46 protein-coding genes and 2 pseudogenes are annotated in these 46077 nt (G+C 63.9%); 21 read left to right on the forward strand and 27 right to left on the reverse strand.

Annotation, left to right across the window (positions count from 1 at the left end; translation table 11 throughout):
• Nucleotides 1-746 (reverse strand): DUF2125 domain-containing protein (locus NKI88_RS27925; RefSeq protein ID WP_352658671.1); only part of this gene is annotated, 746 nt, incomplete at its 3' end.
• Nucleotides 747-870: 124 nt separating this feature from the next.
• On the opposite strand from NKI88_RS27925, the gene NKI88_RS27930 reads away from it, so the two are divergent.
• The 3 genes from NKI88_RS27930 (at nucleotide 871) to NKI88_RS27940 (ending at nucleotide 3226) form a co-directional block, all read left to right on the forward strand.
• Nucleotides 871-1404 (forward strand): gamma-glutamylcyclotransferase, encoded by a 534-nt coding sequence (locus NKI88_RS27930; RefSeq protein WP_023673305.1) that lies wholly within the window; start codon nucleotides 871-873, stop codon nucleotides 1402-1404.
• Nucleotides 1405-1568: 164 nt separating this feature from the next.
• Nucleotides 1569-2516, forward strand: a complete 948-nt coding sequence (locus NKI88_RS27935) for an aldo/keto reductase (protein ID WP_023673306.1) — start codon at nucleotides 1569-1571, stop codon at nucleotides 2514-2516.
• Nucleotides 2517-2599: 83 nt separating this feature from the next.
• Nucleotides 2600-3226 carry a LysE family translocator gene (locus tag NKI88_RS27940; protein ID WP_352658673.1) on the forward strand — a complete coding sequence of 209 codons (627 nt, stop codon included), beginning with the start codon at nucleotides 2600-2602 and terminating at the stop codon, nucleotides 3224-3226.
• A gap of 69 nt (nucleotides 3227-3295) precedes the next feature.
• Here NKI88_RS27940 and NKI88_RS27945 read toward each other — a convergent pair whose 3' ends face one another.
• On the reverse strand, nucleotides 3296-4105 hold the full coding sequence (locus NKI88_RS27945) for a lysophospholipid acyltransferase family protein (protein ID WP_023742891.1): 810 nt from the start codon (nucleotides 4103-4105) through the stop codon (nucleotides 3296-3298).
• Between the two features lie 116 nt (nucleotides 4106-4221).
• On the reverse strand, nucleotides 4222-5127 hold the full coding sequence (locus NKI88_RS27950; RefSeq protein ID WP_023685345.1) for a LysR family transcriptional regulator: 906 nt from the start codon (nucleotides 5125-5127) through the stop codon (nucleotides 4222-4224).
• A 112-nt stretch (nucleotides 5128-5239) separates the two neighbouring features.
• On the opposite strand from NKI88_RS27950, the gene NKI88_RS27955 reads away from it, so the two are divergent.
• A complete protein-coding gene (locus NKI88_RS27955) occupies nucleotides 5240-5872 on the forward strand; it encodes a pyridoxamine 5'-phosphate oxidase family protein (RefSeq protein WP_023673310.1) in 633 nt (210 codons plus the stop codon).
• A gap of 98 nt (nucleotides 5873-5970) precedes the next feature.
• Here the strand turns inward: NKI88_RS27955 and NKI88_RS27960 are convergent, their stop codons facing one another.
• From NKI88_RS27960 to ftsE, 3 genes are all read right to left on the reverse strand, one after another.
• Nucleotides 5971-6690, reverse strand: coding sequence for a YdcF family protein (locus tag NKI88_RS27960; RefSeq protein WP_502902043.1), 720 nt, complete (start codon nucleotides 6688-6690; stop codon nucleotides 5971-5973).
• Nucleotides 6691-6823: 133 nt separating this feature from the next.
• Entirely contained in the window at nucleotides 6824-7813 is a 990-nt protein-coding gene (locus tag NKI88_RS27965) for a cell division protein FtsX (RefSeq protein WP_352658676.1), read from the reverse strand.
• On the reverse strand, nucleotides 7806-8465 hold the full coding sequence (gene ftsE / locus NKI88_RS27970) for a cell division ATP-binding protein FtsE (protein ID WP_023685344.1): 660 nt from the start codon (nucleotides 8463-8465) through the stop codon (nucleotides 7806-7808). Before ftsE ends, NKI88_RS27965 begins: the two co-directional genes overlap by 8 nt.
• A 174-nt stretch (nucleotides 8466-8639) precedes the next feature.
• Between ftsE and NKI88_RS27975 the strand changes: the two genes are divergently transcribed.
• The 3 genes from NKI88_RS27975 (at nucleotide 8640) to NKI88_RS27985 (ending at nucleotide 10277) form a co-directional block, all read left to right on the forward strand.
• Nucleotides 8640-9275 (forward strand): hypothetical protein, encoded by a 636-nt coding sequence (locus tag NKI88_RS27975; RefSeq protein WP_352658678.1) that lies wholly within the window; start codon nucleotides 8640-8642, stop codon nucleotides 9273-9275.
• A 23-nt stretch (nucleotides 9276-9298) separates the two neighbouring features.
• Nucleotides 9299-9841 (forward strand): hypoxanthine phosphoribosyltransferase, encoded by a 543-nt coding sequence (hpt, locus tag NKI88_RS27980; RefSeq protein WP_023673315.1) that lies wholly within the window; start codon nucleotides 9299-9301, stop codon nucleotides 9839-9841.
• A gap of 64 nt (nucleotides 9842-9905) precedes the next feature.
• Nucleotides 9906-10277 carry a response regulator gene (locus tag NKI88_RS27985; protein WP_023694030.1) on the forward strand — a complete coding sequence of 124 codons (372 nt, stop codon included), beginning with the start codon at nucleotides 9906-9908 and terminating at the stop codon, nucleotides 10275-10277.
• A 6-nt stretch (nucleotides 10278-10283) separates the two neighbouring features.
• On the opposite strand, the gene NKI88_RS27990 is transcribed toward NKI88_RS27985, so the two are convergent.
• A complete protein-coding gene (locus tag NKI88_RS27990; RefSeq protein ID WP_023804532.1) occupies nucleotides 10284-11234 on the reverse strand; it encodes a DMT family transporter in 951 nt (316 codons plus the stop codon).
• A 226-nt stretch (nucleotides 11235-11460) separates the two neighbouring features.
• Here NKI88_RS27990 and NKI88_RS27995 point away from each other — a divergent pair, with 226 nt between their 5' ends.
• Entirely contained in the window at nucleotides 11461-12324 is an 864-nt protein-coding gene (locus tag NKI88_RS27995) for a LysR family transcriptional regulator (RefSeq protein WP_023698713.1), read from the forward strand.
• Here the strand turns inward: NKI88_RS27995 and NKI88_RS28000 are convergent.
• The 3 genes from NKI88_RS28000 to NKI88_RS28010 all read right to left on the reverse strand — a co-directional run bounded on the left by NKI88_RS28000 (nucleotide 12321) and on the right by NKI88_RS28010 (nucleotide 16396).
• On the reverse strand, nucleotides 12321-12692 hold the full coding sequence (locus NKI88_RS28000) for a glyoxalase superfamily protein (RefSeq protein ID WP_352658680.1): 372 nt from the start codon (nucleotides 12690-12692) through the stop codon (nucleotides 12321-12323). The genes NKI88_RS27995 and NKI88_RS28000 overlap by 4 nt on opposite strands.
• 41 nt (nucleotides 12693-12733) lie before the next feature.
• Nucleotides 12734-15322: a TIGR02302 family protein gene (locus NKI88_RS28005; protein WP_352658682.1), complete on the reverse strand. Its 2589-nt coding sequence runs from the start codon at nucleotides 15320-15322 to the stop codon at nucleotides 12734-12736.
• 135 nt (nucleotides 15323-15457) lie between these two features.
• Nucleotides 15458-16396, reverse strand: a complete 939-nt coding sequence (locus NKI88_RS28010; protein WP_352658684.1) for a threonine/serine dehydratase — start codon at nucleotides 16394-16396, stop codon at nucleotides 15458-15460.
• 50 nt (nucleotides 16397-16446) lie between these two features.
• On the opposite strand from NKI88_RS28010, the gene NKI88_RS28015 reads away from it, so the two are divergent.
• The gene (locus NKI88_RS28015; RefSeq protein WP_023694025.1) at nucleotides 16447-16749 is read left to right on the forward strand and encodes an ArsR/SmtB family transcription factor; all 303 of its coding nucleotides are present in this window, start codon (nucleotides 16447-16449) and stop codon (nucleotides 16747-16749) included.
• Between the two features lie 20 nt (nucleotides 16750-16769).
• On the opposite strand, the gene lysA is transcribed toward NKI88_RS28015, so the two are convergent.
• From lysA to argH, 3 genes are all read right to left on the reverse strand, one after another.
• Nucleotides 16770-18038 carry a diaminopimelate decarboxylase gene (gene lysA, locus NKI88_RS28020; protein ID WP_023686702.1) on the reverse strand — a complete coding sequence of 423 codons (1269 nt, stop codon included), beginning with the start codon at nucleotides 18036-18038 and terminating at the stop codon, nucleotides 16770-16772.
• Between the two features lie 80 nt (nucleotides 18039-18118).
• On the reverse strand, nucleotides 18119-18325 hold the full coding sequence (locus NKI88_RS28025; RefSeq protein ID WP_023673325.1) for a hypothetical protein: 207 nt from the start codon (nucleotides 18323-18325) through the stop codon (nucleotides 18119-18121).
• A 68-nt stretch (nucleotides 18326-18393) separates the two neighbouring features.
• A complete protein-coding gene (gene argH / locus NKI88_RS28030; RefSeq protein ID WP_352658687.1) occupies nucleotides 18394-19794 on the reverse strand; it encodes an argininosuccinate lyase in 1401 nt (466 codons plus the stop codon).
• Nucleotides 19795-19829: 35 nt separating this feature from the next.
• On the opposite strand from argH, the gene tlpA reads away from it, so the two are divergent.
• Nucleotides 19830-20522, forward strand: a complete 693-nt coding sequence (gene tlpA, locus NKI88_RS28035; RefSeq protein ID WP_023694022.1) for a thiol:disulfide interchange protein TlpA — start codon at nucleotides 19830-19832, stop codon at nucleotides 20520-20522.
• Here tlpA and NKI88_RS28040 read toward each other — a convergent pair.
• Nucleotides 20519-22966: a bifunctional diguanylate cyclase/phosphodiesterase gene (locus NKI88_RS28040; protein WP_352658689.1), complete on the reverse strand. Its 2448-nt coding sequence runs from the start codon at nucleotides 22964-22966 to the stop codon at nucleotides 20519-20521. The genes tlpA and NKI88_RS28040 overlap by 4 nt on opposite strands.
• Nucleotides 22967-23445: 479 nt before the next feature.
• Between NKI88_RS28040 and ugpB the strand changes: the two genes are divergently transcribed.
• From ugpB to NKI88_RS28060, 4 genes and pseudogenes are all read left to right on the forward strand, one after another.
• Nucleotides 23446-24756, forward strand: a complete 1311-nt coding sequence (gene ugpB / locus NKI88_RS28045) for a sn-glycerol-3-phosphate ABC transporter substrate-binding protein UgpB (RefSeq protein ID WP_023726977.1) — start codon at nucleotides 23446-23448, stop codon at nucleotides 24754-24756.
• 70 nt (nucleotides 24757-24826) lie between these two features.
• Nucleotides 24827-25710, forward strand: a pseudogene (gene ugpA, locus NKI88_RS28050) (sn-glycerol-3-phosphate ABC transporter permease UgpA).
• Between the two features lie 9 nt (nucleotides 25711-25719).
• Nucleotides 25720-26568, forward strand: coding sequence for a sn-glycerol-3-phosphate ABC transporter permease UgpE (gene ugpE, locus NKI88_RS28055; protein WP_023698704.1), 849 nt, complete (start codon nucleotides 25720-25722; stop codon nucleotides 26566-26568).
• Between the two features lie 7 nt (nucleotides 26569-26575).
• A complete protein-coding gene (locus NKI88_RS28060; RefSeq protein WP_352658691.1) occupies nucleotides 26576-27637 on the forward strand; it encodes a sn-glycerol-3-phosphate import ATP-binding protein UgpC in 1062 nt (353 codons plus the stop codon).
• 35 nt (nucleotides 27638-27672) lie between these two features.
• On the opposite strand, the gene NKI88_RS28065 is transcribed toward NKI88_RS28060, so the two are convergent.
• From NKI88_RS28065 to NKI88_RS28075, 3 genes are all read right to left on the reverse strand, one after another.
• The gene (locus NKI88_RS28065; protein ID WP_023686694.1) at nucleotides 27673-28755 is read right to left on the reverse strand and encodes an ABC transporter ATP-binding protein; all 1083 of its coding nucleotides are present in this window, start codon (nucleotides 28753-28755) and stop codon (nucleotides 27673-27675) included.
• The gene (locus tag NKI88_RS28070) at nucleotides 28752-30323 is read right to left on the reverse strand and encodes an ABC transporter permease (protein WP_352658693.1); all 1572 of its coding nucleotides are present in this window, start codon (nucleotides 30321-30323) and stop codon (nucleotides 28752-28754) included. Before NKI88_RS28070 ends, NKI88_RS28065 begins: the two co-directional genes overlap by 4 nt.
• 154 nt (nucleotides 30324-30477) lie before the next feature.
• The gene (locus tag NKI88_RS28075) at nucleotides 30478-31485 is read right to left on the reverse strand and encodes an iron ABC transporter substrate-binding protein (protein ID WP_352658695.1); all 1008 of its coding nucleotides are present in this window, start codon (nucleotides 31483-31485) and stop codon (nucleotides 30478-30480) included.
• Nucleotides 31486-31689: 204 nt separating this feature from the next.
• On the opposite strand from NKI88_RS28075, the gene NKI88_RS28080 reads away from it, so the two are divergent.
• The 3 genes from NKI88_RS28080 to NKI88_RS28090 all read left to right on the forward strand — a co-directional run bounded on the left by NKI88_RS28080 (nucleotide 31690) and on the right by NKI88_RS28090 (nucleotide 35017).
• The gene (locus tag NKI88_RS28080; RefSeq protein ID WP_023671665.1) at nucleotides 31690-32241 is read left to right on the forward strand and encodes a sigma-70 family RNA polymerase sigma factor; all 552 of its coding nucleotides are present in this window, start codon (nucleotides 31690-31692) and stop codon (nucleotides 32239-32241) included.
• A 1-nt stretch (nucleotide 32242) separates the two neighbouring features.
• On the forward strand, nucleotides 32243-32881 hold the full coding sequence (locus NKI88_RS28085; protein WP_023671666.1) for an NrsF family protein: 639 nt from the start codon (nucleotides 32243-32245) through the stop codon (nucleotides 32879-32881).
• 201 nt (nucleotides 32882-33082) lie between these two features.
• The gene (locus tag NKI88_RS28090) at nucleotides 33083-35017 is read left to right on the forward strand and encodes a PAS domain S-box protein (RefSeq protein WP_352658697.1); all 1935 of its coding nucleotides are present in this window, start codon (nucleotides 33083-33085) and stop codon (nucleotides 35015-35017) included.
• Between the two features lie 27 nt (nucleotides 35018-35044).
• On the opposite strand, the gene NKI88_RS28095 is transcribed toward NKI88_RS28090, so the two are convergent.
• From NKI88_RS28095 to NKI88_RS28125, 7 genes and pseudogenes are all read right to left on the reverse strand, one after another.
• Nucleotides 35045-35923 (reverse strand): 3-hydroxybutyryl-CoA dehydrogenase, encoded by an 879-nt coding sequence (locus tag NKI88_RS28095; protein ID WP_023671668.1) that lies wholly within the window; start codon nucleotides 35921-35923, stop codon nucleotides 35045-35047.
• Between the two features lie 120 nt (nucleotides 35924-36043).
• Complete coding sequence (locus NKI88_RS28100) at nucleotides 36044-36973, reverse strand: electron transfer flavoprotein subunit alpha/FixB family protein (RefSeq protein ID WP_023685323.1); 930 nt, start codon at nucleotides 36971-36973, stop codon at nucleotides 36044-36046.
• A 20-nt stretch (nucleotides 36974-36993) separates the two neighbouring features.
• Nucleotides 36994-37743, reverse strand: coding sequence for an electron transfer flavoprotein subunit beta/FixA family protein (locus tag NKI88_RS28105; RefSeq protein WP_023694013.1), 750 nt, complete (start codon nucleotides 37741-37743; stop codon nucleotides 36994-36996).
• A 214-nt stretch (nucleotides 37744-37957) separates the two neighbouring features.
• Nucleotides 37958-38758, reverse strand: a complete 801-nt coding sequence (locus NKI88_RS28110; protein WP_027050721.1) for a rhomboid family intramembrane serine protease — start codon at nucleotides 38756-38758, stop codon at nucleotides 37958-37960.
• Nucleotides 38759-38787: 29 nt separating this feature from the next.
• A complete protein-coding gene (locus NKI88_RS28115; RefSeq protein WP_027050720.1) occupies nucleotides 38788-39369 on the reverse strand; it encodes a cob(I)yrinic acid a,c-diamide adenosyltransferase in 582 nt (193 codons plus the stop codon).
• A 19-nt stretch (nucleotides 39370-39388) separates the two neighbouring features.
• Complete coding sequence (locus NKI88_RS28120; RefSeq protein ID WP_023671673.1) at nucleotides 39389-39580, reverse strand: twin transmembrane helix small protein; 192 nt, start codon at nucleotides 39578-39580, stop codon at nucleotides 39389-39391.
• Nucleotides 39581-39604: 24 nt separating this feature from the next.
• Nucleotides 39605-40472 (reverse strand): annotated as a pseudogene (locus tag NKI88_RS28125) (SDR family oxidoreductase).
• 60 nt (nucleotides 40473-40532) lie between these two features.
• Between NKI88_RS28125 and NKI88_RS28130 the strand changes: the two are divergent.
• Entirely contained in the window at nucleotides 40533-41384 is an 852-nt protein-coding gene (locus tag NKI88_RS28130) for a YihY/virulence factor BrkB family protein (RefSeq protein ID WP_023671675.1), read from the forward strand.
• Here NKI88_RS28130 and NKI88_RS28135 read toward each other — a convergent pair.
• Nucleotides 41381-42256, reverse strand: a complete 876-nt coding sequence (locus tag NKI88_RS28135; protein WP_031195766.1) for a DMT family transporter — start codon at nucleotides 42254-42256, stop codon at nucleotides 41381-41383. The two genes, NKI88_RS28130 and NKI88_RS28135, sit on opposite strands and share 4 nt — an antisense overlap.
• Before the next feature lie 219 nt (nucleotides 42257-42475).
• Here NKI88_RS28135 and NKI88_RS28140 point away from each other — a divergent pair, with 219 nt between their 5' ends.
• Nucleotides 42476-42763: a hypothetical protein gene (locus NKI88_RS28140; RefSeq protein WP_023671677.1), complete on the forward strand. Its 288-nt coding sequence runs from the start codon at nucleotides 42476-42478 to the stop codon at nucleotides 42761-42763.
• Here NKI88_RS28140 and gluQRS read toward each other — a convergent pair whose 3' ends face one another.
• Entirely contained in the window at nucleotides 42764-43639 is an 876-nt protein-coding gene (gluQRS, locus tag NKI88_RS28145) for a tRNA glutamyl-Q(34) synthetase GluQRS (RefSeq protein ID WP_023686689.1), read from the reverse strand.
• A gap of 74 nt (nucleotides 43640-43713) precedes the next feature.
• Between gluQRS and NKI88_RS28150 the strand changes: the two genes are divergently transcribed.
• Complete coding sequence (locus tag NKI88_RS28150) at nucleotides 43714-44355, forward strand: DNA-3-methyladenine glycosylase family protein (RefSeq protein WP_023685318.1); 642 nt, start codon at nucleotides 43714-43716, stop codon at nucleotides 44353-44355.
• Between the two features lie 128 nt (nucleotides 44356-44483).
• Nucleotides 44484-45041, forward strand: a complete 558-nt coding sequence (locus NKI88_RS28155) for an HNH endonuclease (protein ID WP_008874122.1) — start codon at nucleotides 44484-44486, stop codon at nucleotides 45039-45041.
• Between the two features lie 283 nt (nucleotides 45042-45324).
• Here the strand turns inward: NKI88_RS28155 and NKI88_RS28160 are convergent, their stop codons facing one another.
• Nucleotides 45325-45843 carry a disulfide bond formation protein B gene (locus NKI88_RS28160; protein ID WP_352658701.1) on the reverse strand — a complete coding sequence of 173 codons (519 nt, stop codon included), beginning with the start codon at nucleotides 45841-45843 and terminating at the stop codon, nucleotides 45325-45327.
• Between the last annotated feature and the right edge of the window lie 234 nt (nucleotides 45844-46077).

Genomic DNA, 46077 nt, shown 5'->3' on the forward strand with positions numbered 1-46077 from the left:
GGCGGGGTGCGTCCCGCCTGAGCGAGGTGGGGGTTGGCCCCGCCGGGCGCGCGCTGGGGCGGGGCGGGGGTGTTCCGCCGCGCGGCCCCGTTCAGCCGGGGCGCCTCGCCGCTGCCGTCGAGCGGCGGCAGCACGCGCCCGCCGATCGCGTCGGCGTCGATCTCAAGATCGGTGAAGCTGCCGACGTAGCCGATGTCCTGGCCGTCGGGTCGCAACTCGCCCGCCGCGGTTCCGGCGCTGAACAGTGAAACCGGATCAGTGTCGTCGGCCGGATCCGTCTGGCCGGACAAGCTCTCCGCCTGCAGCGAAATGCTCCGGGGCAGGGGCCAGGAGAGCTTGGCATTGGCCTGCAGATTGTCCCAGTCGATCCATAGCGGCGCCATCCCCGGCACCGAGGTGCGCAGCGGCCCACGCAACTCGGCGGCAGGCGACAAAGGCCGGATGAGCTCTGCAACGAAGTTGAAGCTGCCTGCCGAGGCGGCAACGTTCCTGGCGTCGTCCTCGTAAGCCAGATTGTCACAGGAGATGGCAAAACTCAGGGGGTAGCCGCTGACGGTGAGGTTGGCGCAGCCGGCCTCGATGCCTTTGTCCTTGAGCGAGGCCACCGCCTTGTCGGCTTCGCTGCTGACGCGACCGGCGACATAGAACCAGACCGCGCTGTAGACGCCGAACAGCATAACGACCAAGGCAGCGAGCCACATCAGCCGGCGGCGAAACTTCGACGGACGCTCGTCACTTGACGTCATGCTGCGGCTTTCATTAACGCGGGCGTGTTGCGGGTGGACTGTGGCTTACGCAACAAGCAAAAAGAACAGAAGAGCACCGATTCCGATGCGGCGGCGTCACTCTCGTGCAATCAGGCTTGGCGATATGGGCGATTTTTGGGTTTTTGGCTACGGCTCGCTGATCTGGCGACCGGGATTCGCCCATGTCGAGACACGGCGCGCGCGGCTTTACGGCTACCGCCGGTCGCTGTGCGTCTATTCCTTCGTGCATCGCGGCACGCGCCAGCGGCCGGGCCTGGTGCTAGGCCTCGACCGTGGCGGCTCCTGCATCGGGCTGGCCTTTCGCGTGCCCGGCGAGCTGCGCGATGAGGTGCTGACCTATCTGCGCGAGCGCGAATTGGTGACCAGCGTCTACCTCGAGCGTGTGCTCGATATCAGCCTCGACGGGAATGGGGCGGCCGCGGGAGAGAGAGTGAAAGCGGTCGCCTATATCGTCGACCGCCAGCATGAGCAGTATGCCGGCGGGCTCGACCCCGCGCATGCGGCAGGTGTTATCCGTGGCGCCGTCGGCCAGTCCGGAAACAACGAGGACTATGTGCTCAACACGCTGCAGCATCTCGCGGCGCTGGGTATCAGCGACCACTGGCTGGAAGAGGTGGCGAAGCGGATCGCCTCGTGAGCCAGTAGACCACGGCGAGCCTGCAGGCGAAGCTCTTGCGCCTTTGTGAAGCGCTGGCCCGCTGGAAAAATTGGCTGAGGCCTTTGACCTCGGCGCGGCGAGACCTAGCTTAGCTGCGGCCCGGAGCATTCGGGTCGCCCGCCGCCAGCCCACGGAGCCCCGTCTTGCAAAAACGCCGTCTCGGTCAAACCGACCTTTCCATCGCGCCGCTGGTCCTGGGCGGCAATGTCTTCGGCTGGACCGCGGACGAGAAGACCTCCTTCGACCTGCTCGACCGGTTCGGCGACGCCGGCCTCAACGCTATCGATACGGCCGATGCCTATTCGCGCTGGGTGCCCGGCCACGCGGGCGGCGAGTCCGAGACCATCATCGGCAAATGGATGAAAAGCCGCGGCAACCGTGACAAGATCATCGTCATCACCAAAGTCGGCTCGGATATGGGACAAGGCAAGAAGGATCTGTCCGCTGCCCATATCGAAAGGGCAGTCGAGGCGTCGCTCAAGCGATTGCAGACCGACGTGATCGACCTTTATCTCTCGCATTGGCCGGACCCGACAACCCCTTATGAGGAGACGCTCGGCGCCTACCAGAAGCTGCTCGCTGCCGGCAAGGTCCGCCATATCGGCGCCTCGAATCTTGACGCCGGCCAGCTGCGCGCCGCGCTCGATGTTGCCAGCCTGCGCGGGCTGCCGCGCTACAGCGTGCTGCAGCCGGAATACAATCTCTACGACCGCTCATCCTTCGACGGGCCGCTGCATGATCTGTGCGTGGCCGAGGATATCGGCGTCATCACCTATTTCAGCCTCGCCAAGGGGTTTTTGAGCGGCAAATACCGTAGCGAGGCCGATCTCGGCAAAAGTGAACGCGGCGGCGGCGTGAAGGCTTATCTCAATGCGCGCGGCATGCGCATTCTGGCCGCACTCGACACTGTGGCGGCGCGCCATTCGGCCAAGCAGGCGGAAGTAGCACTCGCCTGGGTGATGGCGCAGCCCGGCATCACCGCGCCGATCGCCAGCGCCACGACGCTGGACCAGGTCGACAGCCTGGTGCGCGCCGCATCGCTGAAGCTCAGCGCGGAGGATCTCGTGGCGCTGGACAAGGCCAGCGCCTAGCCGCGCAGGTTCGGCACGATCGTTCAAGACGACGGCTGTCCGCCTTGCCACACTGTTCTCCATTATTGTGGAGAAGAGGCAGCATGGCCGCAGACATTCTTTCGCAGGCGCAGCCCTGGCAGCAATTGCTGGCGCTGGTGCTGGCGGCAACCGTCGTCATGGGCAGTCCTGGCCCGGCGACGATCAGCGTCACGGCGATAGGGGCCGCCTTCGGCCTGCGCAATTCGCTTCACTACACATCGGGGATGATTTTGGGCACGGTCGCGGTGCTGCTGGTAGTGGCCACCGGCATCAAGGCTATCCTCACCTCGATGCCGGGCGTAGCGCCAGTGCTGGCGGTCGCTTCCGCCGCCTATATTCTCTACCTCGCCTACAAAATAGCGACAGCGCCGCCGCTGGCCGCGCGTGACAGCAGCGCGGTTCTGCCGACCTTCCTCGGCGGCTTCCTGCTCGCCGTTGCCAACCCGAAAGCCTATGTGGCGATTGCTGCGGTCCTTGCTGGCTCCGCGACCGCAGCCGGCGCCGATGCTCTCGGCATCCCGGCCAGGCTGGCGGTTCTCACCCTGATGATCGTCGCCATCCATGTGCTGTGGCTGCTGGCCGGCGCGGCCTTCGCCCGCACCCTGCGCCAGCCGCTGGCGTCGCGGATCATCAATCTGGCCTTCGCGGCGACGCTGGTGCTGACCACGGCGCTGGCGGCGTGGCCTTGAGCCGGCCCGCAGAAGAGATCAAGCTTTGGTCTTTTTTGTTTTGGCGCAATTCAGGACGGAAAAAACCGCTCACACTTTTCCTGGAATTGCTTTGGCGGCCGCGGCGAGTTCGGCCAGCCGCTTGACCGCCGTCGGCGGCATTTGCGGCGGGTTAGGAGCCTGCGATGCCTCGATCAGCAGCTGGTCGCAGGCGACTTCCGTATCGCCGATCAGCCTGTCCATGAATTCGTCCTTGCCGAGCCCGGGCGGAATCGGCGGCAGGAAGCGGGCCTTGATGGTGCCGGGAAAGCGCAAGAATTTGCGGCGAGGCCAATAGAGGCCGGCGACATGGGCGACCGGTACCACCGGGACGCCAAGCTGCGTATAGAGCTCGACAATGCCGTATTTGTAAGCCGGCTCGTCGCCTGGCGCTCGGCGCGTGCCTTCGGGGTAGATAATCAGCTGGCGCGGATTGCGCCCCATCTCCTGCTTTGTCGATGCAACGACCTGCTTCAACGCCTTGGAGCGGCTGCCGCGGTGAACCGGGATCATCCGCATCTTCAGGATGTACCAGCCGAAGAAGGGGATCCAGGTCAGCTCGCGCTTCAGAATATAAAGCGGATCGTGGAGGAAGGGAAAGAAAGCGATCGCGTCCCAAAACGACTGGTGTTTCGGCGCCAGGATGAAAGAGCCCTCCGGCAGGTTCTCGACGCCGGTGATGTCGCTCCTCGTGCCGGCGATCTTGTCGTAGAGCCACAGGCTGGTGCGCGACCAGAATTTCGGCACGAACCAGGCGCGATGGCGTGGCGAAAGGAAGTAGTAAGGGGTCCAGAGGACCATCTGGACGATCAGATTGACATAGAAGACGAAGTTGAACGCCAGCGAGCGGATATAGAGCATGCGGGGAAGGGCCCGTTGAGGAGGTGTGCGTTGGTTACACCAAGCGCGGGCAAAAAGGAAACGCCGCAATGGCCTGACATAGGCCGGCTCGCCACTGACTCAAAGCCAGTCTCAACTCACCACGTCGCCTGCAATAGCCGCTGCTTCAGCCGCGGAGCGGCGAAATCGAGGAACGCCCTGAGTTTCACCGCCAGCAGGCCTTGGCCGGCATGGACGAGGCTCACCGGCCACGGCTGCGGCTCGAAGGGTCGCAAGACCGGGACGAGCACGCCGGAACGTACTGCGTCCGCGATCTGGTAGGAGAGCACCCGCGTCATCCCGGCGCCTGCAATCGCGGCATCGATTGCAGCTTCCGCCGTGTTGACGCGCAGCCGTGAGTGGATCGGCACGATCAGTTCGCCCTTGTCGCCGGCAAAGCTCCAGCTGGCGAGCGCTGCAGGCCCTTCGAAACTGATGCATTCATGCGCGGCCAGATCGTCCGGCGTCCGCGGCATGCCATGCGCGGCGATATAGGCGGGGCTGGCGCACACGACGCGACGGATCGCGCCGACGCGGATGGCAATGAGGCTCGAAGGCGCAAGCTCGCCGATGCGGATGGCAAGGTCGAGATGTTCCTCCGCCAGTTGGGTTATCCGGTCAGCCAGCGTCAGGCGAATGTTGACTTGAGGATAAGCCGCCAGGAATTCGGTGACGACAGGCAGCACGTGCAGGCGACCAAAGACGACCGGCGCGGTGATGAACAGGTCGCCGGTCGGCGTGCTGTATTCGCCGGCAGCGGTGCGTTCGGCTTCGCCGACCTCGCCGAGGATGCGGCGGCAGGCGGCGAGATAGGCCTGGCCGGCATCGGTCAGCGTGAGCTGCCGGGTCGACCGGTTCAGCAGGCGCGCCTGAAGGTGCTTTTCGAGGTCGGAAACCTTGCGGCTGACCGTTGCCAGTGGAATGCCGAAATGGCGGCCGGCAGCGGAAAGGCTGCCCGCTTCCACCGCGGCGACGAACAGCGACATGGCTTCGAGACGATCCATAGTTTCTTCCGGAAATTGGAAAGATAGCTTGCAACTATGCCATCTACATCCAAAACATGGAAGGACCTACCTCTTCGTACAATGGCCGTGTTTCGGCCTCGCGGAGGCTTCCATGAATGCTCATACTTTCACCAGCGATGTCGCCTTCACGCCGACGGTCAAGGCGATCCAGACCCGCAAAGGTTCGCGCAAGGGCTATGCCAGCGCCGAGGAGCGCGGCGGATGGCGCGCCCATATGACGCCCGACCTCGCCGACTTCATCGCGGCGCAGACCAGCGTCTTCCTGTCGACGGCAAATGGCGAGGGTCAGCCCTATATCCAGCATCGCGGCGGGCCAGCCGGCTTCCTCAAGGTGCTGGACGAGAAGACCATCGGCTTTGCCGATTTCTCCGGGAACAGGCAGTTCATCACGCAGGGGAATCTCGCCGACAACAACCAGGCATTCCTGTTCCTGATCGACTATGCGCATCGCCAGCGCGTCAAGATCTGGGGCACGGCGCGCGTCGTCGAGGACGATGCCGAGCTTCTGGCAAGGCTGATGCCGCAGGACTACAAGGCGCGCCCCGAGCAGGTCATCTTGTTCACCGTCTCGGCCTGGGATGCCAATTGCCCGCAACACATTCCGCAGCGATTCGAGGCCGCCGATGTCGCGGCCGCACTCGCCGAACGCGACAAGCGGATTGAAAGCCTCGAACAGGAGATTGCGCGGCTGCGTGGCGCGGAAGACGGCACGGCCAAGGGGTAATCGAGCGCCGTCAGAGTCGTCTGTCTGGACGCAATTCCCAAGGGAAAGCGTACGTGCTTTTCCCGGGAAAACCGCTACACACTTTTCCTGGAATTCCTTTAGTCCTTGGCGGTCGAAACCTCGGCCAGTGCGACGCTGTCGGCGGTCTGGCGGACCGGGACGACGCCGCGCGCAAGCGCCAGCAGGTATTTGCTGTATTCGGTCAGAAGCACGCGTAGCGCTTCCGGCTTGGTCAGCCAGTCGCCATTGTCCAGATTGGTGTTGACCACCGGATAGGGTTCAAGCCTGGCGCCATGCAGCAGGCGGCCCATCTCGAGCAGGCTGCGCGGCATGTGGTAATTGTTGGTGACGAGGATGACGCTGCCATAGGCGTGGCTCTCCACCCATTTAGCGCTTTCCTCGGCATTGCCGATCGTGTCGAGCGCGGCGCGGTCGATGTCGACACAGCAGGAAAACAGCGCCTTGTCGCCGCCGGTAGCAGCCTGCAATTGGCGGCGGCTGGCAGAGGGATGCACGCCTGAGATCAGCAGCCGCTCGCCCTTGCCGGAGGCAAGCAGATCGAGTGCTGCGTCGAGGCGGGCCTGACCGCCGGTCAAGACGATGATCGCATCGGCCTTGGCCGGGTTGGCCGGGGTCGTCATGTGGCTGACCTTGCTGGCGAACCAGCCGAAGCCACCGGCAAACAGGGCCACCAGCAGCAGTAGACAGAGGGAGGCGAGACGCAGGGCGGTGCGCAAACGGCCCAGCCCGGTGCGCACACGCGAACGCACCACTGGCATCTGTCCAGCCGTTCCGGTCGACTCCCGCGCGTTCATCATCCTATGGTTAATCCTGAAATGCCTTTTTGGTAAGGAAAAAAGCGCACATTGCGTTACGTCGGTTTTCGATCCGTGATCGCCCCTTCCATTCCTGTCCTTGCGCCCGAACTGTTTTCGCTTCTGCCCTCACGGTTCACCCCGCATCCGGCTGGCGGACATCGATGTCGCTGAGATAGGCGACGACGGTTGCGTGCGAGGTCGCCGCCGTCAGTCCGCCGATCACCAGCACCATCAGCCCGACGCCGAGATAGCCTGCCGATCCGATGGCGAAATTGCCGAACAAAGCGGTGGCCTGGTCGGCCTGCGGCGTTGCCATGTTGCGCGACGACCACCAGGAAAAGACGATGAAAACCAGGATCGCGGCTGCGCCGCCGGCGGCCGCGCCCTTCATCCCGGTGACCAGGAAATGCCAGCGGAATTCGCGCGCGATGAAGCGCGCCTCGGCGCCGACGAAATGCAGCACTTCGATGATATGGCCGTTACCCGCCATAGCGCCGCGCGTCGCAAACACTACGGTCAGCACCGTCGCCGACAGCATCAGGACCAGCACGGCGATGCCGATGGTGACCGTGGTGCGGGCCATGGCGACCAGCCGGTCGACCCATGTACGGTGATCGTCGAGCGAAGCACTCGGCAGCTTGGGCGTGAGCGCCGCACGGATGGCGCTAAAGTCGGGCGGACTGGTCTCGTCGATGGTGACGATGATCAGGCGCGGCACCGGCAATTCGTCGATATTCAGGCCCGAGCCCAGCCATGGCTCCAACAGACGCGCGGTGGCGTCGCGATCGATGATCCGGGTTTCCTTCACGCCGGGGAATTCGCCGACGATCTGCGAGGCCTGGGCAAGGGCTGCCTCCATGTCGAGGCCGTCGACCGGCTTGATCTGAATCGTCGCCTCGCGCGAGATCTGGTTTTCCCAGACCGAGGCAGTGTCGCGCACCAGCGTGACGGCGCCGAAAGTCAGGCAGGACAGGAAGGTCATGATGGCGATGACCAGCACCAAGGCGCGGCCGGCAATATTCTGCGCCGGCACGATCGGCGCCATGCGGCGCTGGATGCGCTGCGTCGTCGTCGCGGGCTCGGCGGCGTCTCCATGCAGCTGTTCGGCCGATACTTCAGTCATAAATATCCAGCCTTCCGCCGGCCAGGATCATGCGGCGCGCGTCGACCTGTTCCATCAGGCCGAGATCGTGAGTGGCGATCACCACCGCGGTGCCGAGCCGGTTGAGCTCGATGAACAGCCTGAGCAGCCGGCGTGCCAGTGGTGGGTCGACATTGCCGGTCGGCTCGTCGGCAAGCAGGATTTCGGGCTGTTCGATCAAGGCCCGGGCGATTGCCGCGCGCTGCTTTTCGCCACCCGAAAGGACTGGCGGCAGCACATGCATGCGCTCGCCCAGGCCAACCCATTTCAAAAGTTCGGTGACGTCGGTGCGGTAGCTCGCTTCCTCGCGGCCGCGCACGCGCAGCGGCAGAGCGACATTCTCATAGGTGGTCATGTGGTCGAGCAGGCGGAAATCCTGGAACACCACGCCGATGCGGCGCCTGAGATGCGGCAGTTCAGCGCGCGAGATGCGCGAGCGGTCCTTGCCGAAGATGGTGATCAGCCCGCGTGTCGGCTTCAGCGACATGAACAGAAGGCGCAGCAGCGTCGTCTTGCCGGCGCCGGAGGGCCCGCTCAGGAACTGGAAGGAGCTCTCCGGAATGTGCAGGGAGATGTCGCGGAGGATTTCCGGACCCATGCCATAGCGGAGGCCGACATTTTCGAAGCGGATCACGTGCGACGACCTGAGGGCGGCGGCGTGCCAGCCCTTTCTGTCCGACGACCATCGGCCGCCATGGTTAACCCTCGGTTAATTTTCGCTGTTCTTGAGTGCGTCACAAGGGTTTCCGGTGCGGAGCGTTAACCATTTCCATTTACGCAAAAGAAACGAAGAGGCAACAGCGGGGCCATGATGGCTGAGCAACGAACCGCGCGCCCGGTTTCCGGCGAAATCATGACCGGGACAAGTGTCGCACCGGAATCGCGTCCTGTGGCGACCGACATTGTCGAAGCCGATTATGAGGTGCTGCCGCAGCCGATCCCACGGATAGAAGCCATACTGACGCCGGCGCGCGACATCGCGACGCCGTCGATGGAAGGCATGGAGATGCTGCGCAAATCAGATGCGTCAGCCGGGCGGCCGGCATCGCGTGGCGGGCCGATCTTCTGGATTGCCGGCATCGGTGCGGCGCTTGCCGCCTTCTGGGTCTCGGGTGGCCATGCGCTGGTGCGCCAGACGCCGTTCTGGTCAGTCGAACAGCCGGAGGGCGCCGTACTCAGCATTGCCGGCGTCACGTCGCGTGTCGACGCCTCAGGACCCGCCCCGGTGCTGTTCGTGGATGGCGAGGCCGTCAATGACGGTTTGAAGGCGGGACAATTGCCGCCGCTGGAGATACGTGTCACCGGCAATGACAGCCGCATCACCCGTTATACTCTGGGGACATCCAACCGTTCTCTGGCGCCCGGCGAAAGATTCGGCTTTTCCAGCCGCCTCGATGTGCCTAGAAACGGCGTCAAGGCCGTGGCGGTCACCTTCGCCGGCTAGTCGGTTCTCTGGAAAGGTTGTTGATGCCAGTTGTGCGCGGCAAGGACATCGAGGTCCTGTTTTCGGCGTCCGCGATCGCGCGGCGCAATCTCGAACTCGCCAAGGAGATCGCCGAGCACGACTATCACGACCTGCTGGTGATTTCGGTGCTGAAGGGCTCGTTCATCTTCGCCGCCGATTTGATCCGCGCCATGCACGATGTCGGGCTGTCGCCCGAGGTCGAGTTCATCTTCATTTCCAGCTATGGCGCCGGCACCACCAGCGGCGAGGTGAGGGTGCTGCGCGACATCGACAATGAGGTCGCCGGCCGCGACGTGCTGCTGATCGACGATATCCTGGAGTCGGGCAAGACGCTCTCCTTCACCCGCAACCTGATGCTGTCGCGCGGCGCCAAAAGCTGCGCCATCGCGGTGCTGTTGGACAAGCGCATGCGCCGCCAGACCGAGCTGAACGCCGACTATGTCGGCTTCGACTGTCCCGATTACTTCGTCGTCGGCTACGGCATGGACGTCGCTCACGCTTTTCGCGAACTGCCGTTTGTCGGTGTCGTCAAAGGCGATGCCTGAGAAAAGGCCCCCGACGCTTCAAATTTTCAGAAAAAGTCAACTTTTGCCCGCCAAATTCCGGCCCATGGCAAAGCTTCTGATCGTCGAGGACGATGAGTCCGTCCGCACCCTCGCCGCCCGCGCGCTCGAACGCGCCGGGCACTCGATCGATATCGCCGCCGACGGCGCGCAGGGGCTGGCGATGGTCAGTGCTGCAGGCGGCGGTTACGACCTCGTCGTCTCCGATATCCGCATGCCGGAAATGGACGGCATCGAGATGGCGATCGCCGCAGCCAGGCTTTTCCCTGACATGAAGATCCTGCTGATGACCGGCTATGCCGACCAGCGCGAGCGCGCCGAGGAATTGAACGGCGTCATTATCGACGTCGTGCAAAAGCCTTTCACGCTGGCTGAAATCCGCTCGCGGGTCGACCAGGCGCTCGCCTGCTTCGCCTGACACGCTTCAGGCGACATCCTGAGACGCGGCGAGGACAGGCGCAGCGCTCCGGCGCCGTTCGGTGTTGAGCGCCAGCAGACCGGCGCCGATGATCAGCGCCGCACCGATGGCAGTGGTCGAGCGCGGCACCTCGTCGAAGAACAGGAAGCCCCACAGCGGCGACCAGATGATGCCGGTGTATTCGAAGGTGGCGACGCGGTTGGCGGGCGCCAGCCTGTAGGCCTGCGACAGCAGAATCATGCCGGCCGAAGCGACGAAGCCGCAGGCCGCCATCTTGAGGAAATCCGGGGTCGTCGGCCAGACCCACGGCCGCACCAGGAATTCGAGGCTGGGGTGGACAGCATGGGTTATGCCGGCAAGCCAGAATGTGCCGGCAACCGCAGCGGCGCCGACCAGATAGGCGCCGTTCTGGTAGAAGGCCATGACGGTGGAGGATTCGGTGTCGCCGATCTTGCGCGCCATCAGCTGTGAAAAGCCGTAGAGCAAAGCCGAGCCCAACGAAAGCAGCGCCGCCCAGTCGAACAGGCCGGCGCCCGGGCGCAGCATCACGACCACGCCCAGCATGCCGGTCAGCACGGTGGCGAGAGCCTGCCAGGAGACGCGCTCGCCGAGATAGGGCCCGGCCATCGCCATGATGAACAGCGGCGCCATGAAATAGAGCGCCACCGCGTCGGCGAGCGGCAAGGCAGCGATGGCCAGATAGTAAACCGTATAGGAGGAGAACTGGATGAAGGCGCGTATCGTCAGCAGGCCGAACCGCTTCGAGGCGATGGCCCGCAGGCCGACGTCGGCGCGAACGAGAAAGATCAGGATCGGCAAAGCGACGATCGAGCGGATCCACATCACCTCGGTCACGGGATAGCCGGCCGACACCGCCTTGACCAGCGGGTCCTGGAGCGAGAACACCAGCACGCCAAGGCAGAGGCTGATGATGCCGAGAACGATCCGGTTGCGCATGTTGTTCTGCCGGCCCTTGCCTTAACTGCCCGCAGCCGCCCGGCCATGGGGTAAAAAGAACCCGCCACCGTTTCGGGCAGCGGGTATGAGTGAGGACTCTTTGATTGGTCCGCAGCCGATTTCGCGGCGGCATATCCAATGGGCGAGCGGACTATGCTGCGGCGTTTGACATGTTGCAAACGAATTGGAATGATACCAGCGATCAAATTTGCTTATGACGGATTCGATGCGGCCACCCCTCGACAGCGATCTCCTGCGCACCTTCGTCGCCATTGCCGAAGCGGGCAATTTCACCCGGGCGGCGGAGCAGGCCGGGCGCACCCAGTCGGCGGTGTCGATGCAGATGAAGAAGCTCGAGGAGCTGGTCGGCGACAGCCTGTTCGAACGCGGCTCGCGCGGCGTGGCGCTGACGCGCCGTGGCGGCGAGCTGATCGTCAATGCCCGCCGCATCGTCTCTCTGCTCGACGAGACGGCGGCATCGATGGCGGCGGCACCGCTTGGCGGGCCTGTGCGCATCGGCATTCCCGAGGAATATGGTCACGCCATCCTGTCGCGCGCGCTCGGCGCCTTCTCGAAGCGTCACACCAAGGTCGAGGTCACCGTGCGCTATGCACATTCGGGCGCCCAGCTGGCAGCGTTGGCGGCCGGTGAACTCGACCTCGCCGTGGTGTTCGAATGGCAGGATCCTTCCGGCGGCGAGGTGCTGATGCACGATCCGACCGTGTGGGTGACATCGAGCCTGCATCACATGCATGAGGAGCGGCCGGTGCCGATCGCGCTCTACAACCGGGCCGGCTGGTGCAAGGACTTTGCCATCAAATCGCTGGAGCAGCGTGGGCTGGCCTACCGTGTCGCCTATACCAGCGACACCACCGGCGGCCTGAAGCTCGCCGTCACCTCTGGCCTGGCGATCGCGCCGATCTCGCACAGCAATATTCCGGATGGCTGTCGTGAACTCACCGCCGCTGACGGGTTCGGCCATATCGATTCCTCGAATGTGGTGATGCACCGTAGCCCAAATGCCTCAGGCGAAGCTATCGACGGCATGCAGGAGGCGATCCGCGAGGCGTTCGTCAACCGGCCGGCTTAGTCTGTTGCATCCTCGTAGAAATGCAGCCGATTGCCGAAGGGGTCGCCGACCGACACTTCACGGGTCTGCCACGACGTGGTTTCGAGGCCCGTCCGGGCGTAGCGGTATCTCTTGCCCATCAGTTCGCGGTGCAATGCCGCGATGTCCTCGACCTTGATGCGCATGGCTATACCCGGCGCGCCGTCGCCATGATGTTCGCTCAGATGCAGGACACAGCCGTCGCGGATTACACCCATATAGAGCGGCGCATTGTCGTCGAAGCGGTGCTCGAACTCGACCTTGAAGCCGAGAAAGTCGACATAGAATTCGCGTGCCTTGGCGATGTCGAAGATGCGCAGGATGGGCGTGACGGCACCGAGTTTCGGCATGGCGCTGATACCATTCAGTTCGACGGATGTTGCCTTGGAGGCTACTTCAGCTCCAGCAGCCGCTCGAGGTAGCTGCGCTCGATGTCGGGGCTGAGCGCGTTGCCGAGCCGCTTGCGAATCGCCTCGAGAATCTGGCGGGCGCGCTGCACGTCGATCTCGTCGGGCACCTTCACCGAATCGCCGAAATCGGGTCCGCGGCTGGCGCGCGGTCGGCCCAGCGGATCGCGGCCGGCGTCCTGTTGGCGGCCGCCTTCCTGGCTGCCGCCCTGGTCGCCTTGCATCGCCTGCAGCTGCTTCATCATCTCCTTGGCGCCCTTGCGCAGCGCTTCCAGCGCGCGACCCTGGTGGCCGACTGCCTGGTCGCCTTCGCCTTCGCCAAGCGACTTTTCGGCATTGCCCATGGATTTGCCAGCGTCGCCAAACCCCTCATTGGGCTGCATGCCCATGCCTTCCAGGCCCTTCTTCAGCTTGTCGAGTTCGCTCTGCAACTGGCCCTGGCCTTCCTGCAGCTGCTTCATCGCATCGGCGAATTCCTGCGGTGTCATCGACTTCGGCCGGGCGAGAGGATCGCGATCCTTGCCGACGCCCGGTTGGTCCGGATCGTCGCCATTGCCTTCGCCGGGCTGCTGATTATCTCCGCGCTGCATCTGGTCCATGCGGTAGGTGTCGTTCATCATCTCCTGCTGGCGGCGCATGATCTCGCCCAGCTTGTCCATCTGCTGGCGCATCTCGCTGTCCTGCTCGCCGCCCTGCTGCTGACGGCCGGCCTGCAGGTTGTTCATCATGTTTTCCAGCTGCGACAGCAGCTCCTGCGCCTTGTCGCGGTCGCCCGACTTCGCCAGGTTCTCGATCTGGTCCATCATGCGGTCGATATCACTCTGACGCAGCTCGCGACCATTCTGCTGCATCTGCGGCGCGTTCGGGTTCTGCTTGGCGCGCTCGGCGAATTCCTGCAGGAATTCGTTCATCGCCTCGCGCAGTTCCTTCATCGCCTTTTCGATCTCTTCGTCGCTGGCGCCGCGCTTGATGGCGTCCTGCAGCGCCTGCTGGGCCTGGCGGAGCCGCTTTTCGGCGGACGAGAGATTGCCTTCCTCGATGCCGAGCGCGATTTCCCAGAGATAGGCAACCTCGTTGCGCAACTGATCGTCGCTGTCCGACATCTTCAGCCGGCTGCGGGCGCTCATGATGGCGAGGTAATGCGACATGTTGTCGAACGTGTCCTCGGGCCGCAGCGTGATGGCGTCCATCAGGTCGAGCACGCGCGGCTTGGCATTGGTGTCGAGCGCCAGCAGGCGGCGCTGCTCGACCACCGCCCGCGCCAGCGGGTTGGCGAAGGGCCGCTCCGGCATCACAATAGTCTTGGTTTCGCTGGTCGCGGTGTGTCCGGCATCGTCGGTGGCGACAAGCGACAGCTTGATGCTGGCGCCGGCCCAGACGTGCTCGGTGAGGTCCTTGGTGGTCTTGGCGGCGTTCGCCTTGCCGCCGCGGCGCGGCAGCGCCAGCGGCAGGTCAGGCGGACCGTAGAGCGGATGCGCATCGGGCGCCGCCGGATCGGCCAGCGCGAAAACCGCCTTGGCGGTGGCCGCGCCATAGTCGTCGTCGATCTGGTAGTTGAGCTCGAAGGCGCCGTTGACGGCGCGCTTGGGCTCGCCGACGAAGCGGATCGTCGGCGGCTTGTCGGGGATCACCGCGAATGCCCAGCGACCGAGATCGGCTTCGCCCGACTTCAGCGTCAGCGTGCCGTCGGCGGTCAGCTTGCCGGTGAACTGGCGCAGCTTGGGGGTCGCGGGGTTGACCGCCGCTGCCTTGACGGCCGCCACCTGTGGTCCCGACGGGTCGATGGCGCGAGCATTGCCGCCCTTGTCGGCAAAGCTTAGCGTTTCCTCGCCGGAGCCGCCGGTCACGCGCAGCGAGACGTCGCTGCCTTGCGGCACGGTGAAGGTGGCAACCGCCTGCTTGGCGTTGCCATCGATGACTGGCGCGGTCAAGAAGATGGGCGGCTTGCCGGTATAGGCCGGCGGGGTCACCCAGGCATCGATGCGCGGCGGTACGATGTCGCGCGCCGCATGGGCACTGAAACCATCGGACAGCCTGCCGCCGGACGGTCCGAAGGAGAAGGCAAAAGCGGTGACCAACAGCAGCGCCGCCACGGCACGCAATGCCCACGGATCGCGCTCCGGCACGCGGGTACGCGGCAGGTCGGCGCCAAGGCTGCCGAGCTTGTCGGCCATGCGCTTTTGGTGCTCGCGCCACAACGCCTGGGAAAAGATGCTTTCCTTGCCGCTGGGACGGTCGGTCTGCACCAGCACCGGGCTGTGCTGCAACTGGTTGGCGGCCTCGATACGGCGGTCGATTTCAGCGGCGGATGGAAGCTTGAAGAAACGAAGCGGATAGAGCGCCGCCAGCGTGGAAATACCGAACGCCGTGACCAGGATAATGCGCGCAATGTCAGGCAGCCGGGGGAAAAGGCCGAGCCAGGAGAGGCTGAGAAACAGGCTGGCGATGATGAGCAGCGGCAGAAGCAGCGGCCAGCCGCGCTCGACCGTCATCGAGACCCGTGTCGCCAGCCGGCTCAGGGCAAGCCGCCCGGCCAGGCTGCGATCGCCACTGGAAATGGGGCGTTCCGTCATCGGCCCTCCTGCCCGGGCGGGATGGCCCGGACTCAACAAGCAGAAGTTTACCAGCAAACACGGCAAAGGCGAGGCGGTTCCGGAAAACTTGAAAAGCTTTGACGGGTTTGCGTCCCACTTCAGTCGAAGCAAGGTTTAGAATTTCGCCGGATCGGTGTTCGAGCCGCAGACAAGGACGGCGATCCGCTCGCCCGGCGCCGGCGTGTAGCGGCCGGACAGCAGCGCTGCGAAGGCCGCTGCGCCACCCGGCTCGGCGATGATCCGCACCCGCTCCCACAGCGCCTTTTGCGCGGCGATGATGGCATCGTCGGTGACCAGGATGGAGCGTTCGACGAAGGCCTCGGCGATCGGGAACATCATCTCGCCGACGCGTTTGGGCGCCAGCGAATCGGCGGCGACGCCTTCGGCCGGCGCATCGACGGGGTGGCCGGCTTCGAAGGCGCGATGCAGCGTCGGCGCGCCTTCGGGCTCGATGGCGATGATCCTGATGCGGCCGGCAAACCAGGCGGCGATGCCGCCGATCAGGCCGCCGCCGACAGCGACCAGCAGCGTGTCGATGTCGGGCAGATCGTTTTCGATTTCGAGGCCGAGCGTGCCTTGGCCGACCAATGTTTCCTCCTGGTTGAAGGCATGGATCTGCAGCGCGCCGGTCTTTTCGGCAAAAGCCTCGCTGGCGGCCAGCGCCTCGGCATAGCGGGCGCCGCCGACCATCAGTTCGGCGCCGTAGCCGCGGATGCGCTGCAGCTTGGCCGGTGGGCTGACTTCGGGAACGAAGATCGTCGCCTTGTGGCCAAGCCGCATGGCGGCATAGGCGACCGCGGCGCCATGATTGCCGCCCGAAGCCGCAACCACGCCGGCCGCAGGCACCGGCCGTTCGAGCAGATTGGTGAAGGCGCCGCGCGCTTTGAACGAACCGGAATGCTGCAGGCATTCGAGCTTGAGGTCGACCGCCAGCGGCGGCCGGTCGAAATCGGCCATGTCGACGCGCAGCACCGGCGTGTGCCTGATATAGCGGCGGATGCGCGGTTCCATCGCGGCAATGCGTTCGCGCGTGACGGTGTTGCCGTTCGTCATGACCATCTCCTTGGGATTGACAGCAATTAGTAACTTGGCAAAATGGCTAAATGCAAGAGGTTGATGTCTTCAAGGCGATCGCCAATGAACGCAGGCTGCAGATCCTCGACTGGCTGAAGGATCCGCAGGCGCATTTCCCGGCCCAGGCAGACGGCGATCTGGTCGAGGACGGCGTTTGCGCGCTGCTGATCGCGGAGAAGCTCGGCATTACTCAGGCGACGCTCTCCGAACATATGCGCGTGCTTACCCAGGCGGGCCTGCTGCGCCCCAAGCGCATCAAGCAATGGACGTTCTACCGCCGCGACGAGGACAGGATCGCCGACACAAGGATGCTCATCCAAAACCGGCTGTAGCGCAGCCGCCGTGGCGGCTCCTATGCAAGCCAGTCGGGCACCGAATCCAGGCCGATCAGCTCGTCATAGGTCTGGCGCCGGCGTACGACATGGAAACGGTCGCCGTCGACCAGAACCTCAGGCACAAGTAGGCGGGTGTTGTAGGTGCCGGATTGCACCGCGCCATAGGCGCCGGCGGTGGTGACGGCAATTAGGTCGCCAGACTTGAGCCGGGGCAGGTCACGGTCGAGGCCGAGATAGTCGCCTGTCTCGCAGACCGGGCCGACGACGTCGACCGCCATGCGCGGCGTGTCGGCCGGCGGCTGCACCACCGGCTTGATGTCGTGGAAGGCATCGTAGAGCGTCGGCCGGATCAGATCGTTCATGGCGGCGTCGACGACGAGGAAGTTCTTGGCGTCGCCTTCCTTCACGAAGATCACTTCCGAGACCATGATGCCGGCATTGCCGACGATCAGCCGGCCCGGCTCGAACATCACCTTCACTCCAAGCTTTGTCAGATGCTTCCTGACGATCTCGGCATAGGCATCGGGCAAAGGCGGCGGGCTGTTGTCGGTGCGGTAGGGGATGCCGAGGCCGCCGCCGAGATCGACATGCTCGACGGCGTGGCCATCGGCGCGCAGCGCGCCGACCAGTTCCGCCAGAAGCGCGAAAGCATCGTCAAAGGGCTGCAACTCGGTGATCTGGCTGCCGATATGGGTATCGATGCCGAGGGGCTTGGTGCCCGGCAGCCCGGCCGCGCGGGCATAGACCTGGCGCGCCCGTTGCCAGGGAATGCCGAACTTGTTCTCGGCCTTGCCGGTGGAGATCTTCCTGTGCGTCCTGGCGTCGACATCCGGGTTGATGCGCAGCGACACCGGCGCCACCTTGCCGAGCGCGGTGGCGCGGGCCGACAGTAATTCAAGCTCCGGCTCGGATTCGACATTGAAGCAGAGAATGCCGGCCTCGAGCGCGAAATCCATCTCGCGCGCGGTCTTGCCGACACCGGAAAACACGATCTTGTTGGCCGGGATTCCGGCGGCGAGCGCGCGGCGCATTTCGCCTTCCGAGACGGTATCGGCGCCGGCGCCGAGCTTTGCCAGCGTCCGCAGCACCGCCTGGTTGGAATTCGCCTTCAAGGCGTAACAGACCAGCGTGTCGAGCCCGGCAAAGGCCCCGGCGAACACCCGGTAGTGTCTGGTCAAGGTTGCCGTCGAATAACAATAGAACGGCGTGCCGACGCTTGCGGCGATGTCTGGTATCGCCACGTCCTCGGCATGGAGCACGCCGTCGCGGTAATCGAAATGGTTCACGAGAGTGTTTCCGGAAGTTGGAGCACGAGACCTGGTTAGCACGAGACCTGGTCAGAAAGAGCAAGCCGGTCTCATCGGCCCTAGATCAGCGGGTCGAGGATGAATTTCTTGTCCACGACCGGTTTTTCCGGCTCCGGCGGCACCGGCTGTTTGGCGCGCTCGGCGTCCTTGCGGGCCTGGACGGCCGCTTCATAGGGCGTGTCGAGACCAGCCTTACGGCCGCAAGCGGTCACGGCAGCCATCGCCGTCAGCAGCGTCAGCGTCACCAAAATCCTGCTTGCGGTCATCGATCCATCCGTCCGAAACTTTATGTGCTGCGCTTTTAACCGAGTTTTAGGCGCATTGCACCCCGGCATCATGCCTTGGCGATGCGCTTTTTCCAGCTGCGGATCTGCTTCCTGACCTCCGACGGCGCCGTGCCGCCGAAACTGGTGCGGCTCTTCACCGAATTCTGCACCGCCAGAACCGAGAAGATGTCTGCCGTGATGCCGGGGTTGATCGACTGCAGATCCTCCAGCGACATCTTTTCAAGGCTCACCTTCTTCTCTTCGGCCAACGCCACTGCGCCGCCGGTGACATGGTGTGCCTCACGGAAGGGCAGGCCCAGCGTTCGCACCAGCCAGTCGGCGAGGTCGGTCGCGGTCGCGTGGCCCGAGCTGGCGGCCTTCTTCATGGCGGCGGCATTGACCGTCATGTCGCGCACCATGCCGGTCATCGCCGCCAGCATCAGATCGAGCGTCTCGGCGGCGTCGAAGACCGATTCCTTGTCTTCCTGCATGTCCTTGCCATAGGTCAGCGGCATGCCCTTCATCACCGTCAGCAGCCCGACGAGATGGCCGGTGACGCGGCCGGTCTTGCCGCGCACCAGTTCGGCGGCGTCCGGGTTCTTCTTCTGCGGCATGATTGAGGAGCCGGTGGAGAAACTGTCCGACAGTCTGACAAAGCCGAATTGCGGCGTCGACCAGATGATGATTTCTTCGGCGAGCCGCGACAGATGCGTGGCGGAGATCGCCACCAGGCTCAAAAACTCCAGCGCGAAATCGCGGTCGGAGACGCTGTCCAACGAATTGCGCATCGGCTCGCGGAAGCCGAGCGCCTTGGCGGTCTTGTGGCGATCGATCGGAAAACTGGTGCCGGCAAGCGCTGCCGCGCCGAGCGGGCTTTCATCCATCCGCTCGATGGCGTCGCGGACGCGCGACAGGTCGCGCGAAAACATCTCGACATAGGCCATGCAATGGTGGCCGAAGGTCACCGGCTGAGCCGCCTGCATGTGGGTGAAGCCGGGCATCACGGTCGCCGCATGCTCCTCGGCGCGATCGAGCAAGGCTGAGATCAGCCCCTTCAGCGCCTCGGCGACGCGAAAGCACTCGTCCTTGACCCAGAGCCGGAGATCCACCGCCACCTGGTCGTTGCGTGACCGCGCCGTGTGCAGGCGGCCGGCGGCCGGGCCGATCAGATCGGCAAGGCGGGCCTCGATGTTCATGTGAATGTCTTCCAGCCGGGTCGAGAACTCGAACGTGCCGGCCTCGATCTCTTTCAGGATCGTGTTCAGCCCGTGAGCGATTTTTTCTTGATCGGCCGCCGAAATAATGCCCGTTTCAGCCAACATCTCGCTGTGGGCGACCGAACCTCTTATGTCTTGGGCATAGAGTTTGCGGTCGAACGAAATCGATGCGTTGATCGCTTCCATGATCGCGGCCGGACCCGAGGCAAAACGTCCGCCCCACATCTGGTTGCTGGCCTTCTTGTCGCTCATCGCTATAACCCGTGCTCCGGAGCAGTCTTAGAAAAATGGCAGACGGTAACAGATACTTCCCGGCCCCGCGCCTGATCCTCGCCGCTTTGGTGGCGGGCGTGCTGGCCGGCGCGGTCGCGGTATATGTCAGCGAGAGCGGGTCTGGCAACAACGCAGCCACCGGCAGCGCACCTGCGGCCGGCGCGGGCAACAGCAAGGACGATGTCGCCTGCGCCGCCAAGAGCGACCGCGCCAAAAAGGTTGCCGCCGCAGCCACCGGCCAGGTGGCGGCATTGCTGCCCGCCGATCCGCCGCAATCGCTGAAAAGCCTCGCCTTCAACGGCCCAGACGGCAAGCCGATGACGATCGCCGATCATGTCGGCAAGACCGTGCTGCTCAACTTGTGGGCGACGTGGTGCGCGCCCTGCCGCGCCGAAATGCCGGCGCTCGATACGCTGCAGAAGGAAAAGGGCAGCGATGCCTTCGAAGTGGTCGCGGTCAATGTCGATGCCGGCGACGATGTGAAGCCGAAGAAGTTCCTAGCCGATATCGGCATCGGGTCGCTCGGCTACTACCGCGATTCGACGCTGGCGCTGTTCAACGACGTCAAGACGCGTGGCTTGGCGCTAGGCCTCCCCGTCACCATGCTGATCGACGGCGAAGGCTGCCTGATCGCGCATATGAACGGACCGGCCGAATGGTCGGGACCGGATGCCAAGCGCTTGGTCGAGGCCGCACTCGCCCCTTAGGATGAGCGCAGGGCCGCCGCCGGCGGCAGCATCAAGATGCTGCCGCCGCGTTGTTTGACGCTGGCGTCGTCGTGTGCCGCCGGCGCCGCGACGCCGGTCAGTTCGCTGAACGCCTCGATCGGGCTCGGCCGGCCTAGATAGTAGCCCTGGCCAATCTCGCAGGCCTCGGCGTCGAGGAATTTCAGCTCGCCCAGCGTCTCGACGCCCTCGGCCAGAACCGGCAGGCCGAGACCGCGGCCAAGCCCCAGAACGGCGCGCACGATGGCTGCCACCTGGCCGTTGCTGTCGACTGATTTGATGAATGAGCCGTCGATCTTGATCTTGTCGAAGGGGAAGGCGCGGAGATTGGACAGCGAGGAGTAGCCGGTGCCGAAATCGTCCATCGCCACACGCACGCCAAGCGCCTTCACCTGGCGCAAGGTCGCCAGCGCGCGCGGCATGTCCTTGACCAGCGCCGTTTCGGTGATCTCGAGTTCGAGCCTGCCGGGCGTCAGGCCGGAGCCGAGCAGGACTTCATGCACCTTGCGGCTGAAATTCGGATTGTGGAGCTGCACCGCCGAGACATTGACCGCGACGGTGAGAGGGTTCTTCCAGCGCGCAGCCTCGGCGCAGGCCGTCGCCAGCACCCATTCGCCGATCTGGATGATGACGCCGCTGTCTTCGGCCACCGGGATGAAGGTCGCCGGCGACACGTCGCCGCGCTGCGGATGGCGCCAGCGGATCAGCGCTTCGAACCCGACCATCCGCCCGCTGCTGATCTCCTTTTGTGGCTGGTAGACGAGGCGAAACTCATCGCGCGCCATGGCCTGGCGCAGTTCGTGCTCCATCACGCGCCGGTCTCGCGCCTCGGCGCCCATCGAGGCCTCGAAGTAACGGTAGGTGTCCTTGCCCTCGGCCTTGGCGCGGTAGAGCGCGGTGTCGGCGTGGCTGACCAGGAGTGTCGGCTCATCGGCGTCGAGCGGATAAAGTGCAATGCCGATGCTGGCCGACACCAGCCCGCCACCGACCGACAGCCGGTTTTCCTCGCGCATGGCCGCCAGCACCGCCTCGGCGATGCGGCCGGCCGCCTGCGGATCGGGAAGGTTCGGAGCGATGATGGCGAACTCGTCGCCGCCGAGACGCGCCAGCATCTGTCCGTGGCGGAGCACGGCGGAGCCGCATAGCGCCACCTTCTGCAGCATGGCATCGCCGGCGCCATGCCCGAACAGGTCGTTCACTTCCTTGAAGCGGTCGAGGTCGAGCAGCAGCAGCGCAAGATGCCCACCCTTGCCGCCGCGGTCCATTGCGGCAATTTCGGCCTCGAGCCGGCCGGAGAAACTGCGGCGGTTGGGGAGCCCGGTCAGCGGGTCGAAATGGGCGAGGCGCAGGATCTCCTGCTCGGCCTTCCTGCGTTCGCGGATGTCGCGCACGGCGACCACGCTGTGCCGCTTGCCGCAATAGTCGATGCTTCTGGCGATAAGTTCGACGGGGATGGTGGCGCCGTCATGGGCTCTGAGTTCGGCTTCCTGTGCCTGTCCGCTGCAGTCGGACATGCCGGCCGCGGTGCGTTCGCCGAAGAGGTCGCCAAGCAGCATCGCGTTCAGCACTTCCGGCGCAATGCCGGTGAGTGCCGCGATGCTGTCATTGGCGCTGACGATGCGGGCGCCGTCGCAGACGATCAGCCCCTCGACGGCGGCGTTGGCGAGGCCGTGCATGCGCTCGGCCTCGAGCTTGTGACGCCGGAAGCGAAGGTCGATCCACAATGCTGCGGCTGAAAGCACCAGGATAGCCATGCTGACTGCAGCGGCGGCGAAGGCCTGCGACACCGGTTCGACCGTGAACTGCGATATCTCGATGGAGGAGTCCGGGAAGATCGACACCGCGCCCATGGCGATGAAGTGCAGGCTGCAGATCGCCAGCGTCAACAGGATGGCGGCGGCGATTGTGGCCTGCATGGACGGCCGTCGCAACACGACCAGCAGCGCCAGCGCGGCGAGGGTGACGCCTGTCAGCACCGAGACGCCGACCAGCAGCGGGTTCCAGACGATGCGCCCTTCGACCTCGAAGGCGGCCATGCCGATATAGTGCATGGCGGCGATACCAGCGCCGAGGACCGCGCCGCCGACCAGAGGGTAGTCGATGCCCCGGCGCAAGGTGGCGATCCACATGCCCGCAGCGGTCAGGGCGACGGAACCGGCGAGCGAAAGCGCCGACATTTCCGTATTGTAGGCGTTGGGGATTCCGGGAGAAAAGGCAAGCATTGCGATGAAATGCGTCGCCCAGATACCGAAGCCGGTGGAAGTGGCTGCTATCATCAGCCAGGTATAGCGGTTGCGCTCGCTCGAGCGGTCGACATGGCGAAGCAGGTTGACCGCCGAGAAGGAAGAAATACCGCAAATGAGCGCTGCCAGTGCGACCAGTCTCAGATCGTGCTCATGCACGATACAATTATAGACCGTCAGCATCTCGCCCCACCTGCTCTCCCACAGCAATCAAGCCGTCCACTTGAATAGTATGCCACGCTTGACGAAGAATCGGTTATGCGAACTACAACTACAGCGGGTTTTTCGGGTTGTACGTTGCGGCGATCCTGTCTCATTCCAGACGCACGGTTACAGCAGCGCCTGGCGCGATGCCGCTCGGCCGATCTCGATCTGGCCGAGCGCCGGTTTGGCGGCCGCACGGTGCAGGTGCGTGGCGCTGTCACGCGGGCCCTTCACGCATCGCTGGGCGGTCGGCGATCCTTGCAGGCCCACCATGCCCCATTCTATCGCTGAGCCGGCTTGGCATTTCTCTCTGTCCTCGTTGCAAGGCGAGGGGGCGCGAAGTTAGCCGGGTATGAAATTCACGAAACAGCAACAAATCCGTTGTCCGATTGTCATCAGCGACACATATTGCGTTCGCGGGAGCGCCCCTTTCGCCAATGACAAACGGGAGATGAAACATGAAGTTGTTCGGCTTTGCGGCCGGTGTTGCCGCCACCTTGACCCTGCTTTCCACCACCTCCGCCTTCACCGCCACCCAGATCAGTTGGTGGCATGCAATGACCGGCGCCAATGCCGAGGTGGTCGACAAGATCGCCAAGGATTTCAATGCCAGCCAGAGCGACTATGAAATTCTCCCTGTTTTCAAGGGCACCTATCCCGAAACGCTGAATGCCGGCATCGCTGCCTTTCGTGCGGGGCAAGCGCCCGACATCATCCAGGTGTTCGACGTGGGTACCGGCGTCATGATGGCCGCCGAAGGTGCGATCAAGCCGGTGGCCGATGTGCTGACCAGCGCCGGCGTGACCTTCGACAAGAGCCAGTATTTGCCCGGCATCGTCGGCTACTATTCGAAGCCGGACGGGACCATGCTGTCCTTCCCCTATAATTCCTCGTCGCCCATCCTCTACTACAACAAGGATATCTTCCAGAAGGCCGGGCTTGATGTGAACAATCCGCCAAAGACCTGGAACGAGGTGTGGGAAGCCGCCAAGAAGATCAAGGCGAGCGGCGCCGCTTCCTGCGGCTATACCTCGACCTGGTTGACCTGGATCCACCTTGAGGCCTTCGCTGCCTGGAATGACGTTTCCTATGGCACCAACCAGAACGGACTTGCCGGAACCGACGTCGAGCTCAAGATCAATGCGCCGATCTTCGTCAATCATTTCCAGGCGCTCGCCGACCTGGCCAAGGACGGCACCTTCAAATATGGCGGCCGTACATCCGAAGCCAAGCAGATCTTTCTTGCCGGAGAATGCGGCATCTTCACCGAATCGTCGGGGGGTCTCGGTGACATCGTCAAGTCGGGCATGAACTACGGCATCGGCCAGCTTCCCTATGATAGTGACGCCAAGGGCGCGCCCCAGAACACCACGCCGGGCGGCGCCAGCCTGTGGGTGTTCGGCAACAAATCGGACGAGGAATACAAGGGCGTCGCGGCGTTCTTCTCCTACCTGTCCAAGACCGAAGTGCAGGAGTATCTGCATCAGAAGTCGGGTTATCTGCCGGTGACGCTCGCTGCCTATGAGGCGACCAAGAAGTCCGGCTTCTATGACAAGAACCCGGGCCGTGAGACGCCGATCCTGCAGATGCTGGGCAAGGCGCCGACCGAGAACTCGAAGGGCGTGCGCCTCGTCAACCTGCCGCAGGTGCGCGACATCGAGAATGAGGAGTTCGAGAAGATGCTGGCCGGCCAGCAGACTGCGCAGCAGGCGCTCGACAACGCGGTCGCACGCGGCAACAAGGCGATTCAAGAAGCGATCGGAAACTGAAGCGATTGTCAGTTGAACCTCGTCCACGCGGACCCGCGTGGACGATTTCCTGAATAGTGAGGGAATCACCCTGTCTCCACGCGTCGTCTTTCCCAACAAGACCCTGCCTTACCTGCTGGTGGCGCCGCAACTCGCCATTACGCTGATCTTTTTCTACTGGCCGACCGGGCAGGCGCTCTACCAGTCGATGCTCAGGGAAGATCCGTTCGGGCTGAAGAGCAAGTTCGTCGGGCTCGCCAATTTTCGCAAGGTGCTGGCCGACCCGGCCTACCTCAACTCGATCAAAGTTACGCTGGTGTTCTCTCTGGCGACCGCGATCGTCGCCATGGGTGTGGCCCTGTTGCTTGCCGTCATGGCCGAGAAGGTGGTGCGCGGCAAAGGCCTCTATCGCACGCTGCTGATCTGGCCGTATGCGGTGGCGCCGGCGATTGCCGGCATGTTGTGGCTGTTTCTGTTCAACCCCTCGATCGGTTCGCTGGCCTACGCCTTGAGAGGTCTCGGCATCGCCTGGGATCCCTTGCTTAACGGCAACCAAGCCATGATCCTGCTGGTGTCTGCGGCTGCCTGGAAGCAGATCAGCTACAATTTCCTGTTCTTCGTCGCCGGGCTGCAGGCAGTGCCGAAGACGTTGATAGAGGCGGCGGCCATGGACGGCGCCGGGGAGACGAAGCGCTTCTGGACCATCGTTTTCCCGCTGCTCGCGCCGACGACCTTCTTCCTGCTGGTCGTCAACACGGTCTATGCGCTGTTCGACACTTTCGGTATCGTCCATGCGGTCACCGGCGGCGGGCCGGGCAAGGCCACCGAGACGCTGGTCTACAAGGTCTACAATGACGGTTCGTCAATTTGATCCTCGGCGATTCGGCCGCGCAGTCGGTCATCCTGATGGTCATCGTCATCTCACTCACGGCCATCCAGTTCCGCTATGTGGAACGCAAAGTCCACTACGGTTGAGCGCGAGCGATGATTGGTCAGTCCCCGCTTCGCGCCCTCATCGCCCACGCCGTGCTCATCCTGGGCATCCTGATCGTCGCTTTCCCGATCTACTACACCTTCGTTGCCTCCACGCAGACGCTGCAGACCATCCTCAAGCCGCCATTGCCTCTTTTGCCCGGCGACCAGGTCTGGAACAATTACAGCGAGGCGCTGTTCGGCGGTGTCGGCCGCATCGGCGGCGTCAGTGTCGGCCGATTGCTGCTCAACACCACGATCATGGCGCTCGGCATCGCGGTGGGGAAGATTTTCATCTCGATCCTTTCGGCCTATGCGATCGTGTTCTTCCGTTTTCCGCTTCGGATGGTCTTCTTCTGGCTGATCTTCATCACGCTGATGCTTCCCGTCGAGGTGCGCATCCTGCCGACCTACAAGGTGATGGTCGATCTCGGCATGATCGACACCTATGCCGGCCTGATCATTCCGCTGATCGCCTCGGCCACCGCCACGCTTCTGTTTCGCCAGTTCTTCATGACCATTCCAGGTGAGTTGGTGGAAGCGGCGCGTGTCGACGGCGCCGGACCATGGCGCTTCTTTTTCGACATCCTGTTGCCGCTGTCGCGCACCAACATCGCGGCGCTGTTCGTCATCCTCTTCATTTATGGCTGGACGCAGTATCTGTGGCCGCTGCTCGTCACCAACAGCAACGACATGAACACCATCGTCATCGCCCTTAGAAAGATGGTTTCCTTCGCCGATGCCGATACGCAATGGCATCTGGTCATGGTCACCGCGATGCTGGCCATCCTGCCGCCGATCCTGATCGTGGTGCTGATGCAACGCTGGTTCGTGCGCGGACTTGTCGATTCCGAAAAGTGAGAAGCCGATGGCGACCGTCGATCTGAAGGATGTGAAGAAGGTCTATCCCAGCGGCGTCGAGGCGGTGAGGGGTGTCTCCATCGCCATTCCCGACAAGGAGCTTTGCGTGCTGGTTGGGCCGTCCGGCTGCGGCAAGTCCACGCTGCTGCGGATGATCGCCGGGCTTGAGACCATTTCTTCCGGCACCGTCGCCATCGACGGCAAGATCGTCAACACGATCGGTCCGACCGAGCGCGACATCGCCATGGTGTTCCAGAACTATGCGCTCTATCCACATATGAAGGTCTACGACAACATGGCCTACGGGTTGCGCAACCGGGGTACTCCCAAGGACGAGATCGACAGCAGGGTTCGCTCGACCGCCAAGGTGCTGGAGCTCACGGCGCTGCTCGACCGGCGCCCGCGCGAGCTTTCCGGCGGCCAGCGCCAGCGCGTGGCCATGGGTCGCGCAATCGTGCGCAATCCAAAAGTCTTCCTGTTCGACGAACCGCTTTCCAACCTCGACGCCAAACTGCGCGGCCAGATGCGGGTCGAAATCAAGAATTTGCAGCGCTCGCTCGGTGTCACCTCGGTCTACGTCACCCACGACCAGCTTGAGGCGATGACGCTGGCCGATATTCTCGTCGTCATGAATGGCGGGTTGGTCGAGCAGACGGGCGCGCCGCTCGACATCTACGAGAAGCCGGCATCGACCTTCGTCGCCTCCTTCATCGGAGCGCCGCCGATGAACCTTCTGCCTCTTTCGCAAGGACCGGCTGGTCCGGCGCTGACCGACGGCAAGACGGTTGACTTCGCGCCTACGAACGCCGCCACGCTTGGCTTCCGCCCTGAGGATGCCGACGTCACCTTCAGTGCCGAGGCATCATCCGGCGCGCTTATTCTGCCTGCGGCGGTCGAGGCGGTCGAACCTGTGGGAGCCGAAAGCTTTCTTCACTGTGCCGCCGGCGGCAACCGCATCGTCGTGCGTGTGGCCGGCCGCGCCACGGCCAAACCCGGCGATCAACTGCGCGTCGTGGCCAAGGCCGAGAAGCTGCATTGGTTCGACAATGCTGGGAAACGAGTCGATTGACGCAGCCGCTCGCGCCAATCCGACGCATCGGCAGTTCAGGCGAAGACATGCGCCTTGCCGGAAACGGTCAGACGCACGATCTCGCCGACGGCAGGTGCGTCGATTCCCGGCTTGCGTAAGGTCAGCGGTGTGCTGCCGATCGCCGCGGCGTCCGGCGGATCGGGGTTGTTCAACAGCCGCACGGCAATGGTGCACATCGAGCCTGCGAATTCCGAGTCCGTCACCTCGGCGAATATCGTGCCCGCAGGACCCGACATGCCTTCGCGCGACGTGCGCTTTACCTGCACCTGCTCCGGTCGCAGCATGATGCGGGCGATGTCGCGCCGCTCCTTCGAGTCGACGGCTATGCGACCAAGCGAGGAGGTGGCGAAGCCGCCTGAAATCTTTGCCGGCAAGATGATGGCGTCGCCAAGAAACTCGGCAACCATGCGGTCTTTCGGCTGCAGATAGAGTTCTCGCGGTGTGCCGATCTGAGAGAACTTTCCGTCGCGCATGACCGCCACCTGGCTGGCGAAGGACAGCGCCTCGGCCTGGTCGTGGGTGACCAGGATGGTGGTGATGCCGGCGGCTTCGAGTAGTTCGGCGACCGCCTTGCGCATCGAGGCGCGCAGACCGGTGTCGAGCGCCGAGAACGGTTCGTCGAGAAGCATCAGCCTGGGCTTCATCGCCATGGCGCGGGCCAGCGCCACGCGCTGCTGCTGGCCGCCGGAGAGCTGGTGCGGGCGGCGCTTGAGGATCGCCTTGTCCAGCCCGACGGTATAGGCGAGCTCGGCGATGCGCTCGGCGCGCTGGTCCTCGCCGCGGGCCATGCCAAAGCCGATATTGTCGCCGATGCTGAGATGCGGGAACAGGGCGCCGTCCTGCGCCACCAGGCCGATGCCGCGGCGGTGCGCCGGCACCGCATGGCCGCCATTGGCCAGCACCTCGCCGTCGAGCACGACGCGGCCCTGGTCGGGCGCCTCGAAGCCGGCGATCAGCCGCAGCAACGTCGTCTTGCCGCAGCCGGACGGGCCGACGATCGCGGTGCGACTGCCGCTTGCGGCGCTGAGCTCGATGCCGGCAAGGGCTGCGACCGGGCCGTAGTGCTTGGTGAGGCCACTGATTTCGAGAAAGCTCATCGCCCGGCCATCCGTTTCGACTGGACATAGAGCAGCCAGGTCAGCGGCAGCGACATCGCCACCATGATGAAGGCGTAAGGGGCGGCGGAGGCATAGTCGATCTCGCCGCTATAGGACCAGAACGCCATGGCCAGCGTGCGCGTGCCGTTGGGCGCCAGCATCTGGGTGGCGGTCAGCTCGTTCATGATGCCGAGCGCGACCAGCGCCATGCCGGCCGCAGCCCCCGGCGCCGACAGGCGAATCGTTGTCGACCAAAGCGCCTTCAGCGGCGGCCGGCCAAGGCTGGCGGCGGCGCGTTCGAGCTCGACCGGCGCCTGTGCGATCGAGGCTCTGAGGCTGATCAAGGCGCGCGGCAGGAACATCAGGGCATAGGCGACCAGGATTGTGAACAGCGTCTGGTAGAGCGGCATGGCGATGCGCACGGTAATGGTGACCAAGGCCAGCGCGATGACCACGCCGGGCAGCGAACCGACAATGTAGTTGCAGCCTTCGAGCAGCCGCTGCAGCGGTCCCGGCGCGCGGATCGAGATCCAGGCCATCGGCATGGCGGCGATGGTCGCAAGCAAGGCGCCGGCCAGCGCCAGGAACAGCGTCTGGCCAAGCGCCAGGCCGATCTCGTCCAAACGCCAGACATCGGCGCCTCCGGCGACCAGCCAGCGGCCGATGGTGACGAAGGGCACGCCGATGGCGAGCAGCGTGGTGACGGCAGGCAGAGCCAGGCAAGCCAGCGTGGCGCGCCCGAGCCTCGAGCGCTGCCGGTGGCGCGCCGCGCCTGAGCCGACGCGGGCATAGCGCTCTTCGCCGCGCACCAGCACCTCCAGAGCGAGCAGCACGAAGCAGCATGTCACCAGGACGCCGGCCAGCATGTTGGCGGCGGGGCCGTTGAAGGTCGACTGGAACTGGTCGACGATCGCGGTGGTGAAAGTGTCGAAGCGGATGAAGACATAGAGGCCATATTCGGCAAGCAGATGAAGTCCAACCAGCAGCGCACCGCCGCAAATGGCGAGCCTGAGCTGCGGCAGCACGACGCGCCAAAACACGCGCCATGGTCCGAGGCCAAGCGCTGCGGCCGCATCTTCCAGGGCGGGATCCAGCCGGCGCAATGCGGCCGCTAGTGGCAAATAGAGGAATGGGAAATAGGCAAGGACCGACACCAGCACGCCGGCCCACAGACCATGCAGTCCCGGCACCAGGGTAATCCAGGCATAGGAGTGCACGAAGGCGGGGATGGCAAGCGGCGCTACCGACAGCCAGGCCCAGAGGCGGGCGCCTGGCAGGTCGCTGCGCTCGGTCAGCCATGCCAGCGTCACCGACAGCACGGTGGCGATCGGCACGGTGAGCGCCACCAGAAGCACGGTGTTGACCAGGAGTTCGCCGACGCGCGGCCGGAAGACCAGGGCCGAAGCAGTGTCCCAGCCGATCTGCACACCGATCCAGATGATGAACGCGAGCGGCAGCAGCGACAGCAGCGAGACGATTATGGCGGCAAGCGCGATCCAGGACATGGGCTGCCGGCGGGACCGCCTGACTGTCTGGCCTGAACGTGCGAGATCGACCGCAGATTGCATCAGCTCGACCGCGCCACTGCCGCCGGGGCGGGGGCGCCGCAGGCGCGGCCGGAAACGCAATGTGTCGTCATGGACAATGCCATCTCGAAAACAGAGCGCTCCTGCGGAAAGTCCGGCAGGAGCGCAATCGTTGCCCTTTTAGGACGAACGCGGACTAAAGCAAGCCGGCTGCCGTCATCAGGTCCGTCACCTTCTTGGAGTTCAGTGTCGCCGGATCGACCTTCGGTGCCTGCAGATCGGCCAGCGGCACCAGCCTGGGATTGGACTGCGCGTCCTTGCCGATAGCGTATTCGAAGGACGTGCCGGTCTTCAGCACGTCCTGGCCGCCTTTGCCGGTCACCCATTTGAGGAACGCCTGGGCTTCCTTCGGGTGTTTGCTCGAGGCGAGCACGCCGCCGCCGGAGATCGAGACGAAAGCGCCGGGATCCTGGTTCTTGAAATAATGCAGTTCGACGTTCTTGCTGTTTTCGCCGGTCTTTGCCTGATCGCCGAAATAGTAATAGTGGTAGATGATTCCGGCTTCGGTCTCGCCGGCATTGACCGCCTTCATCACCGTGCCGTTGCCCTTGTAGGCGGTGAAATTCTCCTTCATGGCCTTCAGCCAGTCGGCGGTTGCGGCTTCGCCCTTGAGCTCGAGCAGCGCGCTGACGATGGCCTGAAAATCGGCGCCGGAAGGCGAGGCTGCCCAGCGGCCTTTCCAGGCGGGATCGGCGAGATCGAGCATCGATTTGGGCAGCTTTTCGGCCGTGAGCTTGGTCTTGTTGTAGGCAAAGACGGTGCTGCGCGCCGCGACACCCACCCATTTGCCGCTGCTCGGCTGGAATTCGGCCGGGACTTGCGCCAGCGTGTCGGCGTCGACCGGCGCGAAAAGGCCCGCCGCTTCGACCAGAGTCATGGCCGGCGAGTTCTCGGTCAGGAACACGTCGGCCGGCGAAGAAGCGCCCTCGGCGACGATCTGGTTGGAGAAATCGCTGTCGCCGCCATTGCGCAGCGTGACCTTGATGCCGGTTTCCTTGGTGAAACCTTCGACCCATTCCTTGGCCAGGCTCTCATGCTGGGCGTTGTAGACGATGATGCCGGCATCCGCGGCCATCGCCGGCCCGGCGATCATGCTCACGGCCAGCGCTGTGGCCCCCGCTAGGGTGGAGAGCGTGTATCTCATGGCGTCATCCTCAATCTCGGTGGTTCTGGTTTCGCAGGCTGCACCTATCGATACCTGACAGCAGTAGTCAACATTGCTCGGCTGCTTCAATCGGTCGCCGCTCCCGCAAACTTTCGTGATTTTGCGGCACTTTGGCTTGGACATCATTTCGCCGGACACGTAACAAATCGGTGCCGAGGCGCGAAGATCAGGGAGTGAACTCTTGTGAGCGGCAAGGATGAGGCCGAGCTTTCCCGGCTGATGCGGGCCGCGATCGCGGGAGATGAAAGGGCCTACGCCGACTTTTTGCACCGGATCGCCGCGCTGGTTCGCGGCTTTGCGAGGCGCAAGATCGTACAGGGCGGGGTCGATCCCGAGGATGTTGTGCAGGAAACCTTGCTGGCCATTCATGTGAAACGGCATACCTGGCGCCAGGACGCGCCGGTGTTGCCATGGATCTATGCGATAGCCCGCTTCAAGCTGATCGATGCTTTCCGGCGGCGCGGACGGCGCATCGAAATCGAGATCGACGAGATCGCCGAGACCTTTGCCGAGCCGGAAACCGAGACCGTCAGCGAACGCGACATCAACCGGGCGCTGGACGGACTGCCGGCTGCGCAGCGTTCCGTCGTTTCTTCGATCTCGGTCGACGGCCGCTCCATCGGCGAGACGGCGGCCAGGCTCGGCGTCAGCGAGACGGCGGTGCGGGTGTCGCTGCATCGCGGGCTTGCCGCGATCGCCAAGCGATTTGGGCAGGGGCGCTTCGGGCGGCAGTGACATGAGGACGGAGGATCTCATCAAGGCACTCGACGCCGACACAAGCAGCAAGGCGATGCCGCTGCGCTCGGCCTGGTTGATGGCGGCGGCAGCCGCGGCGGTGATCGCGGCTCTGGTCTTCTTTCTCACCATCGGCCCGCGTCCCGACATCATGACCGCCATGCACACGATGCGGTTCCTGGCGAAGTTCGTGTTCACCATCGTGCTCGCCGTCACCGCCTTTGGCCTGGTCCGGGCGTTGTCGACGCCGGGCGCTTCGACGGCAAGAGCCGCGGCCTGGATGCTGGCGGCGCCGCTGCTGGTGGCCGTGGCGGTGGCTCTCGAACTGTTCATGGTGCCGGAGCCGATGTGGAGCACGCGCATGGTCGGCTCCAACATGATGATCTGCATGGGCTTCATCCCGCTGATCGGAATCGGCCCGCTTGCCGTCTTCCTGTGGATGCTGCGCTATGGAGCGCCGACGCGGCCGGTGTTGGCCGGGGCGGTCGCGGGACTGCTCGCCGGCGGCCTGGCGGCGACCTTCTACGCCGCGCACTGCTTCGACGATTCGCCGCTTTTCGTCGCCACCTGGTATACGCTCGCCATCGCCGTCCTCGCCGGTCTGGGCGCGCTCGGGGGACGGTTCTTCGTGCGCTGGTGACCGGGCCGTTCAAGATCGCCCAATAATCACCGATCCTTAATCATGCCGGCAATTGTTTGCGGTTCACCGTGTTGCCGGTGGCTCCGGCGCAACCTTTCCTTAAAATCGATCATCCAGTGTTTTTTGCAGAAATGTGTTGCGCATGGGGTGGCATGCACAGTGATGCGGCGAGAGCGAAAAAGCCTGCGGGCTGACAGTCACGTGGCTTTGGTGCTTGCGGCCGGAGGGCTTTGCGCTGCCGTGGTCGCGCTCCTGCTGTCGCGGCTCGATATCAGCGCCGAAGTGCTGAAGCTATGCCTGCAGATATCGGTGCCGGTCGCCGCCGTGGCGCTGATTCTCGCCGCCCTGTTCATTTACCGGATACTGGACGATCGCCGGCAGATCGCCGAAAGCGAGCAGCGTTTCCGCCGCGCCATGGAGGATTCGGCGATCGGCATCGCCATTGTCGGCCTCGACGGCCGCATCCACGAAACCAACCCGGCCTTCGCCGCCATGCTCGGCTACAGCAAGCAGGAGATCGAGGCGCTGACCTTCTTTCAGATAACCCATCCCGACGATGTGCAGATCGGCCGTGAGACGATGGACGGCATGCGGGCGGGCACCGTCAACGCTTTCCACTTCGAAAAGCGCTACCTCAGGAAGGACGGCACGCCGGTATGGGCCTATCTTGCGGGCTCCGTCATTCGCGACGAGAAGAGCGGCCGCCCGCTCTACCTGGTCTCGCAGATCGAGGATATCGACGCGCGCAAGCAATCCGAGGCGCGCATAGCCGAGGCCGAAACGCGCTGGAATTTTGCCCTGGCCAGCGCCGGACAAGGCGTCTGGGATCTTGATATGCGGAAGGGCGGCACCACCTACTCCGCCACCTGGGTGAAGATGCTGGGCTATGCCGATGGCGAACTGGACGGCGACCCCGACCGCTGGCTGGCGATGATCCACCCCGACGATCGCGAAAACGTCGCCGAAGCCGATCGTGCCCATCTGGAGGGCAGGACACCGTTCTTCGAAGCCGAGTTCCGGATGCGCCACAAGGATGGCCACTGGGTCTGGATCCTCGACCGCGGCAAGACGCTCGAACGCGACAAGGACGGACGGCTGGTCAGGGCCATCGGCAGCCTGACCGACATCACCCAGCGCAAGCAAACCGAGGAAAGCCTCATCGTATCGGCGGCAATGCTGGCCGACGAGAAGGAGCGGCTGAGGGTGAGGCTGCAGTCGATCGGCGACGCCGTCATCTGCACCGATGCCGCCAACCGCATCACCTTCATGAACCCGGTCGCCGAAAAGCTCACCGGCGTTGTTGGCGCGGAGGCGCTCGGCAAGACGCTTGGCCATGTCTACTGGGCGGTGGACGAAGAAACCGGGCAAAGGATCGGCATGACGCGGCCGGCGCTCGGCAGCGCCAGCCCTGTCGACCAGAACAGTCGCGCCGTCCTCATCCGTCGCGACGACACACGCTGCAGCATCCGCCAGGTGGTGTCGCCGATCATGAACGACCGCCAGGAGTTCTGCGGTCTTGTCATTGTCTTCCAGGACTTCACCGATGCGCGCGCCTTGCAGCGCCAGCTCGCCTATGCCGCCGCGCATGATGCGCTGACTGGCCTTGCCAACCGTTCGAGCTTTATCCGCACCATGGAGGAACTGGTCGACCGGAGCCGCAAGGCCGGCACAGCCAGGCCGGCGGGCGAACATCATTTCATGTTCATCGATCTAGACCATTTCAAGCTGGTCAACGACACTGGCGGGCACGCCGCCGGCGACGCCTTGCTGAAGCGGGTTGCCGAGGCCATTCGCGGTGCGCTTGGGCCGGAGGATATCGTGGCCCGCCTCGGCGGCGACGAATTCGCGGTCATCCTGAAAGCCGGGCCGAGCGCCGGCGCCAGGATTGCCGCACGCTCGGTCATCGACGCCATCCGCGGCCTGCAGTTCAGCTGGGGCGGCCGGCCGCATGCGATCGATGCCAGCATCGGGCTGGCGCCAATCCACAGCAACAGCGGTGAAGTCGACGAGATCATCGCCCGGGCCGATGCTGCCTGCTATGCGGCCAAGGCCGCCGGCCGCGGCTGTGTTTCCGTGGCGCCTGACGATACCGGGTCAAGAGGCCAAGCAGAGCCGCCGCTTGCAGCGGCGTCCTGAGGGAGCACGGAACTTTCGTTCTGGTGGTTAGCGCGTCGGAACCGGATGCTCGCCGCGATAGTCGTAGAAGCCGCGCCCGGTCTTGCGGCCGAGCCAGCCGGCCTCGACATATTTCACCAGCAGCGGGCAGGGGCGATATTTCGAATCCGACAGGCCGTCATGCAGCACCTGCATAATCGACAGGCAGGTGTCGAGGCCGATGAAATCGGCGAGCTGCAGCGGTCCCATCGGATGGTTGGCGCCGAGCCGCATGGCGGTGTCGATGGCATCGACCGAGCCTACCCCCTCATAGAGCGTGTAGATCGCCTCGTTGATCATCGGCAACAGAATGCGGTTGACGATGAAGGCCGGAAAATCTTCAGAGACGGTGATCGTCTTGTCGAGCTGTTTCACATAGGCCTTGGCCGCCTCGAAGGTCTGATCCTCGGTAGCGATGCCGCGCACCAGTTCGACCAGCTTCATTAGCGGCACGGGGTTCATGAAATGTATGCCGATAAAACGCTCGGGACGGTCGGTCTGCGCCGCAAGCCGGGTGATCGAAATCGACGAGGTGTTGGTCGCCAGAATGGCTTCCGGGTTGAGCTGCGGACAGAGCTGCGCGTAAATCTTGCGCTTGACCGTCTCGTCCTCGGTCGCCGCCTCGATAACCAGATCGGCACCGGCGAGATCAGCCATGGTGGGAGCTGCGGAAATGCGCGCCATCGCTTCGTTACGCAGCTTTTCCTCAAGCTTGCCGGAGCCGACCTGGCGGGCCATGTTGCCGCTGACCGTGGCAATGCCCTTCTCGATACGGTCGGGCGAGACGTCGTAGATCAGCACCTTGAAACCCGAAAGTGCTGATACATGCGCGATGCCGCCGCCCATCTGGCCGGCGCCGATGATGCCGATCGTCTCGATCTTGGCCATTTGCAGCGATCCCGTCGAAAAGGCCTTTGCGGCCTGCTTTTTGTGCAGTGCAAACTAAAAGGGTGGGGCAGCTTCGTCTACCCCACCCTTTCACAATTTAATACGCTTTGGCAGAAAGCGTCAAAGCGCCTTTTGCAGTTCCGGCAGGATGACGAACAGGTCGCCGACCAGGCCATAATCGGCAACCTGGAAGATCGGCGCCTCTTCGTCCTTGTTGATGGCGACGATGACCTTCGAATCCTTCATGCCGGCAAGGTGCTGGATGGCGCCGGAAATGCCGACGGCAATATAGAGGTCAGGCGCCACGACCTTGCCGGTCTGGCCGACCTGCCAGTCATTCGGGGCGTAGCCGGCGTCGACGGCAGCGCGCGAGGCGCCGACGGCTGCACCGAGCTTGTCGGCGACCGGCAGGATGACTTCCTGGAACTTTTCCGAGGAACCGAGCGCGCGGCCGCCCGAAATGATGATCTTGGCCGAGGTCAGCTCCGGACGGTCGGTTTCCGAGAGTTTGTTCTCGACGAAAGTGGAGAGGCCGGGATTGGCCGCGGCCTTGACCGTCTCGACAGCTGCCGAGCCGCCCTCCGGGGCAGCCTGGAAGGAGGCGGTGCGCACAGTGATGACCTTCTTGGCGTCGCTCGACTGCACCGTCTGGATGGCGTTGCCGGCATAGATCGGCCGTTTGAACGTGTCTGGTGAAACCACTTCGATGATCTCGGAGACTTGCGCGACATCGAGCAGGGCCGCCACGCGCGGCGCGACATTCTTGCCCGACGAGGTCGCCGGCGCGATTATGGTGTCGTAGGCGCCGGCCAGCGAGACAACGAGTGCGGCGAGCGGTTCGGCGAGGCGCTCGGCCAGTTCGTCGGCCTCGGCCAGCAGCACCTTGCTCACGCCCTCGAGCTTGGCAGCGGCGTCGGCCGCGCCCTTGGCGCCTTTGCCGGCGACCAGCACATGCACGTCCGAACCGATCTGCAGCGCCGCCGAGAGCGCCTTCGCGGTCTGGTCGGAAAGGCTGGCGTTGTCGTGTTCTGCGATGAGGAGAATGGTCATTTTATCTGTTCCTTCCAGTCTCAGAGCACGCCGGCTTCGTTCTTGAGCTTGTCGACCAGTTCGGCGACACTGTTGACCTTCACGCCTGCCTTGCGGCCGCTGGGCTCCTCGGTCTTGAGCACCTTCAGGCGCGGCCTGACGTCGGCGCCGTAATCGGCCGGGCTCTTTTCGTCGAGCGGCTTCTTCTTGGCCTTCATGATGTTGGGCAGCGAGGCATAGCGCGGCTGGTTGAGGCGAAGATCGGCGGTGATGATCGCCGGCATCTTCAGTTCCACCGTCTGCAGGCCGCCGTCGACTTCGCGCGTCACCTTGGCCTTGTCGCCGTCGAGCACGACCTTGGAGGCGAAAGTGCCCTGTGCCCAGCCGAGCAGGGCGGCCAGCATCTGGCCGGTCTGGTTCGAGTCATCATCGATCGCCTGCTTGCCGAGGATCACGAGACCGGGCTGTTCGGCGTCAACGACGCCCTTCAGCACCTTGGCGACGCCGAGCGGCTCGGTCTGCTCGTCGGTCTTGACCAGGATGGCGCGGTCGGCGCCCATGGCGAGCGCGGTGCGGAGCGTTTCCTGCGCCTGCTGCGGGCCGACCGAAACGACGATGATCTCTTCGGCCTTGCCGGCTTCCTTCAGCCGGAGCGCCTCTTCCACCGCGATCTCGTCGAACGGGTTCATCGCCATCTTGACGTTGGCGAGTTCCACCGCCGAACCATCGGCCTTGACGCGAACCTTGACGTTCGCATCCACAACCCGCTTCACGGGCACAAGGATCTTCATTGTCTGTCACCTCTCCTGAGATATCCGGGCGCGCTATAGCAGCGTGCGCCTCCGCAGAGTTGTCGAAAGCCGACATTCCTGACTGAATTCCGGCCAAACGGAATCCTGGCCGGACGAATTCTGGTCTTCTGCCGCCTAGCGGTGGCGCTCTCCGTAGTTGTGGCGACGCAACACGTCAATATGCCACGGCAGCGGCCAAACCACCCAAATCGGTTCACTTGTGACCGGAAGCGCCACCCCGGCCCCAACGCGTCTCAGGTTGCACGGGAGCGGGACCGGCTGGCGCCGGCCCAGTAGAAGCGGCTGGCTGATCGGCGGGTTCCGGCTCGCCGTCGTCACCGGCGAGCAGCGGCACGCCGCGGCTGCGCATGATGAGCACCAGCACGCCACCGGCAATGATGCCGCCAATATGGCAGGCCCAGGATATCTGGTTTTCGCCGCCGGCGGCAAACATCACCACCTGGAAGCCGATCCACAGGATCAGCGGGATGAAGGCCGGGATACGCAGCGGAATGCGGGCAAAGACCAGCACCCACACTTTCACCCGGGGGTAGAGGACCAGATAGGCGGCGACGACGCCGGCAATGGCGCCGGAGGCGCCGATCAGCGGCACCTCCGAACTCCAGGCGACGAGCCCTTGGAAGAAGGCGCCGGCGATGGCGCAAAGCAGGTAGAAGATAAGGTAGCGGATGTGGCCGAGTGCGTCCTCGACATTATCGCCGAACACCCACAGGAACAGCATGTTGCCGCCGAGATGAAAGATATCGGCATGCAGGAAGGCATAGGTGAGGTAACTCAGGCTCTCCGGAATGACGACGAATTGGGGCGAGAGTTCTGCCGTGTCGTGGACAACCGAAGGGATGAAGCCGAGGCCGAGCACGGCGGCGTTGTTGAAATTTTCGCCGCCGATCGTGGTGATGAGAAAGACCAACACGTTGGCCGCGATCAGGCCGATCGTCACATATTGCAGCCGGATGTGGCGCAACCTGTTGGAGTCGTAAAGCGGGATGAACATGCCCCAAGCCCTTTCCCGCCTTCGAAAATTCAGCGGTTCTTGCCGGGCACCCATAACACGTCGGCATTTCCGTTGTCATTGACCGCACGAGCGGCGACGAACAGAAAGTCCGAGACGCGGTTTATGTATTTCAGCCCCTCGCGATTGACATGTTCGGCCGGGTCCTGCGCCAGTGCCACCATGATCCGCTCGGCCCGTCGCGCCACGGTGCGGGCAAGATGAAGTGCTGCCGCCGCCGGCGTGCCGCCATTGAGCACGAAGGATTTGAGCGGCTGCAGATCCTTGTTGAGAAGGTCGATATCCTTTTCGACGCGCTCGGTCTGCGAGGCGATGATGCGCAGCGGCTCGTAGCCGAGCGGCTTGCCGTCGTCGGGCACGGCGAGATCGGCGCCGAGGTCGAACAAATCGTTCTGGATGCGGGACAGCATGGCGTCGATGGCGGGATAACTTGCCGCTGTGTGCAGGCGGGCGATGCCGATGCAGGCATTGGCTTCATCGACGGTGCCGTAGGCATCGACGCGCAGGTCGGATTTCAGCCTGCGTTCACCGGTGCCGAGGCCAGTGGTGCCGTCATCGCCGGTGCGGGTGTAGATCTTGTTGAGCTTGACCACGTCGCCTCCCGAACGGCCGTCACTTGCGGGTGAAATACACCACCAGCAGGATTAGTGCCAACGCCAGCGCCTGCAGCAGCACGCGTGCCTGCATCAGCTTGTTCGAGCTCACACCGGAGCCGCCGCGCATCATGTTGATGAGGCCGCGGACAAGCACGATCACCACGGCGACCATGACGAGGACGAGGAGGACTTTGATGACGGTTGCCATGATCTGTTCCCAGTTCTGTTGCGATCAGGCGCGTCCGGCCAGAACGCGGTAGAGCATCGATGCCGGCAGGATGCGCTTGAGCATCACGCCAATCCTGGCCGGCACTGTTACCACATAGTGCGGGCGCGGGCGCCGCGACAGAAGTGCATGGCGCAAGGCCGCATAGACCACCTCCGGCCCCTTTTTCAGCCGTGATGAGCTGCCGCCGGCCCGAAGCCGCGCCAGCTGCGCGGCATAGGCGACGTGGTGGACGGAATTCTCGTGGTCGATGTTTTTCAGGAACCAGAACAGCCCGTTGCTGGCGATTTTCGAGGTCACCGGCCCCGGTTCGATCAGCGAGACATGGATGCCGCTGCCCCTGAGTTCCTGCTGCATGCACAGCATCAGGCCTTCGAGCGCGTGCTTGGAGGCTGAGTAGGCGCCGCGAAAAGGCACCCGGCGCTAGCCCAAGGATCGAGGAACAATGAACGAGGCGGCCATGTCCCTGGCGACGCATTACCGGTACGATGCGTCGGGTGAGGTCGTGCCAGCCGAAGAAATTGGCCTCGAACTGCTCGCGCAATGCCGCAACCGGCAGGTCTTCCACGGCGCCGGGCTGTGCATGGGCGCCGTTGTTGAACAGGGCGTCGAGGCGTCCGCCTGTCCGCTCCAGCACCGATGCCGCAAGTGCTGCGATGGAATCCGGCTCACGGTAGTCGAGATAAAAGGCCTCGATGCCGTCGGCTTCAAGTGCGGCTATGTCATCCGGCTTGCGCGCCGTTGCAAACACGCGCCAGCCATCCGCCTTCAGCGCACGGGCGCAGTGGGCGCCTATCCCGGACGAGGCGCCGGTGACGATGATGGTGCGCAACTCTTTGGCAGGCGGCATCGTGGTTTGAGCAAGGGTTGCCATTTGCCACAATCCCTTCCCATATTCGCGGCGTCGAGACAATCGAAGGGAACGCGGCTCTTGATGCGGAATATCGTCGTGCTGCGCCGCGTGCTCTATGACGCGCTTGGCCATTTCAACACCGATGACGGCTGGGCCATGGCCAGCCATCTGGCGATCACTTCGCTCATGGCGCTGTTCCCGTTCCTGATCTTCGCCACCACGCTGGCGAGCTTCCTCGGTGCGCAGGCGTTCGCCGATACTGCCGTGCACCTGGTCTTCGACACCTGGCCCGAACAGATCGCCAAGCCTATCGCGCGCGAGGTGCTCAACGTGCTGACCGTGCGGCGCACCGATCTTTTGACCTACGGCGTGCTTCTGGCGGCCTATTTCGCCTCCAACGGCATCGAGGCGCTGCGCACCTCGCTCAACCGCGCCTACCGCGTCGCCGAAACGCGCGGCATCATCTACCGCCGGGTGCAGAGCATTTTCTTCGTGCTGATCGCGACGGCCGGTTTCCTGGCGATCAGCGTGCTCCTGGTCTTTGCGCCTTTGCTGGCGCGGCTGGCGGAAGCTCATTTCGAGTGGATCAAACCCTATACGGGCACGATCACGCTGTGGCGCTACGTCATCGCCTCAACCGTCATCATTGGTGGCTTGTTTGCCGTCCACTACTGGCTGCCGGCGGGCAAGCGCCGCTTTGTCTCGCTGGTGCCTGGCATCATCTTCACTCTGGCTGCGTGGCTTGTCGGCTCGACGATGTTCGCGACCTACCTCGACCATTTCTCGTCCTATGTGACGACCTATGCCGGCCTCGCCTCGATCATGATCGCCGTGGTTTTCCTCTATATGCTGTCGGCGATCTTCATCCTCGGCGGCGAACTCAATGCGGCGATCAGCCGCTTTCTCGAAGCGCGCGCACGGGTCGGCAGCTAGGTTTTGGCTGGCCGAGCCGTGGCCAGCCCGACGCCGAGCGTCGCGATTGCCATGCCGACGATCTGCACGAGGCTGAGCTGTTCGCCGAACAGCGCCCAGGCGATGACAGCGGTGACGGCCGGCACCAGGTAGAACAGCGACGCGACCTTCGACATCTCGCCGTCGCGGATCATCACCATCAGCAGGAAGATGGCGCCGATCGACAGCACCAGGACCAGCCAGGCCATGGCGAAGATCAGTTCGCCGTTGATGATCACCGTGTGGGTCTCCAGTGCCAGCGAAGCCAGGATCATCAGCGAGCCGCCGCCGATATATTGCCACATCGTCGCCGCCACCAGGTCGCCACCCGAGGCATAGCGCTTCTGCCAGATGGTCCCGGCGCTCATGCCCAGCACCGAGACCAGCGACGCCGTCAGGGTTTCGGGCGTAACGCCGCCGCCGAGAGCGCCGAGCTTCGGCCACAGCACGATGATCACTCCCACAAGGCCGACGGCAAGGCCGGCCCAGTGGCGCGGCAGGATGTCCTCGCCGAGGAACCGGCCGGCAAGCACGGCGGTGATCAGCGGTTGCAGGCCGACGATCAGCGCCGAAAGCCCGGCGGGCATGCCCCTGTGGATCGCCCAGAACACGGCGCCGAGATAGATGCCATGCATGAGGATGCCGGCGACCGTGGCGTGAAGCGCTTCTGCCCTTGTGGCTCGCTTCGAGCCAAGCACGAGCATCAGCCCGGCAAGCAGCAAGGCGGCGATGACAAAGCGGGCCGCCAGAAAGGTGAAGGGCTCCGCCCAGGGCATGGCGTAGCGCGCGCCGATGAAACCTGTCGCCCACAGGACGACAAACGAGGCGGGGATGAACCGCTTGAGACTGTGCATTTTCGGGGAAGCCGTTTCCGGTGGAGAGGTCCGATTCGGTGAAGAGACAAATACGGCAATTGCTCTAATGCGGTTCAATCCGGCAAGCAAAGCGAAACAATTGGTACATAAGCTCATCCTGATGTAGGAGGTGGCCGAATTCAAAGGGCGGCGTCAGGGCAATCGACTTCTGTCGATGGATCCGGCGACATGGCGTTTTGGCTTCGACAGGGAGCGCGCATGCTGTTGCATCTCGACACAAGCTGGCTTTTGATGACGGTGGCCAGTGTGGCCGTGTTCGGCTTCTTCTTCGGTTCAGCGCTCGACGCCATCATGCAGGAGGACGGTTTTGGGTCGACCGGCAACACATTGCTGTTCACGCTCGGCTTTTTCGCCGCGGTCATGGCCGCGAACGAACATGGCATCGTCCTGAGAGATCTGAAGCTCGCGGTTGCCTGGGGACTGGGCGGCGCCTTCGCGTTTATAGGCGCGTTGGCGCTGCTCAAGGCGGGGCTGGCCCGGCTTTAGTCAGAGCCCGACCAGCCGCCTGACATCGTCCGGCAACATGCCTGCCGGCCTCAGCGCGGCAAGGCCGGTATCAGCAAAACTCTTCGACAGTTTGCGCCCATCCGGTCCGAGTATGAGACGGTGGTGGAAATACTGCGGCTGGCCGAGGCCGAGCAGTTCCTGCAGCAGGCGCTGGATGCCGGTCGCGGAATAAAGGTCGCGGCCACGCACGACATGGCTGACGCCTTGCAGAGCGTCGTCAACGACCACGGCCAGGTGATAGCTGGTCGGGATGTCGCGGCGCGCCAGAATGACGTCGCCCCAGTCCTGCGGACGCGCCTCGACTCGCTGCGTCGCCGAAAGCGTCTCGTTGGTGAATTCGCGCCAGGACAAATCCGTGCCGACGCGCGCCAGCGCTGCATCAATGTCGAGGCGCCAGGCGAAGGGCGCATTTTCGGCGATGCGGCGGTTGCGTTCGCTGACCGGCAGCGCCTTGTCGGCGGCGGGATAAAGCGGCACGCCGTCCGGGTCGCGCGGCCAGCCGCGGCCGCGCTTTTCGCTGTCGGCGATGAAGGCCCTGATCTCGCCACGGCTCATAAAGGCAGGGTAGACGAGTTCTTCGCGGACCAGCCGGTCGAGCACGGCCTGATAGTCGGAGAAATGCTCGGCCTGGCGCCGCACCGGCTGTTCCCATTCGAGACCTAACCATTCGAGGTCGCGAAAGATGCCGGCCTCGAATTCAGGCGTGCAGCGGATCGTGTCGATGTCCTCGATGCGCAGCAGCAGGCGGCCGCCGGCCGCACGCGCCAGTTGCTGGTTGAGCAGTGCCGAATAGGCATGGCCGAGATGCAGTTCGCCATTCGGGCTCGGCGCGAAGCGGAATGTCAGGAGCGTCATCTCACAAGCGGCAATCGGGTTGTGCAGCGGTTTTGCCAATTGCTACCGTGAGGTCGGTTCAGGAACAAGAAAACATGCAACGCATCGCGACACTGGACGATATTGCGCGCGGGCTGGATGCGCTTTGCGCAATCGATCCGCGCCTGGAAAAGGTGCGCGGCATGGCCGGAGAGGTGCCGCTGCGGCTGTCGGAGCCCGGCTTTCGAAGCCTGGCCTCCATTATCGTTTCGCAACAAGTATCCCGTGCGAGCGCCGATGCCATTTTCGGCCGGCTGGTGAAACTGGTCGATCCGCTAACGCCGCAGGCGATCCTTGCCGCCGGCGAGGACATGTTTCGTGAGGCTGGGCTGTCGCGGCCGAAGCAGCGCGGTCTGATCGCGGTTGCGCAGGCCGTGGTTGAGGGGCTCGACCTGCATCACCTCTGTTCGCTCGACGCCGAAGAGGCGATCGCGGCTATGATCGCGGTGCCGGGCATCGGCCCGTGGACGGCGGAAGTCTATCTCCTGTTTGCCGCCGGCCACCCCGATATTTTCCCCGCGCGCGACGTCGCGCTGCAGAGCGCGGTTGGCCACGCGCTCGGCATAGAGCCGCGTCCGCCGGAGAAAACGCTGATCGCCCTGGCCGAATCATGGAGCCCGTGGCGAGGCGTCGCATCGCGGCTTTTCTGGTCCTATTATCGCGAAACCAGGGGCCGGGACGCAGCACCTCCGGCCTGAAACCGTAAAAAAGCATGAAAATCCTGCATTTTTGCCGCTTTTGGCTGATGACAATCCGCTTCACATCCCTGTCATGTCGGGCTTACAGTATCCGCGCCGATCGGTTCTAGAACGAGGAGGTCAACAAGGTGACGGTTGCCGTATCTCCGGATGGGCTTCCTGCGCTGGTGCTGAATGCGGATTACCGTCCGCTCAGCTATTACCCCTTGTCGCTCTGGTCCTGGCAGGACGCCATCAAGGCGGTGTTCCTCGACCGGGTCAACATCGTCGCCGAATACGAGCATGCGGTGTCTTCGCCGACCTTTTCGATGAAGCTGCCCAGCGTCGTCAGCCTGAAGGCCTATGTGAAGCCGTCGAGGCACCCGGCATTCACCCGCTTCAACGTGTTCCTGCGCGACCGCTTCCAGTGCCAGTATTGCGGCACGCCCGAGGATCTGACCTTCGACCACGTCATCCCGCGCCATCGCGGCGGGGCCACGACGTGGGAGAATGTCGTGGCCGCCTGTTCACCCTGCAATCTGAGGAAGGGCGGCATGATGCCGGCGCACGCCAAGATGTGGCCGCTGCAGAAGCCATACCAGCCGACCGTGCACGACCTGCACAACAATGGCCGGCTGTTCCCGCCCAACCATCTGCATGAAAGCTGGATGGATTATCTCTACTGGGATGTGGAGTTGGAGCCGTAGGGATTGGCGCGATCGGCCTTGCCAGGGCAATCGCCGATGTCAGGTGCTGCCCCTCATCCGGCTGCCGCCACCTTCTCCCCCTATAGTGACGGGGAAAAGGGAATTGGCTGCAACCTCGGCGCTCGTTCTGCAACGTTGAAAATTGGCGAAAGCATGGATGAAAGTGTCTTTCTCCCAGTCGCTATACGGGGAGAAATGCCCGGCAGGGCAATGAGGGGCGGCGCAACCGTTCAAGCCCAGCCGCAGAATGGGCGGTGCGAGTTCTGTTTCTCGCGTCGCTAGATCAGTCGCGCGCCAGCGCGCCGCGGAAGGCGACGGCGGCGAGGATGAAGCTGGCTATGGCGTTCCAGCCGGCCAGCGACAGGCCGAGGATACGAAGGGCTGCCTTGTCGCAGGATGGCGGCACGAATTTGTCGAGCGCGTCGAGCACGCCCTTGCCGCCGGTGTCGACCGGGCCGGCGCCGGCCGTGCAATCGGCCGGGCCCTGCCACCAGGCCCATTCGACGCCCGAATGATAGACGCCGAGATAGAGCCCGTAGAGCATCAGCAGGCCGCCGACGGCAAGCAGGCCGCGCGTCAGCCATGCGGGTGCGCTGAAAATCGAGGCGATCACCGCCAGCAGCATCAGCGGGGCGCCGATATAATAGGGCGTGCGCTGCTCCAGGCACAGATGGCAGGGGATGTAGCCGCCTATGTGCTGGAAGGCGAGCGCGGAGCCGACCGTGGCGGCCATGGCGACGGCGAGAAACAAAGCGGTGCGCGTCCGCTGGCGTCCGGTATCGGCTGTCATCGTGGCTGTCATGTTTCGTCCGTTGAATTCGCCGTCCGCCGGCATAGTCCTGACCCACCGCCCGCCTTGGGCGGTCAGAAGGCGTATTTGACGACGATATAGAGCAAAATCAGGGCGGCGGGGCCGGCGCCGCCCCAACAAACCAAAACCGTGTCGCTTTAATACCTTATGTATTACGCCAAGCGGGGCCGCAGCCCCGGAACAAACCAGAAACACAGTGTCGTTTAAAAATATGAGGCAGGCCAC

Origin of the sequence: Mesorhizobium sp. M0317 (assembly GCF_040321555.1) — a bacterium.
Classification (GTDB): Bacteria; Pseudomonadota; Alphaproteobacteria; order Rhizobiales; family Rhizobiaceae; genus Mesorhizobium.

Bases quoted from the DNA above. Each gene is read 5' to 3' on its own strand.
- NKI88_RS28000 (WP_352658680.1), bottom strand. From the start codon at position 12,692: ATGCCGAAACTCGGTGCCGTCACGCCCATCCTGCGCATCTTCGACATC.
- NKI88_RS28140 (WP_023671677.1), top strand. From the start codon at position 42,476: ATGCTGTTGCATCTCGACACAAGCTGGCTTTTGATGACGGTGGCCAGT.
- NKI88_RS27930 (WP_023673305.1), top strand. From the start codon at position 871: ATGGGCGATTTTTGGGTTTTTGGCTACGGCTCGCTGATCTGGCGACCG.
- NKI88_RS28095 (WP_023671668.1), bottom strand. From the start codon at position 35,923: ATGGCCAAGATCGAGACGATCGGCATCATCGGCGCCGGCCAGATGGGC.
- hpt (WP_023673315.1), top strand. From the start codon at position 9,299: ATGCCAGTTGTGCGCGGCAAGGACATCGAGGTCCTGTTTTCGGCGTCC.
- ugpE (WP_023698704.1), top strand. From the start codon at position 25,720: ATGATTGGTCAGTCCCCGCTTCGCGCCCTCATCGCCCACGCCGTGCTC.
- NKI88_RS28130 (WP_023671675.1), top strand. From the start codon at position 40,533: ATGCGGAATATCGTCGTGCTGCGCCGCGTGCTCTATGACGCGCTTGGC.
- gluQRS (WP_023686689.1), bottom strand. From the start codon at position 43,639: ATGACGCTCCTGACATTCCGCTTCGCGCCGAGCCCGAATGGCGAACTG.
- NKI88_RS28085 (WP_023671666.1), top strand. From the start codon at position 32,243: ATGAGGACGGAGGATCTCATCAAGGCACTCGACGCCGACACAAGCAGC.
- NKI88_RS27960 (WP_502902043.1), bottom strand. From the start codon at position 6,690: ATGATGAACGCGCGGGAGTCGACCGGAACGGCTGGACAGATGCCAGTG.
- NKI88_RS27995 (WP_023698713.1), top strand. From the start codon at position 11,461: ATGCGGCCACCCCTCGACAGCGATCTCCTGCGCACCTTCGTCGCCATT.
- NKI88_RS27945 (WP_023742891.1), bottom strand. From the start codon at position 4,105: ATGCTCTATATCCGCTCGCTGGCGTTCAACTTCGTCTTCTATGTCAAT.
- NKI88_RS27965 (WP_352658676.1), bottom strand. From the start codon at position 7,813: ATGACTGAAGTATCGGCCGAACAGCTGCATGGAGACGCCGCCGAGCCC.
- NKI88_RS27950 (WP_023685345.1), bottom strand. From the start codon at position 5,127: ATGGATCGTCTCGAAGCCATGTCGCTGTTCGTCGCCGCGGTGGAAGCG.
- NKI88_RS27940 (WP_352658673.1), top strand. From the start codon at position 2,600: ATGGCCGCAGACATTCTTTCGCAGGCGCAGCCCTGGCAGCAATTGCTG.
- NKI88_RS28150 (WP_023685318.1), top strand. From the start codon at position 43,714: ATGCAACGCATCGCGACACTGGACGATATTGCGCGCGGGCTGGATGCG.
- NKI88_RS28005 (WP_352658682.1), bottom strand. From the start codon at position 15,322: ATGACGGAACGCCCCATTTCCAGTGGCGATCGCAGCCTGGCCGGGCGG.
- tlpA (WP_023694022.1), top strand. From the start codon at position 19,830: ATGGCAGACGGTAACAGATACTTCCCGGCCCCGCGCCTGATCCTCGCC.
- NKI88_RS27975 (WP_352658678.1), top strand. From the start codon at position 8,640: ATGATGGCTGAGCAACGAACCGCGCGCCCGGTTTCCGGCGAAATCATG.
- NKI88_RS28025 (WP_023673325.1), bottom strand. From the start codon at position 18,325: ATGACCGCAAGCAGGATTTTGGTGACGCTGACGCTGCTGACGGCGATG.
- NKI88_RS28070 (WP_352658693.1), bottom strand. From the start codon at position 30,323: ATGCAATCTGCGGTCGATCTCGCACGTTCAGGCCAGACAGTCAGGCGG.
- NKI88_RS28120 (WP_023671673.1), bottom strand. From the start codon at position 39,580: ATGGCAACCGTCATCAAAGTCCTCCTCGTCCTCGTCATGGTCGCCGTG.
- NKI88_RS28015 (WP_023694025.1), top strand. From the start codon at position 16,447: ATGCAAGAGGTTGATGTCTTCAAGGCGATCGCCAATGAACGCAGGCTG.
- NKI88_RS28110 (WP_027050721.1), bottom strand. From the start codon at position 38,758: ATGTTCATCCCGCTTTACGACTCCAACAGGTTGCGCCACATCCGGCTG.
- NKI88_RS28060 (WP_352658691.1), top strand. From the start codon at position 26,576: ATGGCGACCGTCGATCTGAAGGATGTGAAGAAGGTCTATCCCAGCGGC.
- NKI88_RS28010 (WP_352658684.1), bottom strand. From the start codon at position 16,396: ATGACGAACGGCAACACCGTCACGCGCGAACGCATTGCCGCGATGGAA.
- NKI88_RS28105 (WP_023694013.1), bottom strand. From the start codon at position 37,743: ATGAAGATCCTTGTGCCCGTGAAGCGGGTTGTGGATGCGAACGTCAAG.
- NKI88_RS28100 (WP_023685323.1), bottom strand. From the start codon at position 36,973: ATGACCATTCTCCTCATCGCAGAACACGACAACGCCAGCCTTTCCGAC.
- NKI88_RS27955 (WP_023673310.1), top strand. From the start codon at position 5,240: ATGAATGCTCATACTTTCACCAGCGATGTCGCCTTCACGCCGACGGTC.
- NKI88_RS28075 (WP_352658695.1), bottom strand. From the start codon at position 31,485: ATGAGATACACGCTCTCCACCCTAGCGGGGGCCACAGCGCTGGCCGTG.
- NKI88_RS28065 (WP_023686694.1), bottom strand. From the start codon at position 28,755: ATGAGCTTTCTCGAAATCAGTGGCCTCACCAAGCACTACGGCCCGGTC.
- NKI88_RS28040 (WP_352658689.1), bottom strand. From the start codon at position 22,966: ATGCTGACGGTCTATAATTGTATCGTGCATGAGCACGATCTGAGACTG.
- ugpB (WP_023726977.1), top strand. From the start codon at position 23,446: ATGAAGTTGTTCGGCTTTGCGGCCGGTGTTGCCGCCACCTTGACCCTG.
- NKI88_RS28160 (WP_352658701.1), bottom strand. From the start codon at position 45,843: ATGACAGCCACGATGACAGCCGATACCGGACGCCAGCGGACGCGCACC.
- NKI88_RS27990 (WP_023804532.1), bottom strand. From the start codon at position 11,234: ATGCGCAACCGGATCGTTCTCGGCATCATCAGCCTCTGCCTTGGCGTG.
- NKI88_RS27985 (WP_023694030.1), top strand. From the start codon at position 9,906: ATGGCAAAGCTTCTGATCGTCGAGGACGATGAGTCCGTCCGCACCCTC.
- argH (WP_352658687.1), bottom strand. From the start codon at position 19,794: ATGAGCGACAAGAAGGCCAGCAACCAGATGTGGGGCGGACGTTTTGCC.
- NKI88_RS28135 (WP_031195766.1), bottom strand. From the start codon at position 42,256: ATGCACAGTCTCAAGCGGTTCATCCCCGCCTCGTTTGTCGTCCTGTGG.